Source organism: Streptomyces sp. BV286 (genome assembly GCF_019090165.1).
Classification (GTDB): Bacteria; Actinomycetota; Actinomycetes; order Streptomycetales; family Streptomycetaceae; genus Streptomyces.
On record NZ_JAHRIB010000023.1, the window covers coordinates 57672 to 113221 of the forward strand.

The 55550-nt window shown below is 71.7% G+C and carries 54 protein-coding genes, 1 pseudogene and 1 riboswitch (1 of these 56 only partly in view); of the genes and pseudogenes, 29 read left to right on the top strand and 26 right to left on the bottom strand.

Annotation, left to right across the window (positions count from 1 at the left end):
- Positions 1 to 11: 11 nt before the first annotated feature.
- Complete coding sequence (locus tag KUF83_RS02240) at positions 12 to 974, bottom strand: hypothetical protein (protein WP_217452869.1); 963 nt, start codon at positions 972 to 974, stop codon at positions 12 to 14.
- 309 nt (positions 975 to 1283) lie between these two features.
- Positions 1284 to 1370, top strand: a riboswitch (ZMP/ZTP riboswitch).
- A gap of 31 nt (positions 1371 to 1401) precedes the next feature.
- Here KUF83_RS02240 and KUF83_RS02245 point away from each other — a divergent pair.
- On the top strand, positions 1402 to 2844 hold the full coding sequence (locus KUF83_RS02245; protein WP_217452788.1) for a glycine hydroxymethyltransferase: 1443 nt from the start codon (positions 1402 to 1404) through the stop codon (positions 2842 to 2844).
- Between the two features lie 173 nt (positions 2845 to 3017).
- Here KUF83_RS02245 and KUF83_RS02250 read toward each other — a convergent pair whose 3' ends face one another.
- From KUF83_RS02250 to KUF83_RS02265, 4 genes and pseudogenes are all read right to left on the bottom strand, one after another.
- Positions 3018 to 3569: a hypothetical protein gene (locus tag KUF83_RS02250; RefSeq protein WP_308402888.1), complete on the bottom strand. Its 552-nt coding sequence runs from the start codon at positions 3567 to 3569 to the stop codon at positions 3018 to 3020.
- 247 nt (positions 3570 to 3816) lie between these two features.
- Positions 3817 to 4554: a hypothetical protein gene (locus KUF83_RS02255; RefSeq protein ID WP_254643246.1), complete on the bottom strand. Its 738-nt coding sequence runs from the start codon at positions 4552 to 4554 to the stop codon at positions 3817 to 3819.
- Positions 4555 to 4841: 287 nt separating this feature from the next.
- Entirely contained in the window at positions 4842 to 5789 is a 948-nt protein-coding gene (locus tag KUF83_RS02260; protein ID WP_254643247.1) for a hypothetical protein, read from the bottom strand.
- Between the two features lie 133 nt (positions 5790 to 5922).
- Positions 5923 to 6513: pseudogene (locus KUF83_RS02265) on the bottom strand (RNA polymerase sigma factor); the annotation flags it as partial.
- A gap of 100 nt (positions 6514 to 6613) precedes the next feature.
- On the opposite strand from KUF83_RS02265, the gene trpS reads away from it, so the two are divergent.
- Both trpS and KUF83_RS02275 read left to right on the top strand, forming a co-directional pair.
- The gene (gene trpS, locus KUF83_RS02270) at positions 6614 to 7627 is read left to right on the top strand and encodes a tryptophan--tRNA ligase (RefSeq protein WP_217452790.1); all 1014 of its coding nucleotides are present in this window, start codon (positions 6614 to 6616) and stop codon (positions 7625 to 7627) included.
- Positions 7628 to 7796: 169 nt separating this feature from the next.
- Positions 7797 to 8375, top strand: coding sequence for a 2'-5' RNA ligase family protein (locus KUF83_RS02275; RefSeq protein ID WP_217452791.1), 579 nt, complete (start codon positions 7797 to 7799; stop codon positions 8373 to 8375).
- A gap of 63 nt (positions 8376 to 8438) precedes the next feature.
- Here KUF83_RS02275 and KUF83_RS02280 read toward each other — a convergent pair whose 3' ends face one another.
- A complete protein-coding gene (locus tag KUF83_RS02280) occupies positions 8439 to 9194 on the bottom strand; it encodes a decaprenylphospho-beta-D-erythro-pentofuranosid-2-ulose 2-reductase (RefSeq protein WP_217452792.1) in 756 nt (251 codons plus the stop codon).
- Between the two features lie 54 nt (positions 9195 to 9248).
- Entirely contained in the window at positions 9249 to 10604 is a 1356-nt protein-coding gene (locus tag KUF83_RS02285; RefSeq protein WP_217452793.1) for an FAD-binding oxidoreductase, read from the bottom strand.
- A 132-nt stretch (positions 10605 to 10736) separates the two neighbouring features.
- Between KUF83_RS02285 and KUF83_RS02290 the strand changes: the two genes are divergently transcribed.
- From KUF83_RS02290 to KUF83_RS02305, 4 genes are read left to right on the top strand one after another with little or no spacing between them, the layout of a single operon-like run.
- Entirely contained in the window at positions 10737 to 11258 is a 522-nt protein-coding gene (locus KUF83_RS02290) for a phosphatase PAP2 family protein (protein ID WP_217452794.1), read from the top strand.
- Positions 11251 to 12189 carry a decaprenyl-phosphate phosphoribosyltransferase gene (locus tag KUF83_RS02295; protein WP_217452795.1) on the top strand — a complete coding sequence of 313 codons (939 nt, stop codon included), beginning with the start codon at positions 11251 to 11253 and terminating at the stop codon, positions 12187 to 12189. The genes KUF83_RS02290 and KUF83_RS02295 overlap by 8 nt, the downstream gene beginning before the upstream one ends.
- The gene (locus tag KUF83_RS02300; RefSeq protein WP_308402889.1) at positions 12186 to 12650 is read left to right on the top strand and encodes a GtrA family protein; all 465 of its coding nucleotides are present in this window, start codon (positions 12186 to 12188) and stop codon (positions 12648 to 12650) included. The genes KUF83_RS02295 and KUF83_RS02300 overlap by 4 nt, the downstream gene beginning before the upstream one ends.
- Positions 12638 to 13597, top strand: coding sequence for a YihY/virulence factor BrkB family protein (locus tag KUF83_RS02305; RefSeq protein WP_217452797.1), 960 nt, complete (start codon positions 12638 to 12640; stop codon positions 13595 to 13597). The genes KUF83_RS02300 and KUF83_RS02305 overlap by 13 nt, the downstream gene beginning before the upstream one ends.
- Here the strand turns inward: KUF83_RS02305 and KUF83_RS02310 are convergent.
- The gene (locus KUF83_RS02310; RefSeq protein WP_374105955.1) at positions 13551 to 15131 is read right to left on the bottom strand and encodes a D-alanyl-D-alanine carboxypeptidase; all 1581 of its coding nucleotides are present in this window, start codon (positions 15129 to 15131) and stop codon (positions 13551 to 13553) included. The genes KUF83_RS02305 and KUF83_RS02310 overlap by 47 nt on opposite strands.
- Between KUF83_RS02310 and KUF83_RS41750 the strand changes: the two genes are divergently transcribed.
- Both KUF83_RS41750 and KUF83_RS02315 read left to right on the top strand, forming a co-directional pair.
- Positions 15070 to 15318: an SCO4848 family membrane protein gene (locus tag KUF83_RS41750; RefSeq protein ID WP_254643274.1), complete on the top strand. Its 249-nt coding sequence runs from the start codon at positions 15070 to 15072 to the stop codon at positions 15316 to 15318. The genes KUF83_RS02310 and KUF83_RS41750 overlap by 62 nt on opposite strands.
- Positions 15319 to 15333: 15 nt before the next feature.
- Positions 15334 to 16695, top strand: coding sequence for a metallophosphoesterase (locus tag KUF83_RS02315; protein ID WP_217452799.1), 1362 nt, complete (start codon positions 15334 to 15336; stop codon positions 16693 to 16695).
- Between the two features lie 106 nt (positions 16696 to 16801).
- Here KUF83_RS02315 and KUF83_RS02320 read toward each other — a convergent pair whose 3' ends face one another.
- Both KUF83_RS02320 and KUF83_RS02325 read right to left on the bottom strand, forming a co-directional pair.
- Complete coding sequence (locus KUF83_RS02320; protein WP_217452800.1) at positions 16802 to 18247, bottom strand: HAMP domain-containing sensor histidine kinase; 1446 nt, start codon at positions 18245 to 18247, stop codon at positions 16802 to 16804.
- Positions 18244 to 18933, bottom strand: a complete 690-nt coding sequence (locus KUF83_RS02325) for a response regulator transcription factor (protein WP_217452801.1) — start codon at positions 18931 to 18933, stop codon at positions 18244 to 18246. The genes KUF83_RS02320 and KUF83_RS02325 overlap by 4 nt, the downstream gene beginning before the upstream one ends.
- Positions 18934 to 19101: 168 nt before the next feature.
- Between KUF83_RS02325 and KUF83_RS02330 the strand changes: the two genes are divergently transcribed.
- The gene (locus KUF83_RS02330) at positions 19102 to 21519 is read left to right on the top strand and encodes an MMPL family transporter (RefSeq protein ID WP_217452873.1); all 2418 of its coding nucleotides are present in this window, start codon (positions 19102 to 19104) and stop codon (positions 21517 to 21519) included.
- Positions 21520 to 21531: 12 nt separating this feature from the next.
- On the opposite strand, the gene KUF83_RS02335 is transcribed toward KUF83_RS02330, so the two are convergent.
- From KUF83_RS02335 to KUF83_RS02350, 4 genes are all read right to left on the bottom strand, one after another.
- On the bottom strand, positions 21532 to 22305 hold the full coding sequence (locus tag KUF83_RS02335) for a TetR family transcriptional regulator (protein WP_308402890.1): 774 nt from the start codon (positions 22303 to 22305) through the stop codon (positions 21532 to 21534).
- Between the two features lie 10 nt (positions 22306 to 22315).
- Entirely contained in the window at positions 22316 to 22828 is a 513-nt protein-coding gene (locus KUF83_RS02340) for a thiol-disulfide oxidoreductase DCC family protein (protein ID WP_217452874.1), read from the bottom strand.
- Positions 22829 to 22833: 5 nt separating this feature from the next.
- A complete protein-coding gene (locus tag KUF83_RS02345) occupies positions 22834 to 23241 on the bottom strand; it encodes a hypothetical protein (protein ID WP_217452802.1) in 408 nt (135 codons plus the stop codon).
- Between the two features lie 163 nt (positions 23242 to 23404).
- Complete coding sequence (locus tag KUF83_RS02350) at positions 23405 to 23815, bottom strand: VOC family protein (RefSeq protein WP_217452803.1); 411 nt, start codon at positions 23813 to 23815, stop codon at positions 23405 to 23407.
- Between the two features lie 258 nt (positions 23816 to 24073).
- Between KUF83_RS02350 and KUF83_RS02355 the strand changes: the two genes are divergently transcribed.
- Positions 24074 to 24280, top strand: a complete 207-nt coding sequence (locus KUF83_RS02355; RefSeq protein WP_254643249.1) for an ATP-binding protein — start codon at positions 24074 to 24076, stop codon at positions 24278 to 24280.
- A gap of 354 nt (positions 24281 to 24634) precedes the next feature.
- Here KUF83_RS02355 and KUF83_RS02360 read toward each other — a convergent pair whose 3' ends face one another.
- The 6 genes from KUF83_RS02360 to KUF83_RS02385 all read right to left on the bottom strand — a co-directional run bounded on the left by KUF83_RS02360 (position 24635) and on the right by KUF83_RS02385 (position 29738).
- Positions 24635 to 25243, bottom strand: a complete 609-nt coding sequence (locus KUF83_RS02360; protein WP_217452804.1) for a Uma2 family endonuclease — start codon at positions 25241 to 25243, stop codon at positions 24635 to 24637.
- A gap of 157 nt (positions 25244 to 25400) precedes the next feature.
- On the bottom strand, positions 25401 to 26180 hold the full coding sequence (locus tag KUF83_RS02365) for a succinate dehydrogenase iron-sulfur subunit (protein WP_217452805.1): 780 nt from the start codon (positions 26178 to 26180) through the stop codon (positions 25401 to 25403).
- Positions 26180 to 27934 carry a succinate dehydrogenase flavoprotein subunit gene (sdhA, locus tag KUF83_RS02370; RefSeq protein ID WP_217452806.1) on the bottom strand — a complete coding sequence of 585 codons (1755 nt, stop codon included), beginning with the start codon at positions 27932 to 27934 and terminating at the stop codon, positions 26180 to 26182. The genes KUF83_RS02365 and sdhA overlap by 1 nt, the downstream gene beginning before the upstream one ends.
- A 19-nt stretch (positions 27935 to 27953) precedes the next feature.
- Positions 27954 to 28436: a succinate dehydrogenase hydrophobic membrane anchor subunit gene (locus KUF83_RS02375; protein WP_217452807.1), complete on the bottom strand. Its 483-nt coding sequence runs from the start codon at positions 28434 to 28436 to the stop codon at positions 27954 to 27956.
- A gap of 5 nt (positions 28437 to 28441) precedes the next feature.
- On the bottom strand, positions 28442 to 28822 hold the full coding sequence (gene sdhC / locus KUF83_RS02380; protein WP_149511863.1) for a succinate dehydrogenase, cytochrome b556 subunit: 381 nt from the start codon (positions 28820 to 28822) through the stop codon (positions 28442 to 28444).
- A 250-nt stretch (positions 28823 to 29072) separates the two neighbouring features.
- The gene (locus KUF83_RS02385) at positions 29073 to 29738 is read right to left on the bottom strand and encodes a 2-oxo-4-hydroxy-4-carboxy-5-ureidoimidazoline decarboxylase (protein WP_217452808.1); all 666 of its coding nucleotides are present in this window, start codon (positions 29736 to 29738) and stop codon (positions 29073 to 29075) included.
- A gap of 210 nt (positions 29739 to 29948) precedes the next feature.
- On the opposite strand from KUF83_RS02385, the gene KUF83_RS02390 reads away from it, so the two are divergent.
- The 5 genes from KUF83_RS02390 to KUF83_RS02410 all read left to right on the top strand — a co-directional run bounded on the left by KUF83_RS02390 (position 29949) and on the right by KUF83_RS02410 (position 34480).
- Positions 29949 to 31535, top strand: a complete 1587-nt coding sequence (locus KUF83_RS02390; RefSeq protein WP_217452809.1) for a glycoside hydrolase family 20 protein — start codon at positions 29949 to 29951, stop codon at positions 31533 to 31535.
- Positions 31536 to 31945: 410 nt separating this feature from the next.
- Positions 31946 to 32617, top strand: a complete 672-nt coding sequence (locus KUF83_RS02395; RefSeq protein ID WP_254643250.1) for a DUF4328 domain-containing protein — start codon at positions 31946 to 31948, stop codon at positions 32615 to 32617.
- 89 nt (positions 32618 to 32706) lie between these two features.
- Positions 32707 to 33222, top strand: a complete 516-nt coding sequence (locus KUF83_RS02400) for a hypothetical protein (RefSeq protein WP_217452811.1) — start codon at positions 32707 to 32709, stop codon at positions 33220 to 33222.
- Positions 33223 to 33321: 99 nt separating this feature from the next.
- Positions 33322 to 33912, top strand: a complete 591-nt coding sequence (locus tag KUF83_RS02405; RefSeq protein WP_217452812.1) for a hypothetical protein — start codon at positions 33322 to 33324, stop codon at positions 33910 to 33912.
- A gap of 181 nt (positions 33913 to 34093) precedes the next feature.
- Positions 34094 to 34480: a hypothetical protein gene (locus KUF83_RS02410; protein ID WP_217452813.1), complete on the top strand. Its 387-nt coding sequence runs from the start codon at positions 34094 to 34096 to the stop codon at positions 34478 to 34480.
- 84 nt (positions 34481 to 34564) lie between these two features.
- On the opposite strand, the gene KUF83_RS02415 is transcribed toward KUF83_RS02410, so the two are convergent.
- Positions 34565 to 37273 carry an FG-GAP-like repeat-containing protein gene (locus KUF83_RS02415; protein WP_217452814.1) on the bottom strand — a complete coding sequence of 903 codons (2709 nt, stop codon included), beginning with the start codon at positions 37271 to 37273 and terminating at the stop codon, positions 34565 to 34567.
- Between the two features lie 328 nt (positions 37274 to 37601).
- Here KUF83_RS02415 and KUF83_RS02420 point away from each other — a divergent pair, with 328 nt between their 5' ends.
- The 5 genes from KUF83_RS02420 to KUF83_RS02440 all read left to right on the top strand — a co-directional run bounded on the left by KUF83_RS02420 (position 37602) and on the right by KUF83_RS02440 (position 41891).
- On the top strand, positions 37602 to 38096 hold the full coding sequence (locus KUF83_RS02420) for a hypothetical protein (protein WP_374105956.1): 495 nt from the start codon (positions 37602 to 37604) through the stop codon (positions 38094 to 38096).
- 122 nt (positions 38097 to 38218) lie between these two features.
- A complete protein-coding gene (locus KUF83_RS02425; RefSeq protein WP_217452815.1) occupies positions 38219 to 38836 on the top strand; it encodes an RNA polymerase sigma factor in 618 nt (205 codons plus the stop codon).
- A gap of 39 nt (positions 38837 to 38875) precedes the next feature.
- On the top strand, positions 38876 to 39709 hold the full coding sequence (locus KUF83_RS02430; RefSeq protein ID WP_217452816.1) for a hypothetical protein: 834 nt from the start codon (positions 38876 to 38878) through the stop codon (positions 39707 to 39709).
- Positions 39710 to 40023: 314 nt separating this feature from the next.
- Positions 40024 to 40698: an RNA polymerase sigma factor gene (locus KUF83_RS02435; RefSeq protein WP_217452817.1), complete on the top strand. Its 675-nt coding sequence runs from the start codon at positions 40024 to 40026 to the stop codon at positions 40696 to 40698.
- Positions 40698 to 41891: a hypothetical protein gene (locus KUF83_RS02440; RefSeq protein WP_217452818.1), complete on the top strand. Its 1194-nt coding sequence runs from the start codon at positions 40698 to 40700 to the stop codon at positions 41889 to 41891. Before KUF83_RS02435 ends, KUF83_RS02440 begins: the two co-directional genes overlap by 1 nt.
- 248 nt (positions 41892 to 42139) lie before the next feature.
- Here the strand turns inward: KUF83_RS02440 and KUF83_RS02445 are convergent, their stop codons facing one another.
- Complete coding sequence (locus KUF83_RS02445; protein ID WP_254643251.1) at positions 42140 to 43015, bottom strand: L,D-transpeptidase family protein; 876 nt, start codon at positions 43013 to 43015, stop codon at positions 42140 to 42142.
- A gap of 178 nt (positions 43016 to 43193) precedes the next feature.
- Between KUF83_RS02445 and leuE the strand changes: the two genes are divergently transcribed.
- Entirely contained in the window at positions 43194 to 43847 is a 654-nt protein-coding gene (gene leuE, locus KUF83_RS02450) for a leucine efflux protein LeuE (protein WP_217452819.1), read from the top strand.
- 9 nt (positions 43848 to 43856) lie between these two features.
- Here the strand turns inward: leuE and KUF83_RS02455 are convergent, their stop codons facing one another.
- Complete coding sequence (locus KUF83_RS02455; protein WP_217452820.1) at positions 43857 to 45338, bottom strand: FAD-dependent oxidoreductase; 1482 nt, start codon at positions 45336 to 45338, stop codon at positions 43857 to 43859.
- A 63-nt stretch (positions 45339 to 45401) separates the two neighbouring features.
- Between KUF83_RS02455 and KUF83_RS02460 the strand changes: the two genes are divergently transcribed.
- Entirely contained in the window at positions 45402 to 46043 is a 642-nt protein-coding gene (locus KUF83_RS02460) for a TetR/AcrR family transcriptional regulator C-terminal domain-containing protein (protein WP_217452821.1), read from the top strand.
- Positions 46030 to 46314, top strand: a complete 285-nt coding sequence (locus KUF83_RS02465) for a hypothetical protein (protein WP_217452822.1) — start codon at positions 46030 to 46032, stop codon at positions 46312 to 46314. Before KUF83_RS02460 ends, KUF83_RS02465 begins: the two co-directional genes overlap by 14 nt.
- Here KUF83_RS02465 and KUF83_RS02470 read toward each other — a convergent pair.
- The 3 genes from KUF83_RS02470 to KUF83_RS02480 are packed head-to-tail and all read right to left on the bottom strand — an operon-like array spanning position 46257 to position 49707.
- Positions 46257 to 47402, bottom strand: a complete 1146-nt coding sequence (locus tag KUF83_RS02470) for an acyltransferase (RefSeq protein ID WP_217452823.1) — start codon at positions 47400 to 47402, stop codon at positions 46257 to 46259. The two genes, KUF83_RS02465 and KUF83_RS02470, sit on opposite strands and share 58 nt — an antisense overlap.
- Positions 47399 to 48733 (bottom strand): alpha-2,8-polysialyltransferase family protein, encoded by a 1335-nt coding sequence (locus KUF83_RS02475; RefSeq protein WP_217452824.1) that lies wholly within the window; start codon positions 48731 to 48733, stop codon positions 47399 to 47401. Before KUF83_RS02475 ends, KUF83_RS02470 begins: the two co-directional genes overlap by 4 nt.
- Complete coding sequence (locus KUF83_RS02480; protein WP_217452825.1) at positions 48730 to 49707, bottom strand: glycosyltransferase family 2 protein; 978 nt, start codon at positions 49705 to 49707, stop codon at positions 48730 to 48732. Before KUF83_RS02480 ends, KUF83_RS02475 begins: the two co-directional genes overlap by 4 nt.
- A gap of 198 nt (positions 49708 to 49905) precedes the next feature.
- Here KUF83_RS02480 and KUF83_RS02485 point away from each other — a divergent pair, with 198 nt between their 5' ends.
- The 5 genes from KUF83_RS02485 to KUF83_RS02505 form a co-directional block, all read left to right on the top strand.
- Positions 49906 to 51291: a DUF6716 putative glycosyltransferase gene (locus KUF83_RS02485; RefSeq protein ID WP_217452826.1), complete on the top strand. Its 1386-nt coding sequence runs from the start codon at positions 49906 to 49908 to the stop codon at positions 51289 to 51291.
- Positions 51292 to 51424: 133 nt separating this feature from the next.
- A complete protein-coding gene (locus tag KUF83_RS02490) occupies positions 51425 to 52723 on the top strand; it encodes an N-acylneuraminate cytidylyltransferase (protein WP_217452827.1) in 1299 nt (432 codons plus the stop codon).
- A 14-nt stretch (positions 52724 to 52737) separates the two neighbouring features.
- Complete coding sequence (locus KUF83_RS02495) at positions 52738 to 53676, top strand: N-acetylneuraminate synthase family protein (protein ID WP_217452828.1); 939 nt, start codon at positions 52738 to 52740, stop codon at positions 53674 to 53676.
- A 47-nt stretch (positions 53677 to 53723) separates the two neighbouring features.
- Positions 53724 to 54956, top strand: a complete 1233-nt coding sequence (locus tag KUF83_RS02500; RefSeq protein WP_217452829.1) for a hypothetical protein — start codon at positions 53724 to 53726, stop codon at positions 54954 to 54956.
- Positions 54957 to 55325: 369 nt separating this feature from the next.
- On the top strand, positions 55326 to 55550 hold the beginning of the coding sequence (locus tag KUF83_RS02505) for an amidohydrolase (RefSeq protein WP_217452877.1). Its footprint extends 996 nt past the window's final position; 225 of the gene's 1221 nt are visible here — the first part of the coding sequence; the start codon lies at positions 55326 to 55328; its stop codon lies beyond the right edge, outside the window.

The window sequence follows — 55550 nt, forward strand, 5'->3', positions numbered from 1 at the left end:
CTGCTCCGCCACTACCGCGTGACCGGGTCCGACCCCGGAGCCGTGTCCGGGCCTGGCCCTGCCTCGGGCCCCGGCCCGGACCCGGACCCTGGCCCGGACCCGGACCCGGACCCGGACCCGGACCCTGCCTCCGCCACTGACTTCTCCGCCGGAGCCTCCCCGAAGCGTGCCAGTGCCAGCGCACCGGCCACCGCGACGGCGAAACCGAGTACGGCCAGCCACGCCAAGCCTTCGCGCGTACGGTCGCCGAGCCAGACGACGCCCACGACAGCGGGCCCGATGGTCTCGCCGATGACCAGCCCCGCCGTGGCCGTCGTCACCGAGCCGCGCTGGAGCGCCGAGGTGAGGAGGAGGAACGCGGAACCTCCGCCCAACAGGAGCGCATACGTCGCCGGGTTGGTGAGGAGCGCCGAGGGGGCGAGGTCGTCGATCAGCCGGACCGACACCTCGACCACGCCGAACCCGAACCCCGCGCCCAGCCCGAGCGCGAGCGCCCGCCCCCGCCCGGACAGCCGCCCGGCCAGCGCCCCGACGAGCAGCACGGCGAAGGCGGTGCCGAGCATCGCGTACTTGAGTGCCGACGAGCCGGTCTTCTCGCCTTCCTCACCAGAAGCGAGCCCCAGCATCGCGAGCCCCGCGCACACCACCGCGACCGCCGCCCACTCGACCCTGCTCAGCCTTACGTCGAGGAGCCACGCCGCCACCACCGCCGTCACCGCGAGACTCGCGGCGAGGGCCGCCCCCACGGTGTAGATCGGCAACGAGCGCAGGGCCGCGATCTGCAGCAGGAACCCGACCCCGTCGAGCGCGAGCCCGACGAGATACCGCCACTCGCGCACGGCCCTCAGGAACAGGGCGGCGTCCACACCGGACGGGCCGGGGGACTCCGTGACCGGCGCGGCCGCCCGCGCGGCCATTGCCTGCAACACCGTCGCCGCCCCGAAGCACACCGACGCACCGAGCGCGCACACCATTCCAAAGAGCACAAAGCGACTGTATGGGGTGGAGAGTTCAGGGCAGCCTCTCGCCCGACCGGGTCACTCGATCTTCGGGCCCGGGGGCCGGGGGCCGGGGGTCGGGAGGTCCGGCGGTCCGGCGGGCGGCGGCCAGGGGCCCGCAGGCGCAGGCCCGCAGACCCGGCGGTCCGGCGATCCGCAAGAGGTCGTCGAGGGCCCCACACGCACGCTTATCTGTCTTCTGTCTTCTGTCTTTTCGTCCTCCATCTTTCGTCGCTCGCATGATGGACGGCCAGCCCTGTCTCCTGGGTGTGCCCGGTACGCTGATCCACGGGCCGTGACTGGCGCGCTGGGATGGGACCGACCATCGGGGAGCGGCCCAGCAACTGTGTGCCGTGCGCCTGGGCCGAACCGTGAACGCCGAACGCCACGTCCGGAGGCCGTCATGCCCGAGCCCCTTTCCACCGAATCCACCGCCTTCCGCAGTGCCCTCGAAGTGATCCGCGCCGTCGAGCCCCGGGTCGCCGACGCCATCGGGCAGGAAGTCGCCGACCAGCGCGAGATGCTCAAGCTGATCGCCTCCGAGAACTACGCCTCCCCGGCCACCCTCCTGGCGATGGGCAACTGGTTCAGCGACAAGTACGCCGAAGGCACCGTCGGCCGCCGCTTCTACGCCGGCTGCCGCAACGTCGACACCGTCGAGGCCCTCGCCGCCGAGCACGCCCGCGAGCTCTTCGGCGCCGAGCACGCCTACGCCCAGCCGCACTCCGGCATCGACGCCAACCTCGTCGCCTTCTGGGCCGTACTCGCCCAGCGTGTCGAGGCTCCCGCCCTCCAGAACGCCGGCGTCCGCAACGTCAACGACCTCTCCGAGGCCGACTGGGCCGAACTGCGCCGCGCCTTCGGCAACCAGCGCATGCTCGGCATGTCCCTGGACGCCGGTGGCCACCTCACCCACGGCTTCCGCCCGAACATCTCCGGCAAGATGTTCGACCAGCGCTCCTACGGCACCGACCCCGCGACCGGCCTCATCGACTACGAGGCCCTGCGCGTCTCCGCCCGCGAGTTCAAGCCACTGATCATCGTCGCCGGCTACTCCGCCTACCCCCGTCTCGTGAACTTCCGGATCATGCGGGAGATCGCCGACGAGGTCGGCGCCACGCTCATGGTCGACATGGCCCACTTCGCCGGTCTCGTCGCCGGCAAGGTCCTCACCGGTGACTTCGACCCGGTTCCGCACGCCCAGATCGTCACCACGACCACCCACAAGTCGCTGCGTGGCCCGCGCGGCGGCATGGTCCTGTGCGACTCCTCGCTCGCCGACCAGGTCGACCGCGGCTGCCCGATGGTCCTGGGCGGCCCCCTTCCGCACGTCATGGCAGCCAAGGCCGTCGCGCTCGCCGAGGCCCGCCGCCCCGAGTTCCGCGAGTACGCCCAGGCCGTCGTCGACAACGCCCGCGCTCTCGCCGAGGGCCTGATGCGGCGCGGCGCCAAGCTGGTCACGGGCGGCACCGACAACCACCTCAACCTCATCGATGTCTCCTCCTACGGCCTCACCGGTCGTCAGGCCGAGTCCGCCCTGCTCGAGTCGGGCATCGTCACCAACCGCAACGCCATCCCCGCCGACCCCAACGGCGCCTGGTACACCTCGGGCATCCGCATCGGCACGCCCGCGCTGACCACCCGGGGCCTCGGCGCCACCGAGATGGACGAGATCGCCGGCCTGATCGACCGGGTCCTCGCCACCACGGAGGCGGGCACCACGGCGAAGGGCGCCCCCTCCAAGGCCCAGCACATCCTCGACCCGAAGATCGCGGACGAGATTTCCCACCGCGCCACCGATCTCCTGACCGGCTTCCCGCTCTACCCGGAGATCGACCTCGGCTGAGGCCACAGGCCCCGAGACCGGTACCGGCACGGGCACCGACAGCGGCACGACTCCAGCACCGGCCCGATATCGACCCCGGCCCGGGATCGGCCGGGTACCGGCACCGACCCGGGCGTCGGCCCTGGCCCGGTATCGCGGTCCTGGCCCGGCCAGGGTCGGGCCCGGGCCGGGATTCACAAGTCGATCAGCTCTCGTCGTGGCTCCCGCGGCGGCCCAGGCTCATGCCGGGCCGCCGCGCGGCGTATCAGCAGGGTGCATCCGGAGCCGAGGACGAGTCCCGCAGCGAGTCCGCTCAGCACCCACCACTCGTGATCCGCCGGATCAGTCCCACCGCCCGCCGTGCGCCCCGGGCCGAACAGATCTCCCCGCTCCAACTGGTCGTAGACCGCGCGGGATGCCCTGTGCCACCGGATGTCGTCGTCGTTCACATCGACCGCCGGGTCGCTCCTCGTCCAGGGAGTACCGTCCTCCGCGAGAAACACCTGGTCCTGGCGCCCCATGTAGACATCGCCTCCGGGCGCGCTGTCCGTGTCGGGCCAGCCGCCCACGCCGGTCGTCCCCCAGAGCACGGTGGCGACCACGGCGGGATGGCGGCCCTCGATCCAGTCCTGCGGGACCTTCTCCGTGTCCGTGGCGGACGGCCGCAACAACTGCCAGAGCCGCGCGAAGTCCAGCTCGCCGGTGCGCACACTGGTCGTCCGCCCCGTCCCACCGTCGGCCGTCACCACGGCAAGATTCGGAGTGCCGGGACTCGGTTTCGAGCCCGCTGCCGTTTCCGCCCCCGCCCTCATCCCCATCCCCAGCCCAGTTCCTGTCCCCGTCGCTTGTGACTGTGCCGCCAGTCCCTGTACCGCATGCGCCCGCGTTGTCCCCAGGCTGGCGGGAGCCACGGCGACGAGCGCGGCCAGGACGAGCGCGGCCACGACGCGCCCGACCGGCGCCGCACGACACGGCCCCCTCAGCCCGGCCCCGTCAGACATCTCTCAGCTCCTGGCGGGGCCCCGACTCCCGCTCCCTCCAGTGGCTCAGCCGCCGCACGCCCGGCCATCGCCCGACGAACGGCCGCAGCCCCAGGCCCAGCACGGCTCCCGTCACCAACCCTGGTATCGCCCACCACCAGTCGGTGTCGTCCGCCGTCGCGGCGACGGCCGTGCGGGACTGCTCCGTGGACGCGGGGGCAGGTGCCGCCGAGGCGTCCTCCGATTCCGAGGGAGCCGGAGAGGCGACCCCGGCGCCCTTCCCGGACGGTTCGCCCAGCACGCCGATCCTCTTCAACAGCGCGCGGATCGCGGCTGGTTGCTTTGCCGTGTGCCAGTAGCCGTTCATCGACTCAGGTGCGTCGGCCGCTGTGTGTATCCAGACCTTCTTGCTGCCACGCATGTCCGGATAGACGCGGTCGACCCGCCACGGCGACACGTCGTGGAGCATCCAGGTGACATTGATCTGACTGCTGCCCACGCCCAGGCCCGGCGGCTCCTCGCTGGTGCCGCTGCCCGGCTGACCGAGGAGCCGCTCCAACTCCCTGTACTCCTCACTCGTGGTGTAGAGCGCCGTGCTCAGCCCGCTCTCCGGCGAGACCACCAGCACGCTCGTCGGGCCGCCGGCCGTGGCGGTCGTGGCGCTCGACACCACCAGGCCGAACCCCAGCACCCATCCCGAGACCACCGCCCATCCCCGGCCCTCCTTCACCAGTGCTCGGACACTCCGCATCCAGCCCACCCCCAACCGGCCCCCGATGAGGCCGCCCGCACCTGCGTGTCACTTCTGGTACACCGCTCGACCCGCCGGGGTTCCCAACCGGCGCCGACGAATATTTCGGCCGTCGAAGCAGCCGGGAACCGTCGGACAGCGGTGCGGCCCCCCAAGCGGGGAAGCCGTCAACCGGCCGAAGCACGCCACGGCCCGGAGCACCGCCACCGCCCCAAGCACCCCCACCGCCCGACTGGCAGGCCCGCAGTGGATCCCGCCCCGGAGCCGGAAGGTCCGCGGCTCGTCCGTCAGGAGGCGGACCGGCCCAGTGACTTCGCGATGCCCACCGCCCGGGACTTCGAGGCCACGCCCTCCAGCCTGAGCGTCATGTCGCCGCCGTGCGTCCACAACAGGGTGGGTCCCGCTGTCCGTTCGGTGCGGGTGAACTCGCCGTCCCTGTCCACCAGCCAGAGGTGCAGGAGGTGAGGGGCGGGGAACCACAGCGCGGTCCGCTCGACGAGGTCCGCGTCGGTGCCCAGCGGCACGTACTCCGGCTGTTCCTCCACGAGCTTGGTGAAGCCGGGGCTGAGCATCGCCGGGAACTCGTCCAGCCGGACCGTCCGCCCCCGCTCGCGCCAGCACAGACTGATCAGGAAGCGTCCCTTCGGTTCGCGGGTCACCGTCACCGCCTCCGGGGTCCCCAGGCCAGGGGGTACGAGCGGCGCGAAGCCCGCCCGCCGGCCGGCCTCCTCAAGCGTGAGGGAGGGCCCGCCGCAGCCGGGTACCTCGGCGCCGTGCGACGGGGTCACCGACGGGTCGTACCGCACCTCGACCCCGCCGAAGTCGAACCAGTCGACGACCGCCGCCCGCACCGGAGGCGTGAGCAGGAGGACCGCCAGCAGGGCGCACAGGCCCGCGGTGAGTGCGCGCCCGCGCGCCCGTGCCCAGCGGCGCACCGCCCGCAGCCGCTCCGCGGGTCCGGGCGGCTCGGCCACCGGGACCGGCACCCGCTCGGCGAGTATCCGCTCCAGGACCTGCTCGACCATCGACTCGCTGCCGGCCGCCCCGGGTTTGTCCAGTGAACGCCCGAGTGCCCGCAACTCCTCGGGCAACCGCGAGCTCCGCTCACGGCCCGGTCCGTCTCCCCGCTCACGACCGGTCCGGCCGCGGTCGCCTCCGCCACCGGACAACCGCGTGCCCCGCCCCTGGTCCGGTCCGTGCGGTCCGTGCGGTCCGTGCGTGTCACTCATGCTCATCACCTCCTCTCCGTGGATCGCGGGTCCTCCGACTCCCCGGCCTTCTCAGTCCTCGCAGCTCTTTCGGGCTCCCCGAGGCTCCCGGCCCGCCCAGCGCGCCCGGCTCCTCCGCCCCTTCCGCCCCTCCCGGCCTGTCCGCGTGCTCCGCCGGCTCGGCATCCGGCAGCAGTCTGCCCAGCTTCCGCAGCGCGCGGTTGAGCCGGGACTTCACCGTCCCCCTGGGCCAGCCCAGGGCCTGGGCCGTCTCCGACTCGTCCATCTCCAGGAGATAGCGGTAGGTGACGACCAGACGGTGCTCCTCGCTCAGCCTCTCCAGGGCGGCGAGCAGGGCCGACCTGCGCTCGACCTCCAGGGCCGCGACCGCCGGGTCGGCCGATTCCGGTATCCGCGGCTCCGCCTCGACGAGCGCGGCCTCGCGGCCCGCCAGCGTCCGCTGGCGCACCGCCGTCCGCACTGTGTTCCTCGTCTCATTGGCGACGATCGAGAGCAGCCACGGCTTGAAGGCCGCGCCGTCCCGAAAGCGCCCCAAGGAGCAGTAGGCCTTGAAGAAGGCCTGCTGCACCACGTCCTCCGCGTCCGCACCCGCCCCCAGCGCCGCGGCCGCCCTGAGCGCGAGACCCGTATGGGCACGCACCAGCTCCGCATACGCCTCCGGCTCTCCGGCGCGCACGCGTGCGATCACCGCGGCCTCATCGACGATGCGGCCCCCCTCCCGCGTCCTCACAGTCTTGTTACACCGCCGGAGGCAGATCGGTTCCCACCCGTGTCACTTCTGTTTCCGACCAGTTCCGGAACGACCCCTGACACCTGAGAGAATGGTGAGCATGGCTTCAGACCGTCCCCGCGTGCTCTCTGGAATCCAGCCCACCGCGGGCTCGTTCCACCTCGGCAACTACCTCGGCGCCGTCCGCCAGTGGGTGGCCCTGCAGGAGTCCCACGACGCGTTCTACATGGTCGTCGACCTGCACGCGATCACCCTTCCGCAGGACCCCGCGGACCTGCGCGCCAACACCAGGCTCGCCGCCGCCCAGCTGCTGGCGGCCGGTCTCGACCCCGAGCGCTGCACCCTGTTCGTCCAGAGCCATGTCCCCGAGCACACCCAGCTCGCGTGGATCATGAACTGCCTCACCGGCTTCGGCGAGGCCTCCCGCATGACCCAGTTCAAGGACAAGTCCGCCAGGCAGGGCGCCGACCGCGCCTCGGTCGGACTTTTCACGTACCCGATCCTGCAGGTCGCGGACATCCTGCTGTACCAGGCCAACGAGGTCCCCGTGGGCGAGGACCAGCGTCAGCACATCGAGCTGACGCGTGACCTCGCCGAGCGTTTCAACGGCCGTTTCGGGCCGACGTTCACCGTTCCGAAGCCGTACATCCTCAAGGAGACGGCGAAGATCTTCGATCTCCAGGACCCGACGATCAAGATGAGCAAGTCGGCGTCCACGCCGAAGGGCCTCATCAACCTCCTCGACGAGCCGAAGACCACCGCGAAGAAGGTCAGGAGCGCGGTCACCGACACGGACACGGTGATCAGGTTCGACGTCGAGAACAAGCCGGGCGTCAGCAACCTGCTGGGCATCTACTCCACCCTCACCGGAACCGCCGTCGCGGAACTGGAGCAGAAGTACGTCGGCAAGGGCTACGGTGCGCTGAAGACCGACCTGGCCGAGGTCATGGTCGACTTCGTGACGCCGTTCCGGGAGCGCACCCAGCAGTACCTGGACGACCCGGAGACGCTCGACTCGATCCTGGCCAAGGGAGCGGAGAAGGCTCGCGCTGTCGCCGCCGAGACGCTCTCCCAGGCGTACGAGAACGTGGGATTCCTGCCCGCCAAGCACTGACCGGCGGGAAGGGACCCTCCGTACGGCGGCCGGACGAGACCAGGACAACACCGGCACGACATCCTGTACGGGGCCGCACCGCCGTACAGTCGATAGCCGGACCGGCGCCAGCCTCTGTGCGCCCGGGACGACAGCACGACGGAAGACCGACACAACGACAGGAGACGACGTGGGGACCGTAACGATCGGTGTGTCGATCGCGGTCCCGGAGCCACACGGCAGCCTGCTCCAGCAGCGGCGCGAGGGCTTCGGCGACCCCGCGGCTTCCGGCATTCCCACCCACGTCACGCTGCTGCCGCCGACCGAGGTCGACCGGTCGGCGCTGCCCGCGATCGAGGCGCATCTCGTCGAGGTCGCGGCCGCCGGACGCCCCTTCTCGATGCGGCTGAACGGGACGGGGACGTTCCGTCCCCTGTCACCCGTCGTGTTCGTGCAGGTGGTCGAGGGTGCCGAGGCCTGCACCTGGCTGCAGAAGCAGGTCCGGGACGCCTCCGGGCCCGTGGCGCGCGAGCTGCAGTTCCCGTACCACCCCCACGTCACGGTGGCGCACGGCATCGCCGACGAGGCGATGGACCGGGCCTTCGAGGAGCTCGCGGAGTACGAGGCCCAGTGGCCGTGCACCGGCTTCGCCCTCTACGAGCAGGGGTCCGACGGGGTGTGGCGCAGGCTGCGCGACTACGTCTTCGGGGGCGCCGTCGTACCGCCGCAGGCGTCGCACGTGGCGCGGGGCCCGCTCCCGGCCCGCTGACCGGACCGACCGCCCGCCCGCAAGGCCGAGCGGTCGCGGGGTCCCGGGGCCGCCCCCGGGCCCTCAGACGGGCAGGCGGCGGAAGACCCCCCGCGGTACGTGCCGCAGCGCCGACATGACCACCCGCAGAGCCCCCGGCACCCACACCGTCTCGGAGCGTCGGCGCAGGCCCGTCTCGATGGCCGTGGCCACCGCCTCGGGAGTCGTCGCGAGCGGGGCCTCCGCCAGCCCCTCCGTCATCTTCGAGCGGACGAACCCGGGACGCACGACCATCACGTGGACACCCGTGCCGTGCAGCGCGTCCCCCAGGCCCTGGGCGAAGGCGTCGAGGCCCGCCTTGCTGGACCCGTAGATGAAGTTGGCGCGGCGGGCCCGCTCGCCCGCCACCGACGAGAGCACCACCAGGGAGCCGTGCCCCTGCTCCTGGAGGGCCCGCGCGCACACCAGCCCCGACGACACGGCGCCCGTGTAGTTCGTCTGTGCGACCCGTACCGCGGCGCCGGGATCGTTCTCGTCGCGCGACTGGTCGCCGAGGACACCGAACGCGAGCAGGACCATGTCGATGTCGCCCTCCGCGAACACCTTGCCGAGAGCAGGTTCGTGGGCGTCGGGATCGAGCGCGTCGAAGTCGACGGTACGCACGTCCGCGCCGAGCTTGCGCAGTCCGGCGGCGGCCGCCTCCAGGCCGGGCGAGGGGCGGCCCGCGAGCCACACCGTGCGGGTACGGCGGGCGATCAGCCGGCGCGCCGTGGCGAGCGCGATCTCGGACGTGCCGCCGAGTACGAGCAGGGACTGGGGGAGGCCGAAAGCGTCCTTCATGAGGCGAACTCCTGGGGAGAGGGTGGGAGAACCGGGCCGGCGGGGCGGCTCACGTCAGAGCCCGAGGCGCCGGGACAGGTCGGAGGTGAAGACGGCACGCGGGTCCAGCTCCGCGCGCAGCGCCCGGAACGAGTCGAGCCGCGGATACATCGCCGCGAGCAGTTCCGGCCGCAGCCGGGAGTCCTTGGCGAGGTAGACACGCCCGTCCGCCGCGGCCACCTCCTCGTCCAGCTCGTCGAGGAAGCCGCCGAGCCCCGGCAGGTTCGCGGGGATGTCCAGCGCGAGGGTCCAGCCGGGCATCGGGAAGGACAACCAGCCGGGGTCGCCCGCACCGAACCGCTTCAGGACGGCGAGGAAGGAGGGGCAGCGGCGCTGCGAGATGCGGTGCACGATCCGGCGCAGGGCCTCCTCCCCGCCGTGTCCGACGACGAACTGGTACTGCACGAAACCGCCGCGCCCGTAGATCCGGTTCCAGTGCGGCACGCCGTCGAGCGGGTGGAAGAAGGTGGACATCCGCTGCAGTTCACCGGTACGCGCGCGTGGCGCCCTGCGGTACCAGAGTTCGTTGAAGAGACCGACCGTCGTCCTGCCGAGCAGGCCTTCGGGGACGAAGGAGGGGGCCGCGGGAAGGCGTCCCGGACGGAACTCCAACGGGGCTCTACGCGCGCGTGTGCCGTCGGGCAGCGCCTCCAGGGGGGCGTGGTCGCCCCGGGTCAGCACCGAGCGTCCCACGGCCGCGCCACGGGCCAGCAGATCGATCCAGGCGACCGAGTAGCGGTAGCGGTGGTCGGTGGCCGTGAGGCGGGCCATCAAGTCGTCCAGGTCCGTGGCCCGTTCCGTGTCGACGGACATCAACGACGTCTCGACCGGCTGCAGTCGGACGGTGGCCGTGAGGACGACACCGGTCAGGCCCATGCCACCGGCCGTGGCGTCGAAGAGCGGGGTACCGGGGCTCACCGTACGGATCTCGCCGTCCGCGGTCAGCAGCTCGAAGGACAGGACGTGCCGGGCGAACGAACCGGCCACGTGGTGGTTCTTGCCGTGGATGTCCGCGCCGATCGCTCCGCCGACCGTGACATAGCGGGTCCCCGGGGTCACCGGCACGAACCAGCCCAGCGGCAGCATGACTTCCATCAGGCGGTGCAGCGAGACACCGGCGTCGCACAGCACGGTCCCGCCGTCCGCGTCGATCGCGTGGACGCGGTCCAGGGCCGTCATGTCGAGCACGGCCCCGCCCGCGTTCTGTGCCGCGTCGCCGTACGCCCGTCCCAGCCCCCGGGCGATGCCCCCGCGGGTTCCGCATCCCCGCACGGCCGCCACGACCTCCTCGTACGTACGGGGGCGCACCAGGCGGGCGGCGGTGGGTGCGGTGCGGCCCCACCCCGTGACGGAAACCGTGTCGGTAGGCATGCAAGTGACCGTATCGACCGAAAGTGACTGTTAGTTCCCTAACATCACTTCTCTCCCCGAAATGGGTGATTAATGGGATGTCGCTCAATATTGCCGGAGTTCCAGCGGTGTTGACGTGAACAGTGAGTCCCCATGGATCACCACGACGAGCTCCCTGACCTGGACCACCGGATCCTCTCGGCCCTCCACGCCCGCGCCGCCGTCCCGAGCGTCGCCGCCGCCGCGCGGGTCCTGTCGCTGGCCGGCGAGCACGGTGCGCTGTGGCTCGCGGCGGGCCTCGCGGGAGCCGCCGTGGACCGGGAGCGGCGAAGCGCCTGGCTGCGCGGCACGGCCCTGACCGCCGGCGCGCACCTCGCCGGCATGGGCGTCAAACGGCTCGTACGCCGTCCGCGCCCCCACCACGTCGAGCCGCTGGTCCGCACCGCGGGCCGGCACTCCTTCCCCAGCGCGCACGCCTGCTCCGCCGCCGCGGCAGCCGTGGCCTTCGGGGCGCTCGGCGCCCGCGCGGTGCCCCCACTGGCCGCCGCGATGTGCGTGTCACGGCTCGTCGTCGGCGTCCACTACCCGTCGGACGTGGCGGCGGGCGCCGCCCTCGGCGCGGTGACGGCCCGGCTCGGCGCCCGCTGGATGACAAGGGGCCGCGACCATGGCTGAGACGGCCCTCCTGGAGAGGACACACGGGAAACAGACCACCCCGCGGAAAAGTGGCCTCCTGAAGGGGCTGATCAGGACCGCCCGGCCCAGACAGTGGGTCAAGAACGTTCTCGTGATCGCGGCCCCGGCCGCCGCGGGCGAACTCTTCTCACGGCACGCCCTCACTCAAGTCGCGCTCGTGTTCGTCCTGTTCACGGCCTGTGCGGCGAGCGTCTACCTGGTCAACGACGCGCGGGACGCCGACGCAGACCGCGCCCACCCGGTCAAGCGCCACCGGCCGGTCGCCGCCGGGCAGGTGCCCGTACCGGTCGCCTACTGCGTGGGCATCGTGCTCGCCGTCGTCGCCCCGACCGCGGCCGCCTTCCTGTGCTCGCCGATGACCTCGGCGCTGCTGACCGCCTACCTGGGCCTGCAGTTCGCGTACTGCCTCAGCCTCAAGCACGTCCTGGTCGTCGATCTCGCCGTGGTGACCACCGGATTCCTGATGCGGGCCATGATCGGAGGGGTCGCGCTCGGCATCCCGCTGTCCCGCTGGTTCCTCATCACGACCGGCTTCGGCGCCCTCTTCATGGTGTCCGCCAAGCGCTACTCGGAAGCCGTTCAGATGGCCGGCACAGCGGGCGCCACGCGCGCGTTGCTCACCGAGTACACCACCGGCTACCTGCGCTTCGTCTGGCAGCTCGCCGCCTCGGTCGCCGTCCTCGGCTACTGCCTGTGGGCCCTGGAGGAGGGCGGAGTGCCGCACACCAGCGTGCTGCCCTGGAGGCAGTTGTCGATGATCGCCTTCATCCTCGCCGTCCTGCGGTACGCGGTCTTCGCCGACCGGGGCACCGCGGGCGAACCGGAGGACGTGGTCCTGCGCGACCGCGCGCTCGCCGTCATCGGGGTGGCATGGCTCACGATGTACGGCCTGGCAGTGGCCAACTGGTGAGCCACGCCCAGCAGCTAAAGGCCCCCCGGCCACGGGCCCGGCGCCCCAGGGCCCCGGAACTGCTCGGCTTCGCCGCCGTCGGACTCCTCGCGTACGCCGCCGACCTCGCCCTCTTCCTCTGGCTGCGCGGCCCCGCGGGCCTGGACCCGCTGACCGCCAAGTCGCTGTCGTTCGTGGCGGGCTGCTCGGTCGCCTACGCGGGCAACGCGCTCGGCACCTACCGGCACGCCTCCAGGAGCCTCGCCCAGTACGGGATCTTCTTCGCCGTGAACATCGCGGGCGCCCTGGTCCAGCTGCTGTGCATCCTCGTCAGCCACTACGGCCTCGGATTCACCTCCCCGCGCGCGGACACCGTGTCGGGCGCCGGAATCGGCATGGTGCTCGCCACCGTCGTGCGTTTTTGGGGTACCCGGACATTGGTTTTCCGAGGCGAGGGCAGAGTCGGATCATGGACTGGCTGAAAAAGCTCCCCGGTGTGGGCCCGTTGGTCACACGGCTGATGGCCACGCACGCCTGGCGCTCGTACGAACGACTGGACCGGGTGAAGTGGACGCGGCTCGCCGCGGCGATGACCTTCATCAGCTTCCTCGCGCTCTTCCCGCTGATCACCGTGGCCGCCGCGATCGCCGCCGCGACCCTCGACGAGAAGGGGGTGCAGACGCTCGAGGACAAGATCGCCGAGCAGATCCCCGGCATCGCCGAACAACTCGACATCGGCGCCCTCGTCGACAACGCCGGCACGGTCGGACTGATCGCGGGCGCCCTGCTGCTGTTCACCGGCATCGGCTGGGTCGGCTCGATGCGCGAGTGCCTGCGCGCGGTCTGGGAGCTGCCGGACGAGGAGGAGAACCCGATCCTGCGCAAGCTCGTGGACGCCGGCGTACTCGTCGGCCTCGGCGGCGCCGCACTCGTCACGATCGCCGCCTCCACCCTCGCGTCGACCGCCGTGGGCTGGGCCACCCGGCAGCTCGGCATCGACGAGGGCGGCTGGGGCGGGGTGCTGCTGAGGGTGGCGGCGTTCGCCGTGGCAGTCCTCGCCGCCTTCCTGCTGCTCCTGTACCTGCTGACGCTGCTCCCCGGCGTCCAGCCGGAGCGACGACGGCTGATCGTCGCCGCGCTGATCGGCGCGGCCGGGTTCGAACTGCTGAAGCTGCTGCTCAGCGGCTATATCCAGGGAGTCGCAGCGAAGAGCATGTACGGGGCGTTCGGTGTGCCCGTCGCGCTGTTGCTGTGGATCAACTTCACGTCCAAGCTGCTGCTCTTCTGCGCCGCCTGGACCGCGACGCCGCACGAGGACACGCCCCCACCGGACGGGACGGACGCGGAGTCCGGGGCCGGCGGGGCGGACGGCGCAGCGGGGGTCAGCGGCGGCGACGCATCAACTCGGGCAGCGGCCAGCGGCGGTTGATCACGAAGACACCGGCGGCGAGGAGCACGAGGACGCCGCCGGTGATCGCCAGGGCGATGCCGACGCCACCGGAACCACTCGTCTCGGCCGAGGCCGCCACCGGCTTCGCCGAGGCCGCCCCTCCGTCGCCCGAACCCCCGGCCTCACCGGAGGCGTTCGCGCCCGGCTGGGAGCCCGTGTCCGCGCTCTTCGGCGGCACCAGCTCGCCCACCGGGTCGACCTTGCCGGACGCCTGGAAACCCCAGTCGAGGAGCTTGGCGGTCTCCTTGTAGACCTCGTCGTGCTCCTCCTTCTCCGGGTTCATCACCGTGACGAGCAGCACCTTGCCGTCGCGCTCGGCGACCCCCGTGAAGGTCGCACCCGCGTTCGTCGTGTTGCCGTTCTTCACACCCGCGATGCCCTTGTAGGCGTCGAGACCGTAGTCGCCGGTCATCAGCCGGTTGGTGTTCTGGATCTCGAAGGACCCGCGGGTGGTCTTGCCCTTCTTGTTCTTCTTGGTCTCGCCGGGGAACTTCGCGCGGACCGTCGAGCAGTACTCCCGGAAGTCCTTCTTCTGCAGGCCGGAGCGGGCGAACAGGGTCAGGTCGTACGCCGACGACACCTGGCGCTTCTCGTCGTAGCCGTCCGGGCTCACCACGTTCGTGTCGAGCGCCTGGAGCTCCTCGGCGTGCGCGTTCATGTCCTTGACGGTCTGGTCGACGCCCTTGTTCATGGCGGACAGCACGTGGACGGCGTCGTTGCCGGAGCGAAGGAAGACGCCGAGCCACAGGTCGTGGACCGAGTACGTCTCGTCCTCCTTGATGCCCACCATGCTGGAGCCCGCGCCGATGCCTGCCAGGTCGGACGAGGCGACCTTGTGCTTCTGCTTCTTGGGGAACTTGGGCAGCAGCGTGTCGGCGAACAGCATCTTCAGCGTGCTCGCCGGGGGCAGCCGCCAGTGCGCGTTGTGCGAGGCGAGCACCGCGCCGGACTCGGCGTCCGCGACGATCCAGGAGCGGGCGCTCAGGCCCTTCGGGAGGACCGGCGCGCCGGCGCCGAGGTTCGCCTGGGTCCCGGGTCGGCCGAGCTGGGCGCCGCCCACGGTCGACATGTTCGCCGGCGGTGTCGCCGAAGGACTGGTCGACGCGTCGCCCGACGCGCTGCCCGACGGCGATGCCGAGCCCGAAGGAGTCGTCGAAGGAGTCGCCGACGGGGTCGGAGTCGGCTTGTCGTCCGCTGCGGCGGGGCCGGTGGCGGTCACCGTGAGCGCGAGCGAGAACGACAACAGCGTGGCGGAGGTGACCAGCAAGGACGACTTGGCGGTCTTTTTCATGGCGGGCACGATCGAGAACGTACATGGCGTCAGGCGTGAAGTCGCGCGGCCCTCCTCACCATGGCTCTTTCCGCCACGTTCTTTTCCGCCACGGCTCCGCGCGCCGTCGTCCTCCCCACCCCGGGCGCCGGTTCCGTTCGACGGCGGCGATACTGAACCCATGAAGCTCAGCCGTCCCGTTTCCTGGTTCCTGCTCGCCTTCGGAGTGTGGAGCTGGGTCATCTGGATCACTTTCGTCAAGAACCTGTGGAAGGACGGCAGCGGGCTCGCTTTCGACGACGCGGGCGATCCGACCGGGTACTTCTGGGTGCACCTGACGCTCGCCGTTGTCTCCTTTGTCTTGGGGACGGTTGTCGGGGGCATCGGGTTGCGCGGTGTCCGGGCCCTGCGTCACACGTCATCGTCATAACGGGGGAGTCACCGCGTGGTCATCGTGTTCCTGGTCCTGGTTCTGGCGGTGTTCGCAGGGCTGCACTGGTACTTCTGGCGCCGGATGGTGCGCGACACGACGGCACGGCCGGGTACCGCCAGACGGGTGGGCACGGCCGTCCTCGTGGCCGGGCCCGTACTCATGTTCGCGGGGTTCGCCTCCGAGCGGACCGGTGCGCCGTTCTGGCTGCAGCAGGTGCTGACCTGGCCCGGATTCCTGTGGATGGCGCTGTCGATCTACCTCCTGCTGGCGTTGCTGGTCGGCGAGGTCGTCCGCCCGCTGCTGCGGAGGGCTCTGGACCGGCGTCCGGCTCCCGCGGCGGACCCGGTGGACGTACGCGAGGCCGCGCCCGTGCCCGCCGGAGCGCCCGCCCGGGAGACCGGGCACCGGTCCGCCGACGAGTCGGCCGGCCCTGCCCTCACCTCCACCCCGTCCGGGACGCCCGCCGGAGCCGGGCCGGCGTCCCCGGCCGCGTCGCCGTCCGACGGCGCGCCCGGGCGCACCGACGCGCCGGTGCCCGCGACCACGGGTCCCTCGCGCCGGCTGTTCGTGTCGCGTGTGGTGGGCGGGGCCGCGGCGGCCGCCGCCGTGGGCACCGTGGGGTACGGGACGTACGGCGTCCTGCGCGGGCCCCGGGTGAAGCGGGTCACCGTGCCCCTGGCCAAGCTGCCGAGGTCCGCTCACGGCTACCGGATCGCCGTCGTCAGCGACGTGCACCTCGGGCCGGTGCTGGGGCGCGGATTCGCCCAGAAGGTCGTCGACACGATCAACTCCACCCAGCCCGACCTGATCGCGGTCGTGGGCGACCTCGTCGACGGCAGCGTGAAGGACCTCGGGCCCGCCGCGGCGCCGCTCGCGCAGTTGCGGGCGCGGCACGGGACGTTCTTCGTCACCGGGAACCACGAGTACTTCTCCGGAGCCGAGGAGTGGGTCGCGCACGTGCGTGACCTGGGGATGCGCCCGCTGGAGAACGCCCGCACCGAGCTGGCCGACTTCGACCTGGCCGGCGTCAACGACGTGGCCGGGGAGGACGAGGGCGAGGGCCCCGACTTCGCGAAGGCCCTCGGCGACCGGGACCGTGGCCGGGCGTGCGTGCTGCTCGCCCACCAGCCGGTGCAGATCCACGACGCCGTGGACCACGGGGTCGACCTCCAGCTCTCCGGGCACACCCACGGCGGGCAGCTGTGGCCCGGCAACTTCATCGCGGACCTCGCCAACCCGACCCTCGCGGGACTGGAGCGCTACGGGGACACGCAGTTGTACGTGTCGCGGGGAGCGGGTGCCTGGGGGCCGCCCACGCGGGTGGGGGCGCCGTCCGACATCACCGTCGTGGAACTGGCCTCCAGGAAGGCCTGAGGCCGCCGGACCCGGGGGCACGAGCAAGCCCGCGGGCACGAACAAGCCCGCGGGCACCAACGGGACCGCGGGCCGGCAGCCCCCGCCGCGCGGTTTCCCGCGTCGCTCAGGGAGCGCAGGCCCGCGCCGGCAGCGTCACCGTGACCGTCAGGCCCTCGCCCGGCGCCGTCCGCACCGTCACGTCCCCGCCGTGGGCCGTGGTCACGCCCTGGACGATGGCCATCCCCAGACCACTGCCCGCGCCGCCGCCCGCCCGGAAGAAGCGGTCGAAGATGCGCACCGCGTCCTCCTCCGCCAGCCCCGGGCCCTCGTCGGCGATCCGAAGCCGTACGACTCCGTCGGCCCTCTCCAGATCCAGGGCGACCGGGGTGCAGGCGGGGGTGTGCGTGCGGACGTTCGTCACGAGGTTGCCCAGGATCTGCCGCAGGCCCGACTCGTCCCCGCGGACGAGGAGGGCCCCCTCGGCGCTCACCGTCACCGGACGGCCGGGCTGCTGGGCCCGCAGATCCTCGGCCGCATCGCGCACCAGGCGGCTCAGGTCGACGTTCCTGAACCGCAGTTCGGGCCGCTGGTCCAGGCGGGCCAGGGTGAGCAGCTCGTCGACCAGACGGCCCATGCGGTCCGCCTCCCCGGTCATCCGGTCCCAGGCGCGCTTGCGTTCGCCGGGCTCGGACAGCATGCCCTTGTCGTACAGCTGGAGGTAGCCGCGGATCGCCGCCAGCGGCGTACGCAGCTCGTGCGAGGCGTCCGCGACGAAGCGGCGCAGCTGGGCGGTGCTCCGCTCGCGGGTGCGGTACGCCGACTCGACCTGGTGGAGCATCGAGTTGAGGGCGAGCCGCAGCTGTTCGACCTCCTGGGTGGGGTGATGGCTGGAGGGCACCCGGCGGGCCAGGTCTCCCTCGGCGATCGCCGACGAGGTCTCCACCATGTCCTCCAGGGGCCGCAGCCGCCGGCTCACACTGAGCATCGTCAGCACGGCGAGCAGCCCCAACAGCAGCAGACCGAAGGTGAGATCGAGCTTGAGGGCCTTGGCCATGCCCTTGTGCAGCGCGTCGGTGGAGCTGGCGAGGAGGACGACGGCACCGTCCGGGAGGGGGACGGCGGTGACGCGGTACGGCACGTCGTCCACCCGCACGTCGTGGGGCTCGGGGGCGGCGGCGAGGGCCTGGGGCCTGCCCACCGCCTCGGCCAGCTTGCGCTGGTTGTCGGTGGGTCGGAAGTTCGCGATCGTGATGGGCCGGCCCTTCTCGTCGACCACCGCGAACAGGGAGTCCGATTCCGGCGGGCCCTCGGCCTCGGGCACCTGCCCTTCGCGGAAGAAGGCCAGCGCGCTCAGCGAGTCGATCTGCCGCGCGGTCACCTTCGTGCTCCCCAGCGAGTCCCGGGTCTTGAGGAGCTGCGTGTCGATCTGGTCGAGGAGGTAGTACCGCATGCCCATCAGGCTCACCGCCGTCGCCATGATGATGCCCAGCGCCAGCAGGGCGACGTTGGCCAGCGTCAGCTTGCCGCGCAGCGAGTGGATGCCATGGCCGGGGCGGTGCCGGAAGATCATGCGAGGCCGTATCCGACGCCTCGCCGGGTCGTGATCACCGGGGCGCCGAGGGCGTCGAGCTTGCGCCGCAGATAGCTGATGTAGGTCTCCACGACGGTCGACTCCGCCGGGTGCTCGTACTGCCAGACATGCCGCAGGAGCTGCTCCTTGGACACGATCCGCCCGCCGTTGCGCACGAGGAAACGCAGCAGGGCGTACTCGGTGGGAGTCAGCTCGACCGAGCGGCCGGCGCGGTGCACCGAGTACGTCGTCTCGTCCAGCTCCAGGTCGCCGTACCGCAGCGGCGGGCGCTGCGGCAGGACGTCGGCCGGGCGGGTGCGGCGCAGCACGGCGGTGATCCGGGCGGTCACCTCGTCGATGTTGAACGGCTTGGTGATGTAGTCGTCGCCGAAGGCGAGGGCGCCGACGATCTCCGCGGGCGCGTCCCGCGCGGTCAGGAACACCACGGCCAGGTCGGGCTGGAGCGAACGCAGTTCGCGGCCCAGCGCCCGGCCGTCGCCGTCGGGGAGCATCACGTCGAGGAGCGCGGCGTCCGGGCGCGTGCGCTCGGCCAGCGTCAGCGCCTGACGGACGGTCCCCGCCGTCATCACCTCGAAGCGGTGGTAGCGCAGGGCGATGGTCAGAACGTCGGCGATGCTCGGCTCGTCCTCGACGACCAGGACGGTCGCCCCCTCGTGAGCGGTCATGCCCCCAGTATCGGCGCGCGCACCGGCAACGGGGCCGGGTCGCGCCTTGGAGTTCCTTGTGAGTCATGGCCGGGTCATGTGCACGCACCCGCGGCGCACCCGATGCTGAGCCGCAGGACCTGGGGGACCAACCGACCGCGAACTAAGGAGCGTTGAGGCGTGACGACATTGGCACGGTGGTGCTATCGGCACCGGCTGGTGGTCCTGTTGCTGTGGGTGGGGGCATTTCTGGGGCTCGGCTTCGCGGGTTCCGCCGCGGGTACGAACTACGCGGACACCTTCTCCCTTCCGAACACGGACTCCACGCGCGCGTACGACCTGATGGCCAAGGCCTTCCCGGAGCGGTCGGGCGACACCGACACGGTGGTGTGGAAGGTCGACGAGGGAACGGCCCGCGACGCGTCCGTACGCTCCCGGATCGAGCCCGCCCTCGAGAAGATCGGGCGGATGGAGGGCGTCGGCGAGGTCAGCAGCCCGTACACAGCCCAGGGCGCAGCGCAGTTCAGCGGGAACGGGCGGATCGCCTACGCCCAGATCACCTTCACCGAGCAGGCCAACGGCGTGCCGAAGGCGCTCGTGGAGGACGTCGTCGAGACGGCTCAGGACGCCGGACGCGACGGGCTCCAGGTCGAACTGGGCGGTCAGGCGATCACCCGGACCCAGGAACCACCCACCGGCATCGCGGAGATGGTCGGCATCGTGGCCGCGGCGGTCGTCCTCTTCCTCGCCTTCGGCTCGCTGTTCGCGATGCTGCTGCCGCTCGTCGTCGCGATCGCGGCCCTCGGCACCGGCCTGATGGCGACCTCCCTGCTCAGCCATGTCACCGACGTACCCGAAGTGGCGCCGCTGCTCGGCTCGTTGATCGGCCTCGGCGTCGGTATCGACTACGCCCTGTTCATCGTGACGCGGCACCGCCGGGGCATCCTGCGCGGCATGAAGCCCGAGGAGGCGGCGATCACGGCCCTCAACACCTCGGGCCGGGCCGTGCTGTTCGCCGGTGGCACCGTGTGCATCGCGCTCGCCGGGATGCTGGTGATGAACATGCGCTTCCTGGACGGCGTCGTCGTCGCGACCTCGCTGACGGTCGTGCTGAGCGTGCTCGCCGCGGTCACCCTGCTGCCCGCGCTCCTCGGGCTGCTCGGCATGCGCGTGCTCAGCCGCAGGCAGCGCCACCGGCTGGCCGCCGCGGGTCCGGAGTCGCAGGAGGCGAGCGGACTCGCCGCGCGCTGGTCCATGTACGTGCAGCGGCGACCGCGGTCCATCGCCGCCGGGGCGCTGGTCGTGATGCTGATCCTGGCGCTGCCCGTCCTGTCGATCCGGCTCGGTGCCACCGACCAGGGCAACCACCAGGACTCCACGACCACACGGCAGGCGTACGACCTGCTGGCCGAGGGCTTCGGGCCGGGCTTCAACGGCCCGCTCCAGGTCGTCGTGGACGGCGGGGACACGGACGGGCTCGTCGCGGCCATCCGCGGGACCGAGGGCGTCGCCCAGGTGGCCGCCGCGCCGCCCGCCGAGGGCATCACGGTGATCCAGGTCGTGCCCACCACGTCACCGCAGTCGCAGAAGACGGACCAGCTGATCGACCGGCTCCGCGACGACGTGATCCCGGCCTCCGGGACCGAGGCCCACGTGGGCGGGGTGACCGCCGTCTTCAAGGACTTCGCGGCCGTCACGGGGGACCGGCTGCCGTACTTCGTCGCGGCGATCATCTCGCTCGGCTTCCTGCTGCTGATGGTGGCCTTCCGCTCGCTGGTGGTGCCCCTGACGGCGGCCCTGATGAACCTGATCGCGGCCGCCGCGTCCTTCGGGGTGCTCGTCGCGATCTTCCAGTGGGGCTGGGGCACGGAACTCCTCGGCATCGGCAAGGAGGGGCCGATCACGGCGTTCCTGCCGGTCATCATGCTCTCGCTCCTCTTCGGCCTCTCGATGGACTACCAGGTGTTCCTGGTGAGCCGGATGCACGAGGAGTGGGTGCACACGAAGGACAACGCGCGAGCGGTCCGCGTCGGCCTCGCGGAGACCAGCAGGGTCATCAACTGCGCGGCCCTGATCATGATCTGCGTGTTCTCCGCGTTCGTGCTCAGCGGTGACATGGAGGGCGCGATGGCGGGCATCGGGCTCGCCGCGGCGGTGGCGCTGGACGCGTTCATCCTGCGTACGGCCCTGGTGCCGGCCGCGATGCACCTCCTGGGCAACTCCAACTGGTGGCTCCCGGCCGGCCTGGAGAAGCGCCTGCCGCATCTGGCGGTGGAGCCCCGGGAGGAGGAGGTCTCCGAGGTCCACGCGCGCGTGCCCGACGCCGACAGCGGTTCCACCGTGATCCACGGCTTCGTCCGCACCCCGGACGGCGCGCCCGTGGAAGGCGCCGCGCTGACCCTGCTCTCCAAGGGCGGCCGGCAGCTCGACCGGGTGACGTCGCTGGCCGACGGCTCGTACATCGTCTCGGTGCCGTCCGCGGGCTCGTACCTGCTGGCCGTGACGGCCGCCGAACACCCCTCCCGGGCCCGCCACGTGATGGTCGGCGCGGAACCGCTGGTGTACGACGTGGAGCTGGCGGAGGACGAGCTGGACGCGGTGAACTGACCGCGCGAGGCGCTACTTCGCGGATTTCCTGCCGGGGTCGGGCAGTGCGTTCGTCATCCCCGGCAGGAAGTCCGTGAACAGTTCGTGCACCTCGCGGACCAGGGGCCGCAGGACTCGGAAGCGGGCCAGGGTCACACCGAGCGAGGTGAGGCGGGCCCCGCGCTCGGCGAGGCGGTAGCTGCGCTCGCGGCCCTCCGTGCGGTCGAAGATCCAGTACAGGACCAGACCCATCTGGGAGAGCCACAGCAACTCGGGGAGGACCTCACGCAGTTCCTCAGGCACCTTCGCCTTCGAACCGCTGAGCACCTCGCGGCAGACCCCGATGGCCTCCTCGCGCGCGTGCTCCGACTCGGCCGAGAACGGGCTGAGCGGGCTGTCCGGATCGGCGGCGTTCTTGAAGAACTGCACCGCGAACTCGTGGTACGGCTTCGCCACGTCCAGCCATGTCTTCAGGACCCCGGCGATCCGCGCCTCCAGGTCCTTCTCCTGCTCCAGGACCTCACGGACCGCGATCCGGTGCTCGGCCGCGAGCCGGTCGTAGAAGCCCTGGATCAGGTGTTCCTTGCCGGCGAAGTAGTAGTACGCGTTGCCGACGGAGACCCCGGCCTCCTTGGCGATGGCCCGCATCGTCGTCTTCTCGTAACCCCGCTCCTGGAACAGGCGCATCGCCGTCTCCAGGATCAGGGCCCGGGTCTGCTCGCTCTTGGCGGGCGTCCGCGCGGGGCCGGGGCCCTCGGGCTCCGCGGGACCGTCCGGGCCGGGGGCGCTGTCATTCGTTGCTGGCACGGGACAGAGCCTAACGAGGCGGGCAGGTGCCGCTGTCGCAGGCGGGCGGATCGTAGGTCCAGCCCACGGCCTGGTCGTACGTCCACCCGTCGGCCCCGGTGTACGTACGGCCGCCCCACTCGCCCTCCCTGCGGGCCCGTTGCCCCTCGCGCCACTTGGCGGCGGCGAGCACCGCGCCCCGCGCCAGCCGGGCTCCGGCCGGGGTGCTGAGCCGGTAGGACAGCGGGCGGTGGTCGGCGAGCGCCCACAGGGTGACGACCCAGGCGGCGCTGCCCCGGTAGACCTGGCCCGAATCCCCGACCACGGTGATCTCGTCGAGGGTCGCGGCGTGGTCGAGCCCGGGGAAGCGGCGTTTCGCCTCCGTCGAGCCGGCGGCCACCAGCTCCAGGCGCACCAGCTGCCGCTGCCAGACGAGCCAGTCGCGCAGGAAGGAGCAGAGGGAGCACTGCGCGTCGTACAGGACGGTGAGCCCGCGGACCGGGACGCGCGTGGCGTCCCGGTCCGGGCCGGCGGCGGTGGCCATCGGGGTCACGCCCCGGCCGTCGGGGCGACCCAGCCCTGCGGCGGCACGGGCGGCAGCTGCTCGCGCTCCATGATGCCCCGGCGGCGGATCTTGTTGAGCACGTACACGTTCCCCAGGTGCATGGCGCCCAGTACGAGGAGCACCACGCCGAGCTTCGTCGACAGGGCCTCGAACACCCCGCGGGCGTCGGCGATCTCGTCGTCCTGGTTCAGGTAGAGCGCCACGAAGCCGAGGTTCACCAGGTAGAAGCCCACCACCAGAAGGTGGTTGACGGCGTCCGCGAGCTTCTCGTTCCCGTGCAGTACGTCCGACAGGAAGATCCGCCCGTTGTGGCTGAGCGTCCGTGCCACCCAGACCGTCAGCGCCACGCTGACCAGCAGATAGATGACGTAAGCGACGACCGTGAGGTCCATGTCCCCACCCCTTCCCAACTTCTTGAACGCGTTCAAAACGCGCTGTCGAGGAAGAATGTAGACCTGTTTTTGAACACGTTCAAGTCGGAGCCCGCATGCTCTCGTGTGACGTGCGGCTCAGGGGGATGGGGGTGGGGGACGGCGAGGTCGACCGGCGGACGGTTCAGCCGACGCGGGCCAGCTCCGGCCGCTTGCTGTAGTCCGTGAGGCCGATGACGTTCCCCCAGGGATCGGCGAACTCGACGGTCCAGCCGGTGGACACGGACAGGGGTGCGTCGAGGGGCTGGACGTCCGCGGCCGTGAGGGCGTCGGCCGTGCTCCTGGCGTCCCGGACCTCCAGCCACACCCGGGGCGACCCCCATGGCGGCGGCCGGTGCCCGAGCCCTTCCTCTAGGCGCAGCAGCACCCCGGGCGTCTCCTTGCCGACCTTCAGGATGGCGATCCCGGCCTCGTCGAGCCGGAACCCGAGAGCGAAACCGGCCCGCTGGTAGAAGTCCACGGCCTCGTCGAGGTCGCCCACCGGAAAGAGGACGTTGTCGAAGCCGAGCAGTTCGTACGACTCTTTGTCTGACATGTCGTCAGATTAGGTCGCGGGGAGGGGGCACCGGGGGAGGCGGCGGGGCAGTCACCCGGGTGGCCGTTCGCACCCCGGCCACTCGCTCGCCTGACCCTCTTCCCGTGCCTGTGGGCACGGCTGATTCCACGGGCGGGACTCCGTCCCGTGACTCCATGCACCACTGAAGCGGCGGGCTTCTTGTGCCGGACCGGCCGCCGTCCGTCAGCCACAGCCGCCCACCCGTCGCGAACTCGGCGCGATGTCGTCGAGCTCAGCGTGTGGGACAGCAGTCCGTATCCTCCGCAACCGCGATGCCCCGGGCCGGAGAAGGGGGCCGGACTGGGACTCGACGCGGAGAGCGGGCGCGGGCTCTGGCTGCTGCGGGCCTGCGCCGACGAGTGGGGCCACTACCTCCTCGTCAACGGACGCCGTAACGGCGGCGGCAAGGAGGTCTGGGCGGAGTGGCGCGCCCCGGGCGCATAGGCTCCACGCCCAGGCCGTACAAGGCGGTACAAGGCCGGTTCCCCTACGCGGCGAAGCGTGCCGTGGCCGACCGGCGGCGCCGCCAGGCCGCGGCGCTCAGGGGCCGGAGTCGGATTCCGCAGCCTCCCTCCACCGCGTGCTCAACGCGATGTCGTCCACCGCATTGCGTATGCCGGGGAAGCCGGGTCGGCCTGGTAGAACTGCCAGCCCAGCCCAGCCCAGCCCAGCCCAGCCCAGCTTGAGCCTGTTGAGGAGGGGTGACGAAGTCCTCCGCCGTGCCGCCGAGCTGCTTGGTGGACACGATCACGTCGGACCGCTCGACGCCGTCCAGGCAGGACGGCATGTCTCGACCACTCAATCCCGTTTGGTCTGCCCGGCCTTGAGGATCTCCGCCACGTCGAGCGTGACCTTGGCGCCGATCGAGTCGGGGAGCGTGACGAGTTCGCCGGGGGCGTGGATGCGGTGGGTGGTGTACTTGTCCGGCGTCGGGTCTGTGAGGACGTGGAGGCGCTGGTGCTTGCGGTCGACGATCACGTAGACCGGGATCTTGGCCTGGGCGTATGCGGTGACCTTGGTGCGGAGATCGGCCTGCCAATTGCTTGAGGTGACCTCCAGGACGAGACGGAAGACCACGGGGTCGTAGCTGTTGTTCTCGACCAGGTGCTCGTCGATGTCGGCTTCGACGATGCAGAGATCGGGGATCGCATAGTCCTCGGGGCCGTCCGGTAGCCAGACGCCGATGGCTTGGTGGATCTCGGTCTCGTCCTCATCGAGACCAGCGGCCTCGAAAGGACGAGCCGCCTTCTTCAGCGCCCTCGAGTGAGCGACGTCAGGAGATGGCGTCACGAGGATCTGGCCTCCGATGATCTCGACGCGGCGGCCCGGGAGGCGATCCATGATGCGATTCGCCTCCGCGATCAGAGACCGGTCGCCGTGCGGCTGCTCGACGGGTGCTGCGGACATCACGTGCCTCCCGTGGGCTGTTGTCGAGAGCATCATCGTAGGCCGGACAGTCCTCGCGAGTTCTGAACAGTCCGCTTCACCCGATCGTGGCCCAGCACGCGCGAGAGCCCCGTTCCCAGAAGGAAACGGGGCCCACGCCGACGTACAGGCAAAGACGTCAGAAGCGGCGCGTGATCAGCGCCCGCTTCACCTCCTGGATCGCCTTCGTGACCTCGATACCGCGAGGGCAGGCGTCCGTGCAGTTGAACGTCGTGCGGCAGCGCCACACGCCGTCCTTGTCGTTGAGGATCTCCAGGCGCTGCTCCCCGGCCTCGTCACGCGAGTCGAAGATGAAGCGGTGGGCGTTCACGATGGCGGCCGGACCGAAGTACTGGCCGTCGTTCCAGAACACCGGGCACGAGGAGGTGCAGGCGGCGCAGAGGATGCACTTCGTCGTGTCGTCGAAGCGCTCACGGTCCTCGGCGGTCTGCAGACGCTCGCGCGTCGGCTCGTTCGTCTCCTTCGTGATCAGGAACGGCATCACGTCGCGGTACGCCTGGAAGAACGGCTCCATGTCCACGACGAGGTCCTTCAGGACCGTCAGGCCCTTGATGGGCTCGACCGTGATGGGCTTCTCGGGGCTCAGGTCCTTGATCAGCGTCTTGCAGGCGAGCCGGTTCTTGCCGTTGATCCGCATGGCGTCCGAGCCGCAGATGCCGTGCGCGCAGGACCGGCGGAACGTCAGCGTGCCGTCCTGATCCCACTTGATCTTGTGCAGGGCGTCGAGGACCCGCTCCTTGGGATCGATCTCCAGCTGGAAATCCTCCCACGTCGCCTCGCCCGAGACCTCCGAGTTGAAGCGGCGGATGCGGAACGTGGCCGTGATGTACGGCGAGTCGGCGAAGCCGGCCTCCGGCTTGCTGGCGCCGTCCGTCTTGTCCAGGGTGGGGGTAGCCATCAGTACTTACGCTCCATCGGCTGGTAGCGGGTCTGGACGACCGGCTTGTAGTCGAGGCGGATCGACTCGGTGCCGTCGTCGCCGACCTCGCGGTACGCCATGGTGTGGCGCATGAAGTTGACGTCGTCGCGGTTCGGGTAGTCCTCGCGGTAGTGACCGCCGCGCGACTCCTTGCGGGCCAGCGCGGAGACGGCCATGACCTCGGCCAGGTCGAGCAGGTTGCCCAGTTCGACGGCCTCCAGGAGGTCCGTGTTGAACCGCTTGCCCTTGTCCTGGACGGACACGTTCCGGTAGCGCTCGCGCAGCTCGGCGATCTTCTCGACGGCCGTCTTGATCGTCTGCTCGGTGCGGAACACCATGACGTTGGCGTCCATGGTCTCCTGGAGCTCGCGGCGGATGTCCGCCACGCGCTCGTTGCCCGTGGACGTCCGCAGCCGCTCGATCTGGCCGACGACCAGCGAGGCCGGGTCCTCGGGCAGCTCGACGTGCGAGGTCGTGGCGGAGTACTCCGCGGCCGCGATGCCCGCGCGCTTCCCGAACACGTTGATGTCGAGCAGCGAGTTCGTGCCCAGCCGGTTCGCGCCGTGGACGGAGACGCACGCGACCTCACCGGCCGCGTACAGGCCCGGCACGACCGTCGTGTTGTCGGACAGCACCTCACCCTCGACGTTCGTCGGGATGCCGCCCATCGCGTAGTGCGCGGTGGGCTGGATCGGGATCGGGTCCGTGTAGGGCTCGATGCCGAGGTAGGTGCGGGCGAACTCCGTGATGTCGGGCAGCTTGGCGTCCAGCTGCTCCGGCGGGAGGTGCGTGAGGTCGAGGTAGACGTGGTCGCCCTCGGGACCGCAGCCGCGGCCCTCACGGATCTCCGTGTAGATGGAGCGCGAGACGACGTCACGGGACGCGAGGTCCTTCATGACCGGCGCGTACTTCTCCATGAAGCGCTCGCCGTCCTTGTTGCGGAGGATGCCGCCCTCACCGCGGGCGCCCTCCGTCAGCAGGATGCCCATGCGCCAGATGCCGGTCGGGTGGAACTGGAAGAACTCCATGTCCTCCAGCGGCAGCCCGCGACGGTAGACGGCCGCCTGGCCGTCACCGGTCAGCGTGTGTGCGTTGGACGTCACCTTGAAGAACTTGCCGGTGCCGCCGGACGCGTAGATCACGGCCTTCGCCTGGAAGATGTGGATCTCGCCGGTCGCCAGCTCGTACGCGACGACACCGGCGGACTTCCTGACGCCGTCGACCTCGGTGATCAGCTGGTCGAGGACGTAGAACTCGTTGTAGAACTCCACACCCTCCTTGACGCAGTTCTGGTACAGCGTCTGGAGGATCATGTGGCCGGTGCGGTCCGCGGCGTAGCAGGACCGGCGGACCGGTGCCTCGCCGTGGTTGCGGGAGTGGCCGCCGAAGCGGCGCTGGTCGATGGTGCCGTTCGGGGTCCGGTTGAACGGCAGGCCCATCTTCTCCAGGTCGAGGACCGCGTCGATGGCCTCCTTCGCCAGGATCTCGGCGGCGTCCTGGTCGACCAGGTAGTCACCGCCCTTGACCGTGTCGAAGGTGTGCCACTCCCAGTTGTCCTCCTCCACGTTGGCGAGCGCGGCGGCCATGCCGCCCTGCGCCGCGCCAGTGTGGGAGCGGGTGGGGTAGAGCTTCGTCAGCACGGCGGTACGGCTGCGCTTCGTCGCCTCGATGGCGGCACGCATGCCGGCGCCGCCGGCGCCGACGATGACGGTGTCGTACTTGTGGATCTTCATGATTCTCGCAGCCCCGTGCCTAGCGGATGTTCGGGTCGAAGGTGAAGATCACCAGCGTGCCCAGCAGGATGGTGAACACCGTGGCGGTGTAGAGCAGGCCCTTGAGCCACAGGCGCGTGTTCGGGCGCTCCGCGTAGTCGTTGATGACCGTGCGCAGGCCGTTGGCGCCGTGCAGCATCGCCAGCCACAGCATCAGCAGGTCCCAGGTCTGCCAGAACGGCGAGGCCCAGCGGCCCGCCACGAAGGCGAAGCCGATCTTGGAGACGCCGCCGTCGAGAACCAGCTGGATCAGCAGGTGCCCGATGACGAGGACGACGAGGACGACACCGGACAGACGCATGAAGAGCCACGCGGCCATCTCGAAGTTGCCGCGGGTGGACTTCGGGGTCTTCTTCGTCCGCTTGCGCGGGGCCTCGATCAGGGGCGCCGGGTTGTCGACGCTGTAGAGGGACTCACCCTCGACAGGGCCGATGCCGGCAGCGGTCTTCTCAGTGGTGGACATTCGCGTCAGCTCCCGAAGACTTCACGAGCGGCGTGGCCGAGTACGGGGTAGAGGGCCCCGATCATCAGCACGACCCAGATGCCGACCACGGTCCAGAGCATCTGCTTCTGGTAGCGGGGGCCCTTCGACCAGAAGTCGACGGCGATCACCCGCAGGCCGTTGAGCGCGTGGAAGAGGATGGCGGCGACGAGGCCGTACTCCAGCAGCGCGACGATCGGGGTCTTGTAGGTGGCTACGACCTTGTCGTAGTCCTCGGGGGAGACACGGACAAGAGCGGTGTCCAGCACGTGTACGAACAGGAAGAAGAAGATGAGGACGCCGGTGACTCGATGAGCCACCCAGGACCACATTCCTTCCCGGCCGCGGTACAGCGTTCCAGCCGGCACGGAAGAACCCTCCGGGAGCGGGGATTGGGGCCTGCCGGCTTCGATGTCGGTCGGGCCCGGCCGGGTACGGTCCACCGGCCCTGGCCATCGTAGCGACGTGTTGTCGGAACGTTTACGGCGGGCCTACCGATGTGATCGAACTGGCAGGCAAACAGGCTCGTACGGGCTATTACGGGCGGGCCGCGGAGGGCGGGAGCGCCGCTCGGGTGCCCGACCCGCGGTCGCTGGGGCCGGTCGCGGCCCCGCGCCCCTAAGAGATCGCGCAGTCGCTGCCGGCGGGGCTGAAGGACCGGGTGAGGCGGCCCCTTGCCAGGCGGCGCAGTTCCTCCGCCGTCAGGATCCGCTCCTCGTCGGGATCGTTCGCCCATCGTGATCGGATACCGGCCAGGACCTGGTCGAGGGCCTCGTCCGGGGCCGTGTCGTCCAGGCAGATCACGAAGACGTGGCCGAAGCGGCTCTCGTACGCCGCGTGGGCCGCGCTCAGGGCGGTGTGCGCCGCGGAGTACGCGCCGTCCGGGAGGAGGGTGAGGGACTCGCAGGCCAGGGCCTCGGCGACGTCACCGGGCGTCAGGTCGTACGCCGCCTCGTCGGCCGCGGCCAGCAGGGAGCCCAGGTCGGGGTAGGGGCGGTGCGCGGCGACCCGCCGGGCCCAGTGGTGGCTGCCGCAGCAGGCGAGGAGGGCGCGCTCGGCCTCGTCGGCGGGCAGGGCGTTGAACCGCTCCAGGCCGGTGGGACCCGGTGCCGGGCGGGTCTGCTCCGGCAGTCCCGGCGGTTCGGACGATTCCGGTGTGCCGACGGCCTGGCCGGGGAGGCGGGAAGGACGGTGCGCGGGCAGCGTGGGTTCCTCGGCGGTTCGGCGGCGCCCGTCCGGGCGCCGCGCGTGGTTCGGCTGGGGGTCAAGTGAGAGATGTTTCATCACGCTATCGGGGCTTGACCGGAGCTGTCCGACAGATGCCCGATCTTCACTCGCAAGAGAGAGTTTCAGAACGGGACGTGGACGGAGGCACCGGATGACGGGGCTTAGGTTCGCAACGGAACCACAGCGTACGAGGGCGGTCCGGAGGGTGAGTGGTCGGTGGTGAACGGGAGCAGGCACAGGGGGCCGCTGTCGGTCGGCAGGAGGCCTTTGCTGGTCGGCGTGGGTGTGGCGGTCGTGGCGGGTACCGCGCTGACCGTCGGGCTCTGGCCGAGCGGCGACTCGGGCGAGCCCTCGACGCGGTGGCCCTCCGGCGGGCGAAGCGCCCTGGCACCGGAGCCGTCCCAGACCCCCACTCCGTCACCCGATCGGACGTATCCGCTGTCGAAGGCTCCCCGCACGATCCCGGCCGTACGGGAACACGTACCGGCCCGCGGGCCCGGCTGGCGGCCCGGGAAGGGCGGGCGGGTCGTCGTACGTGACGGGGCCCTCGCGGACGAGGGGCGGCTGCTCGCCGGGGAACTGGGGCTGACCTACGCGGGCTCCGGCGGGGCGCGGGCCGGGGACGTGGAACTCGGCCTCACCGACGAGGACGCGAACGCCGAGTCGTACACGCTGACCGTCGGGGACGGGCGGGTGCGGATCACCGGTGCGGCCGAGGCGGGCGTCTTCTACGGCACCCGCACGCTCAAGCAGGAGGTCCGCGGGAACGCCACGGCGCCCGAGGGGGTCGTCCGCGACTCGCCGGCGAAGCCGCAGCGGGGGTTCATGCTGGACATCGCGCGCAAGCACTTCACCGCCGGGTGGATCGAGGACCGGATCCGTGAGCTGGGCGACCTGAAGTACAACCAGTTCGGGCTGCACTTCTCCGACGACCAGGGCTTCCGGATCGCCTCCGACTCGCATCCCGAGATCGTGTCGAAGGAGCACCTGACGAAGGCCGAGGTGCGCCGCATCCTCGCGCTCGCGAAGAGCCGGCACATCACCGTCGTGCCCGAGATCGACTCGCCCGGCCACCTGGGCGCGGTGCTCGACGCGCATCCGGATCTCCAGCTGCGCAACGCCCGGGGTGTCGTCTCGCGGGGCGCGATCGACATCTCCAAGCCGGCGTCCGCGAAGATCGTGGACGACCTGCTGAACGAGTACGCGGGCCTGTTCCCCGGGCGGTACTGGCACCTCGGTGCCGACGAGTACCGGGCGCTGATGGTGTCGGACCCGGCGGCCTCCTACCCGCAACTGGCCGCCGCCGCGAAGGCCAAGTACGGGCCGGGCGCCGGGGTCGCCGACCTGACGACGGGCTGGCTCAACGACCGGGCGGACACGATGCGCGGGCACGACCGGACGCTGCGGGCGTGGAACGACGGGTTCTTCTCCGGGGGCACCGTCCCGGCCGCCGACGACATCCACGTCGCGTACTGGACGGGCAAGGAGATCGGCGCACGCCCGCCGGCCGAGTACCTGCGGGCCGGGCGCGAGGTGATCAACTACAACGACGAGTACCTCTACTACGTGCTCGGGCAGCCCAACGCCTTCGTCTATCCGACCGGACAGCGCATCTACGAGCAGTGGACCCCCCTCGTCCTGCGCGGGACGACGCCGGTGCCCCGGGAGTACGGCGACCAGATCCTCGGCGCGTCCTTCGCCGTCTGGTGCGACCTCTCGGGCTCCCAGACCCAGGACCAGGTGGCGGCGGGCGTCCGGATGCCGCTGCGGGCGCTGACACAGAAACTGTGGGACCCGCGGAAGCCGGCGCTGTCGTGGACGGACTTCAAGGGGCTGGCCGGGAAGCTGGGCTGAGGGCCGCCGCCCCCGACGGCCGCCGCCCCCGAAAGCCGCCACCTCGGCGGCGGCCGTCCGGGGGCCGGGGGCCGATTCCGAGTGGACGGGCGGGGCGCGTGAAACGTATGTTCCCCAGGCCGTGCGCGACTCCTGGGGAGGGGGCCGCCGGGCTTCTCCTTCCCGGCGCCCTGCCGGGCCTTGGCCACGCACATCCGGGGGACCGCTCACCCATGCTCTGCACGAACTGCCGTCAGCTCGCCGCGACGCCGGGCGGCACACTCTGCCCCCACTGCGCCGGTGCCATGACACAAGCGGCCCCACCGGGTCCCGCGCCCACGGGCCCGCCGTTCGCGGCCACGCCCCCGCTTCCGGCGTACGGCGCCGCTCCCGGGCCCGCTCCCGCGCCGGGGGCGTACGGCGGGGCGCCCATGCACCAGCCGCACGGACCCGCCTGGCTGCGGTCACCCGTCGGGCTCGGGAAGGCGGCCGCCGCGGCACTCGGGGTGGTCGTCGCCACCGACCTCTTCGCGCTCTGGGCCGACCTGAGGACGTACGACGTCGCGGACCGGCTGGCGAACGAGGGGTACAGCGCGGTGCTCCAGGCCGACGCCGACCGCGCGGACTCGGTCTACGCCGTGGCCGGGATCGTCCAGACGTCCGCGCTCGTCGCGGCCGTCGTCCTCTTCCTGGTCTGGTTCCAGCGGGCGCGGGTCAACGCCGAGGTGTTCAACCCCTTCGGGCACCGGATGAAGCGCGGCTGGACCTGCTGGAGCTGGTTCGTGCCCGTCGTCAACCTCTGGTTCCCGCGCCGGATCATGGTGGACGTGTGGGACGCGAGCAGCCCGGGCGGCCGGGCCGGGCACGGCCTGGTCAACGTCTGGTGGACGTTCTGGATCGTCTCGCTGATCGCCGGCCGGGCGGGCTTCAAGGCGTACCGCGACGCCGAGACGCCAGGAGAGCTCCGGGACGCCGTGGCCCAGGTGATGTTCGCGGACGCCGCCGACCTCGTCGCCGCCGTCCTGGCGGTCGTCGTGGTGCTCCGGCTCACCCGTATGCAGGACGACAAAGCACGTCACGGGCCCCTGGCCGCCGTGGCGTAGTTGCGGCGGCTTGCCCGTATCGGTGGCGAACTACCGTACGTTTGTGGTGTATTCGGCGCTGGCCGAACCGATACGGCGGGGGGAGCGGCATGGGCTACTGGGGGTATTTCGTCGTCGGCAGGAGCGAGCGGCCGCTCGCGGAGCTCGGCGCGCTGTCGGGGGCGTCGGGCATGACGCTGCATCAGACGGCGGACGACGGCTGGCAGGTGTGGGAGTACCCGAACACTCCCGACGGCACCGCCGGTGACGTCGGGAACATGAACGACCTGGCGGGGGAGACGGGCGCGCCCGCGCTCTTCGGGTACGTCATGGACAGCGACTGCGTGGTCGTCGAGGCGGCCGCGCCGGGCAGCGGAGCCTGGACGACGTGCCTGGACCGGGAGGCGATGGCCGGGTACCTGGGCGGGAACAAGGACGGGCTGACCGTCGACGACTTCTTCCTGGAACCGCACGACGCCCTCGCACGGGCCGTCGCCTGGGCCGCGGAGTCGGGCCGGGACGTCTCCGAGGAACCGGTCCTCGACGTGCTCACCTCCGACGCGGATCCCTCGGCCGAGATGCTTTTCTTCCGGTTCCTGGACCGGCTCGGAGTCATCCCCATGTAGATTTCGGCCATCTCGCAGTGTGACGATCCGGCCACTGTGCACGCAGTAAGGGGAAGTGCGGGCTCCGCAACCAGCGGCGGCCCCACCGAGGGAGGCGTGATGAGCCTGGTGGAACTGATCGCTCAGGCCGACGAACGAGGCCTGGCGGCCAGCGGTCTGGCGTGCCTGGACAGGTGCGTGCCCCTGTTGGGCGGCGACGACGAGATCCTGCGGCCCCTGTGGGCGAGCCTCGCCGAGCCCGGACCCGAGCCCGGGCAGGAGGACCATGACTGGGGCGAGTGCGTCGAACAGGCGCGCGCCAAACTCGACGTGTCCCCGGTCCCCGAGAGCGACCTGTCCGCCGAGGGCCGGGCCACCGTGCTGGCGCACCGCATGCTCGACGCCGCCCCCGTCGAGCGGACCGGCGCGAACCTCCGCGTGTGGGCCGACGCCTGCTCGGTGGCCGCACTGCAGATCCACCGCCTGCTCGACGCCGCCTCCGACGGCCCGTCCTCGGTGGCGGCCCGGCGCGAGGGCCTCACACAGGACATGTCACCCCTCGTCGCCGCCGAACTGCGCCGCCAGATCACCATCCTCGAACTGCTGTCGGCCCACGGCGTGGCCGGTCTGCGCCAGGCGCTCGGCCTCTCCACGGAGGGCCGGCGCGTGCTGCGTGCCGTCGTCTCCCGCCGGGCCCGCGGACGGGTCTAGCCCCGAAGTCCCCGCCGGGCGCGGCGAACCGCTTCCTGTGTGACCGTCCCGTGGGTGTCGCGCGAGCGGGCTGCGAGGGCTCTGCGCCCGTCCTGCGGCACTCCGGCGTACCGCCACGAGTCGGCGTGACGAATCCCGTCCGGGGCACGCTCTCGCAGGTGTGGACACCCCGTGGACAGTCATGAGAACCACGCCGGCCCTGCCGACCAGGCCCGCGGCCGCGACGAAGCCCCTCCGGTGGGCGGCGGACGCGGTCGCGGCGATGCGGGAAGGCGCCAGGCTCCGCCTCGACCACTCCACACAGAGCCTGTGGAGAGTCGACCGGACGATCGAGGAGATACGCCGGGACGGGGCGCCGTACGCCGCCGTCGAGCCCGCGCTGCGCGGCTTCGGCGCGTACGCGGGTGAGGTGATCGCCCGTCACACGGGCGCCGAGTGGCTGGACTCGGGCCGGGGCCCCCTGCTCCGTACCCCCGACGGGCGGATCTGGGACCCGGTGACCGAGGCGCGGCGCTGCTTCGAGGGGGACGGGTCCCTGCGCCTGCTGTGCCGGGACGCGGGCGGCTGAGGAGCACGCGGACACGCGGAAGGCCGGGGCCCTGTTCCGTACAGGGCCCCGGCCTTCGTTCGTCGCTGTTCGTCCGCCGGGCGGCTACGGGGCCAGGACCTGGCCCAGCCGCGCGCCCGCCGCCGTGCCCAGCTGGGTCACGCCGTAGTACGCCGACTTGGCGACGGAGACGCCCGAGGCCGTGCTCGGCAGGAAGAGCAGGGTGCCGTTGCCCGCGTCCTCGCCCTCGGTGCCGATGAGCAGGTGGGCGCGGCCGTGGCCGGAGAAGTCCGTCAGCGAGACGGACGAACCCAGCATGTCGTCCTTCTCCGTGGACCCGGCGATACCCGCCGTGTCCTGGGAGAACGAGAGCGATCCGGTGCCGGTGAGACCGGACGAGGTGCCCTTGAGGAGCCAGATCGCGCCCGCGTTGGACCGGTTGCTCGTACGGGTGATGTCCTCGTTCGGGGCGCCGGTGAGGACGTCCGCGAAGCCGTCGGCGTCCACGTCGCCCACGGAGACGGACCAGCCCATGGCGTCGCCCGACTCGGCGGCGCCCTCCACCCCGGCGGTGCCCTGGTGGATCGTCGTCATCCCGGTGGTGGTGAAACCGGTGGACGTGCCCGGGACCATCGTGACCTGGCCGCCGGCCTTGGCGCCGGACTCGGCGGTGTACGGCTGGCCGATGACGATGTCGTCGTAGCCGTTGCCGTTGACGTCGCCCGCGGCGATGGAGCGGCCGCCCTTGACGCTCAGCGTGGACACCTTCACCAGGCCCAGCGACCTGGAGCCCTTGAACCAGGTGATCTTGCCGGCGCCGGACGCGTCGCGGTAGTTGAGCGCCACGTCCGCGTAGCCGTCCCGGTTGAAGTCGCCGGACGCGGCGTCCGCGTACGCGAGGGCGCCGTCGGCGGTGGTGAGGTCACCGGCGACCTCGTGGCCGTCGTTGAAGCGGGCCGCCCAGTTGCCGCCCGTCCCGGTGGCCGCCGTGAAGACGTCCGCCTTGCCGTCGGCGTTGAAGTCGCCGACCGCCACCGTCGAGCCGAACCTCGCGGCGGCCGGCTCGTAGTCGTCGCCCAGCGCCATGGTGTCGGCGCCGGTGTCGAACTTCGGGCCGTACAGGATCGTCACCGCGCCGCGGTCCGCGTGGCCGGTCGTGTCGTCCTCGCCGGGGGCGCCGATCGCGACGTCCGCGAAGCCGTCGGCGTTGATGTCGCCCCAGGCCGTGGCCGCGCCCCACTGGTCGCCCGACTCGGCGGCGCCCGGGACCTCGGCGCTGCCCTGGTTGAGCTTCACCTTGGCGGCGGAGACGGGACCGTCCAGGCCGCCGGGCACGAGTGTGAGCCAGCCGCTGCCCTGCTTGGGCGTGGCGGCGATGACATCACCGATGCCGTCACCGTTGAAGTCGGCCGTCGGGACCGCGGCGTTCCTGCCGGGGCCGGACGCGTACCGGCGGACCTCGCCCAGCTTGGCGTACAGGTTCTTGCCGGGGCACAGGGTGGCGAAGCCGTCGCGGTGGCCGGAGACGGTGCTCAGCGTGGCCTGTTCGCCCGCCTTCCACACGCCCGTGTCGGCCGCGGCGGTCAGGGTGACCTGGCCGCTCGGGTTGCCTCCGTACTGGCCGAGCTTCCACGCGGCGACGCGCGCCACGGACTCCAGGGCCGCACGGGACGGCTTGCCCGCGGGCTTCGCCGGGGTGGTCGCGGTCGCGGCGGCACCCTCGAAGTCACCGAGGACGGCGATGCCCGCCGAGTCGCCGTTGAAGCCGTACGTGTGGGCGCCGCGCACCGGCAGGTCGCTGCCGCCCGCGCGGCCCTCGAAGACCCGGCCGCACTTGTCGACCAGGAAGTTGTAGCCGAGGTCGTTCCACTTCTCGGCCTCCACGTGGAAGGCCATGATGCCGCGGACCAGCGCCGGGGACTCGGCGCAGCTGTAGTCGTTCGTACCGACGGTGTGGTGGACGAAGACCGCGCTGACCTTCTCGATGTACTCCACCGGGTCCTTGACCGTCGACTCGTCGGCACCCCACTGGGCGCGCGGGACGATCAACGGCTGCGTCACGGTGGACGGCGGCGGGGACGGGACCGGGTCGGGGGCCGGGGCATCCTCCGAGGTGCTCTCGGTGGGCGCCGCCCGGGTACCGCCCGTGGGCTCCGTGCTGGACGACTTCGTCGACTCCGTCGGCGACGGGGAGCCGGAGGCCGGATCCGTCGCGGCCGGGGAACCGGTCGGGGAGCCGGTCGGGTCCCCGGCGACGAAGGCGGCGTTGTCCAGGGAGGTGCCCGAGGACGTGCCCAGTGCCTTGTTCCTCGCCTCGGCGGCGGTCACGCCCGGGTCCACGAGATTGACCTCGAGTCCCTTGGGCAGACCGGAACTCGCCGACCCGTCGGCGGCCACGACACGCGCCTCGACGCCGTCGCTGGGGCCGACCCAGAGCGGATCGGACGCGCCACGCGCGTCCTTGGCGCCCGGCTCCGCCTTGTCGACGGGGTGCAGCTCCAGATCCAGGTTCTGCCAGCCGGTCCAGTCGCCCGTGTCGAGGCTGCGGGTCCGTACCTGGGCGGTGCCGTCGAGCTCGGTCCTCGCCCCGGTCCAGGAGATGCCGAGCAGCGAGAACTGCTCGGTGCTCGTCCGCTCCACCTCGCGCCGGTCCGCGCCGTCGCTCCGCATCGCGAGCTCGTGCACCTTCACGGGCCGCTTGCTGCGCGCGGCGTCCACCGACGGGTCGGCGCTCGGGTTCGCGACGGCGTACGTCACGGCACCCGCCCCGCCCAGCACCACGGCCCCAATCGTCAGCCACGCTCTCCGCTTCATACTCAGCGGCTTGTACGCATGGGTCGTCCGGCGACTCAAATACCCCACCCCTAGAAAAGCCTCACAAAAAACCCACCCGTCACAGGGGTGGCTGCTTAATTCAGCGCTAATTCCTGACTAAACATCACCCAACAGTGGTGTGGGGTACGTCACTTAAGGATGCACAAGACATCTGAAGGGAGGAGATGGTTGTACGGGTTCCGGTGATTTGCCGTGTGACCCTTGTCACTTCGGTGACGTGTGACGTTCGGGGTGCCCGCCCCGCTTGGTCTTGCGGACCGGCCGTGGCTCTCGCGGCCCGGACGTGACCGAACAGGGGGCGCAAGCGGTGGAGAGGACGAGCGCGGAGCCGGAAGAGCGCACACGCGCGGGCCGGAGACTGCCGGCCGACCTGAGGATGCGGCGGCACGCGGCACAGTTCGTACGGGACGTCACGGCGCACAACCGGCTGCCGTTGGACTACTCCGTCGCGAGCCTGCGGGTGGTCGACTTCGTCATCGACGGACTGCGCAAGAGCGGCCGGGACCAGGCGGCCGTGGCCCATGTGCTGTTCGGGCTCGGGGTGTACGCCGGGGAGGTGCTGGTGCGGCGGGCCGGCGCCGAGTGGGTCGAGTTCGACCAGGGGCAGCGGGAGTTGTTCGGCCGGCCGGTGGGCGTACGGATGCCGGACGGGCGGGTGTGGAATCCGCTGGGCAAGGTCGTGAAGCGGTTCGAGCTGGGGGAGCGGGAGTCCCTGCGCACGTTCTATCTGCAGTTGCACGGGCGGGCGCGGGCGCAGGTCCCGGGGTCCGTGGGGGCGGACGGCGCGTCTGACGGGCTGTGACATTTCTGTGCCGCCCGGCGCAGATGGCCTTGAAGGTGGAGATGGCCTTGAGGGTGCAGAGCACGGCGAGCCGTGACGCGTGGCGCGGATTCGGTACGAACTCGGTGCGAACGAGGACAGTGTTGGGCCAGGGAGGGGAATCCCGCCGCGGGCGGCCGTCCGACGGGGAACTGGGCGCGGCCGTCGCGCGGGCCCAGGAGGGCGACGAAGCCGCCTTCGCGGTCGCGTACCGGATCGTGCAGCCCGGACTGCTCGGGTATCTGCGGGGGCTGGTCGGGGACGACGCGGAGGACGTGGCGTCCGACGCGTGGCTGGAGATCGCCCGGGACCTCGGGCGGTTCCGCGGGGACGGGGCGGGGTTCCGCGGCTGGACCGCGACCATCGCCCGGCACCGGGCGCTCGATCACCTGCGGCGGCTGAAGGTGCGGCCGCGGGCGTCCGCGCTCGAACAGGACCTGCACGACCTGCCCGGCCCCCACAGCACGTACGACCAGGCCCTGGAGTCCCTCGGCACGCAGCACGCCCTCGACCTGGTCGCGCGACTGCCGCGCGACCAGGCCGAGGCCGTGCTGCTGCGGGTGGTCGTCGGCCTCGACGGACCCACGGCCGCCCGTGTCCTCGGCAAGCGTCCCGGCGCGGTGCGCACCGCCGCGCACCGGGGGCTGAAGCGGCTTGCCCGTCGGCTCGGCGCCGAGGGTGTGACGGATGACGGCCCCCGGACGCTGGGGGAGTCGGGATGATCGGTAGGCGGCTTCTGGGCGGCGAGGGTGGATCGGGACATGGGTGAACGAAAGGGCGACGACGCCCGCCCGGACCGCCGCGCCCCGCACGTGGGGCGGGCCGTCCCGGCCGGGGGCCCCGGAGCGGCCGCCGGGCCGGTCGCGGGCGGTGGATCCGAACAGCCGTGGGGCCAGGGTGTGTTTCCCGTCACCGCCGGGAGCGGTGCGGCGGACCCTGCCGAGGAGCGTGCCCTCGCCGCGTTCCGGGCGGCGCGCGACGCGGGGGCGCACGGAGCGGCACGCACCCGGCGCCGGGACGACTGGCGTCCCGGCGCCGAGCGGCGGCACGGGTGGTCGGTGCGGACGACGCTGGTGGCGCTGGCGGCGAGCGTCACGCTCGGCGGGGTGGCGGTCGCGGCCATCGGCTCGGGCGGAGCGTCGCGTGACGCGGGCGAGGAGCGGGGCGGGCCCGTACCGGTGAGCAGCACTCCCGCCGACGCCGGTACGAGTGCGGGCCCCGGCGGGGCCTCGCCCGGTCCGTCCGGATCCGCGCGGGCCGACGGCTCCGGGCGTTCGGACGACGCGTCCGGCCGTCCCTCCGCCGCCGGGGACACCGAGGCGCACTGCCGCGCGTACGACTCCGTCAAGAAGAGGGGAAAGGCCCTCGACTCGACCGCCTGGCAGCGTCTGGTCGAGGCCGCGGGCGGTGAGGAGAACGTCGGGGCGTACTGCGCGGGCCGACAGGACCGCGCGAAAGGTGAGAAGGGCGCCGACAAGGCAAAGTCGGGCAAGTCTGCCGCAACGGAAAAAAGCCCTGGCAAGGGTGCCAGCAAGAGCGCGAAAGCCGTGAAGAGCGCGAAGCCGACGAAGACCCCGAAGAGCAAGAAAGGCTGAGGAGTCGGGAGCGCCGATCATGCCGATGGCAACGACCGGGGCCGCCACCCCCCACAGGAGAGGCCCCGGCCGTCGCGCGGCACGGGCCGCGCGGCGGCCCGTACTTTCCTCAGCGTCGGCGGTGCGTTTTGTGTCACACCCCTGGCCGGGACGAGGTGGTTGCATGTTGTACGGACATGGACGCGCCCCGGTTTCAAGCCGTAACGTGCATTTCGCGCCGGATGCGGGGCAGGACCGCAACCATCAACGAGAAACCACGACAGCGAGAAACCGGTCCGCGAGAGCGGCACCGGCCGGGCACAAAAAGGGGCGCGGTGCTGGGGGACGACGCGGAGCTGACCGCCGCGGTGCTTGCCGCACAGTACGGGGACGAGACCGCGTTCCGGACTGTGTACCGAGCCGTGCACCCACGGCTCCTGGGATACGTACGGACGCTGGTCGGTGAGCCGGACGCCGAGGACGTGACGTCCGAGGCCTGGCTGCAGATAGCCCGGGACCTCGAACGGTTCAGCGGGGACGCCGACCGCTTCCGCGGCTGGGCGGCCCGGATAGCCCGCAACCGCGCCCTCGACCACATACGCATGCGCGGGCGCCGCCCCGCGTCGGGCGGCGACGAGACCGAGCTCACGGGCAGGGCCGCCGAGTCCGACACCGCCGGTGAGGCCATCGAGGCCCTCGCCACGGACAGCACCCTCTCCCTCATCGCCCAGCTCCCGCAGGACCAGGCGGAGGCCGTCGTGCTGCGTGTCGTCGTCGGCCTCGACGCGAAGACCGCCGCGGACACCCTCGGCAAACGGCCGGGCGCCGTCCGCACGGCGGCGCACCGCGGTCTGAAACGGCTCGCGGAGCTGATCGGCACGGATCCGGAATCCGTCGGCTCCCTGAGCTCGGTACCTCCGCAGAGACCCCCGCACACGGAACCGCGTACCCGCGCGGTGACGTCCGCCGGTGTGACGCATACGCGTATCCGGACGCAGAAGGACATGTGATGTCCGACGAGCGCTGCGTCTTCCCGGGGGACGACACCCGGCCCCCCGGCCGGTGGCTGGACCGCGACGCGGCGGAGCGGCTGCTGCGGGGAGAGCCCGTCGAAGCCGCCGACGCCGCCACCCGCGCCCAGGCCGACCGCCTCGCGCAGGCCCTCGGCTCGCTGGGCGCGATGCCCGCCGTGACCGCGCCGACCAGCACCGAACTGCCGGGCGAGGCCGCCGCGTTGGCCGCCTTCCGGAAGGCCCGAAACGGAATGAACGGTGAGCAGGCGAGCCTCGGGCCCGCCGCCCGTACGCGCTCCTCGGCACCCTTCCCGTCCCCGGGCGCCTCCTCGGACGCGGGCCTCATCCACCTCGGCCGCCCCGCGCCGGACCGCCGCGCCCCCTCTTTCTGGGGCCGCCCGGTGCGCTACGGCCTCGCCGCCGCGCTGGCCGCCGGGATGATCGGCGGAGTCGCGATGGCCGCCACCGCCGGTGTGCTGGCCTTCGGCGGCGGTGAACCGGAACCCGGAGCGTCCCCGACGGTTTCCGTCACCCCGGAGCGCCCGCTCCCGTCGCCGCCCCCCGACAGACCCCGGGACGTCCCACGGCCCGAAGGCAGCGCCGGCGCCCCGGCCGACGGGAACACCACCCCGCGTGGCGACTCCCGCGGGGACAAGGGCACGGGCGCGGAGCCCGGCTCCGGCGACGGCCGGCGCGAGAACCGCCGGGCTCAGCACTGGGCCGCGATCGTGTCGGCCTGCCGGGACGACCGCGACGGCAAGAACCTCGAAGCGGAGCGCAGACGCAGCCTGGAGGACGCGGCGCACGGCGCCGAGCAGGTGAAGAAGTACTGCAAGAACCTCCTGCAGAACTGGAGTCGCCGCCACTCCGGCGACTGGGGCGACCCCCGGTCCGGGCACGGCGATCCGGGCAGGGACCACAGCGGCAGGGGCGACGGGCACGGCGATGACGGCGGCGGAGGCCGCGGAGACGATGACGGCGGCGGAGGCCGTGGTGACGGCGGCGGAGGCCGTGGAGACGATGACGGCCGCGACCGCGGTCACAGCGGCTCGCGCACGCTCCGGGGCGACGGGGCCAGGACCCACCGCGACGACGCGGCCGCCGGGCCCACGGGCTCCGTCTCCGCCCTGCCCTCGGTGCCGCAGGCCCCCGTACGCACCCCGGAACCGCACGTCAGCGCCCTGTCGTAACCTCCGGACCGGCCCGCCTCCAGGCCCTCGTCGCGTGCCTGAACTGCGGATTCGCCCCGGAGTCCGGCCCCGGCCTCCCGGGTGTGACGTTTTCAGCCGCCCCGGCGCAGTAGTAAGCGAGCCGACTGGTCATCGGCTGTCGCACGAGCCGGGAGTTCCCCCCGTACTCACGGCTCTGTGCACAAGGCGCGGGCGGGACACGTTCCCCCGGTCCCGCCCGCGCCCGCATCTTTCCGGCCACCGGGCGGTCACCAGGAGACGACGACCCTGTCGCCGTTCCTCACCTGCGCGAACAGCGAAGCGATCTTCCCCTCGTCCCGTACGTTCACGCAGCCGTGCGAGGCCCCGTAGTAGCCCGTCGCCGCGAAGTCCGAGGAGTAGTGGACCGCCTGGCCGCCGCTGAAGAACAGCGCGTACGGCATGGGCGAGTCGTAGAGCGTCGACACATGGTGCCGCGACTTGAAGTAGACGTTGAAGACACCCTCGCGGGTGGGTGTGGACTGCGAACCGAACCGCACGTCCATCGTCGAGACGGTACGGCCGTCGATCATCCAGCGCAGGGTGCGGCTGGTCTTGCTGACGCACAGCACCCGGCCGGTCATGCAGCGCGGATCGGGTTTCGCGGCCGGCTGGCCGCCGGACGCGTAGAGCTCCCACCTGCCCGGCTCGCGGGTCATCCGCAGCAGCCGCTGCCAGGTCACCGAGTCCGTCCTCCCGGTCCTCGGCAGGCCCCGCTTTCCCTGGAAGCCCTTCACCGCGGTGACCGTCGAGGAGTCGTACGTCCCCGTCGGCCCCTCGAACAGCCACTGGACCTGACGCAGCCGGGCCTGCAACTCCCGCACGTCCCTGCTCCGGTCGCCCCGCGACCACAGGACCTTCGGCTCGGGCCGCTCAGCGGGTTTCTTCCGCGCGGGACTCCTCTCGGCCGGCTTCTTCTCCGGCTTCTCCCCGGCGGGCTCCGGGGGTTTCGCGTCGGCGGGGGAGCGGCCGGCCGGCGACGACGCGCCACCCGGTGACCCGCTCGCCGACGGCTCGACGCTCTGGATGGTGCATCCGCTCACCGCGGCCAGCGCCGCCAATGCCGTCGCCGCCGCGACTGTTCTCCACATGCCTGGTGTACGCATCCGAACCCCCCGCTGCTCACCGAACCGGTTCTTCGGTGGGCCGTCGACGACGCCGGCGATGTGCCGTGGTGCCGTCTGAGATGGTTCCCGCGCGCGCCTGGTTGCGAACTACGCGGCGTTGTCGTGCGCGAGACCCGCCCAGGCTGCGAGGAAGTTCCCCCGTGCGAGACTTCACCCCATGCTGGGCATAACCGACCTCCCCACCTATCTCGTGGGGCTCGTGCTGATCGTGCTGCTGCCGGGGCCGAACTCGCTGTACGTGCTGTCCGTCGCCGCGCGGCGCGGCATCCGGACCGGATACCGGGCCTCCGCGGGGGTCTGGTGCGGTGACGCCGTGCTGATGACGCTGTCGGCGGCCGGTGTCGCGTCGCTGCTGCAGGCCAACGCCCTGCTGTTCGGGATCGTGAAGTACGCGGGAGCCGGTTATCTGGCCTGGCTGGCCTTCGGGATGCTGCGGACCGCCCGGGACATGTGGCGCAGCCGTCGGGAACCGGGCGGCACGGAGGAGGCCCCCTCGCCGGCCGCCGAGGAGCGGCCCTTCCGGCGGGCGCTCGTCATCAGCCTGTTCAACCCGAAGGCGATCCTGTTCTTCGTCGCCTTCTTCGTGCAGTTCGTGGATCCCGGATACGCGTATCCGGCCCTGTCCTTCGTCGTGCTCGGTGTCTTCGCCCAGCTGGCGAGCTTCCTCTACCTCAGCGCGCTGATCTTCGGCGGGACCAGACTGGCGGCGGCCTTCCGGCGGCGCAGGCGGCTCTCCGCGGGCGCCACCTCCGCCGCCGGCGCCCTCTTCCTGGGTTTCGCCGTGAAGCTCTCGGTCTCCAGCTCCGCCTAGGCCCTGCCGTCACCTTCCCGTCTGCCGGGCGGGGCCGCCGAGTCCCACGAGTGCCGCGTACTCCGCCAGCCCGTGTGCCGTCCGGCCCGCCCAGCCCACGTGGGCGTCGGGGCGGACGAGGAACACCCCGGAGCCGTACGCCTCGTACGCGGGGATACGGACCGTGCGGGCGCCGGGGAGATCCGGCACACCCGTGTCCGTGCCGACGGTGAGCAGCGTCCAGTGCGGGCCCCGGAAGGCGTCGAAGAGGCGTACTCCGGCGCGGATGCCGTCCGGTGCCCGGTCGCCCGCCCGGAGGGTGCCCTCGGGCAGGTCCGTGCGGGTCTCCACCGCGAGCGCGGTGCCCCGGTAGCCGAGGCCGAGCTGCTGGGTGGCCGCGCCGCGCCGGACCTCGCCGCGGTGGACGCCGGTGGAGAGGCCGAGCATCCGCGCGGCCACGGGCAGCCGCTCCTCCTCGTACGAGTCGAGGAGGGCGGCCGGGGCACCTTCCCGCAGTACGGCCGCGAGCTTCCAGCCCAGGTTGTAGGCGTCCTGGACACTGGTGTTGAGGCCCTGGCCGCCCGCGGGCGAGTGGACGTGGGCCGCGTCGCCCGCCAGGAAGACCCGGCCCTCCCGGAAGCGGTCCGCCATCGCCGCACGCGGCCGGAAGTCGGACGCCCAGCGGACCTCGGTCACGTCGTCCGGGGCGAGATGCGTCCGCGTGGCGACCAGCTTGCGGATGCCGTCGAGGGACAGGTCCGGCTGGGTGGCCGGATCCGTGAAGTTGCCCATCAGCTGGAAGTCCTGCGTGTGCGGCAGCGGGCAGATCGCCAGGAAGCCCTCGCCTCCGGCGGGCGGGAAGACGTGCCAGTTGTCGCGGTCGAGCCCGGTCACCCGGATGTCCGCGACCAGGGTCGGAGCCGGGTCCACGGTCTCACCGGTCATCGTGATGCCCAGGGCCCGCCGCACGGCCGAGCGGCCGCCGTCCGCGGCGACGGCCCAGCGGGCGCGCACCGGGGCGCCGGAGCCGAAGCGGGCCGTCACACCGTCGGTGTCCTGTTCGACGCCGACCAGCTCCCGGCCGAAGGCGACGCTCCCGCCCAGCTCCGCCAGGCGCGCGGCCAGGATCGACTGCGTCCGCCACTGCGGCACCATCCACGGGCCGCCCGCGTACGGTTCGGCCTCCGTCGCCTCCGTCTCGTCGAACATGCGGTGCTCGCCCTGGCGCCGCCCGTCCTGCCAGACCATTCCGACGGGGTACACGCCGCCCGCCGCCCGGATCGCGTCCAGTACGCCGAGGTCGTCGAAGACCTCCATCGTGCGGGGCTGGATCCCCTTGCCCCGCGAGCCGGGGAAGAGCGCGGCGGACCGCTCGACGACGAGTGCGCGCACCCCGCGCCGGGCGAGGTCGAGGGCGAGCGTGAGTCCGGTGGGCCCCGCGCCCACGATCAGGACGTCGGTCGTCGTGGCGTCCGGAACGCCGTCCATTTCCTTAACGCTGTTAAGTTTCATACGCCGAGGATCCCCTTAACGTTGTTAAGCTGTCAAGGGGGAACCGCCGGATAGGGTGCGACCGTGGCTGTGGGAAAGATCGACCGAGCGCTGGTGGCCGACACGGCGCTGCGTCTGCTGAACGAGACCGGCCTCGACGGCCTCAGCCTGCGTGCCATCGCCAAGGAGCTGGACGTCAAGGCTCCCGCCCTCTACTGGCACTTCAAGGACAAACAGGCGCTGCTGGACGAGATGGCGACGGAGATGTACCGCAGGATGGTCGCCGCTGCCCCGGTCGCCCCGGACACCCCGTGGCGCGAGCGGCTCCTGACGGCCAACCGCGGTCTGCGCACGGCACTCCTGAGCTACCGCGACGGCGCCAGGGTCTTCAGTGGCTCCCGCTTCACCGGCACCGAGCACGCCGTCGAGATGGAGGAGAACCTGCGCGCCTTCCTGGCCGCCGGGTTCACCCTCCGGCAGGCGGTGCGCGCCACCACCACCGCGTATCTGTTCACGCTCGGCTTCGTCACCGAGGAGCAGGGCGTGCATCCCCTGCCGGGGGAGCGCCGAGAGGGGTACGACCTGTCCGAGCGTGCCGAACTGCTCGCCGGGTTCCCCCTGTCGGCGGCCGCGGGCGCGGAGATCTTCGAGGGCTACGACGAGCGGTTCGAGGAAGGGCTCATGCTGCTGCTCACCGGAATCGAGGCACGCTGTGGAATCGCCTGAGACGCCGCCGCCGGCGGCCGGGGAACCGGCGGGGCGGGAACCGTCCGGCGAGGCGCCCGCCGGACGGAGCGAGGCGCCCGCCGGGGGGAGCGAGCCGCTCGCCGACTTCGTGCCCGACCCGGCCGCCCGCGCGGAACTCGCCCGCCGGATGTCCGAGCTCGCCGACCTCATCGACGAGGCCGGCGACGCGCTCGGCGAGATCCTGGAGGACGTTCAGCGCGGTTTCGACAGCGCCGAGCGCAGCCGCGGGGTGAAGCGGTCCTCGACATAGCGGTTCAGCAGCCGGGCCAGGACCAGCATCGTCAGGACCGTCAGCGGCATCGTCACGTACGAGGGGATGCCCAGACCCTGGTGGTAGGCCCTGATGGCGACCCAGCCCAGATGCTCGTGGACCAGGTAGAACGGGTACGTCAGCGCGCCGGCCACCGTCAGCCACCGCCAGTTCACGCGGTTCAGCCATCCCAGCGCGACCGCGGCGACCGCCACGAAGCCGAGGGTGACGACGAGGATGATGCCGGCCGAGCTCCGGTTCGAGAAGAACTGCGGGTCGGGCGGGTGCCACAGCTGCGCCACCGCGTAGTGCTGCCCGATCAGCCAGCCGACGCCCACGATGCCCCACGCGTACGCGTCCCGCCGGTCGCGGTGGACCAGGTAGAGACCGATGCCGCCGATGAAGAACGGCGCGTACTCGGGCATCAGGACCAGGTCGAGCAGCGGCTCCCGCGCCTCCTGGGCGATCACCGCGGCGAGCGTCCAGCCCGCGCAGAACAGGATCACGCGCTGCCGCGTCGCGCCCGGCAGGACCACACAGAGCGCGAACAGCGCGTAGAAGCGGACCTCCGCCCACAGCGTCCAGCAGACCCCCAGCACCCGGTCGGCGCCCAGCGGTTGCTGCATGAGCGTCAGGTTCACCAGCGCGTCACTGGGCGACACGGCCTCGTACACGACCACGGGCAGCGCGAAGACGGCCGTGACGAGGACGACCGCCGCCCAGTACGACGGCAGCAGCCGCGAGGCCCGCGAGGCGAAGAACGAACGCAGGCTCCGCCCCCAGCCGCTCATGCAGATCACGAAGCCGCTGATCACGAAGAAGATCTGCACGCCCAGACAGCCGTACGCGAACCACGTGTGCAGCGTGGGGAACTGGATCTGCGGCGAGGAGCCCCAGGCCCGGCTCACCTCGCCGTCCCGGCCGCCGTAGTGGTACGCGGCGACCATCAGCGCGGCGATCAGCCGCAGCCCGTCGAGCGCGCGCAGCCGCGGCGCGCGCTTCTGGGGAAGTATCCGAGGGGGGACGGGGGGCAGGGTGCCCGCCTCGGCGGTGGACGCCGGAGCGGGCGCCGATTCGACGAAACTCATCCCAGCGTGGCCCTCTTCAGGGAACGGGCGCGTCTGGCCACACGCCGTACGGTCGCGTTGCGCGGGATGAACGCCAGCTGGGCCGGCACCGCCCCGGGCAGCCCCAGCGAGGTGAGCCGCCGTCGCTTGAAGTAGCGCCAGGTGTGCGTGTCCAGACGCCGCGTCAGATAGAGCTCGGCGTCCGGCCGCGCGTCCGGGTAGATCTTGGACTGCATGGCGTAGCCCACGGCCCGTACCAGCTCGGACAGTTCGTCCGGGCCCATGCTCCGGCGCTGCTCGGTGACCGCCGCGCGGTCCGTCAGCTCCGGCAGCAGGGCGTCCACGATCGTGACCGGGACGCGGTTGCTGTTCTCGTACGGCGTGAGGCGTTCCAGGAGCGGCCCGGTGCCGATGCGGGCGACGGGCAGACCGTACAGCGCGGAGGCGGTGAGCAGCGCGGTCGAGAAGCAGCCGACGACCAGCGCGGGACGCATCCGCTGGTAGAGCACCTCGGCGAGGACGGGGGTGTCGAGCACCGTGAGATCGGCGCCGATCCGCTCGGCCTCCTTCTCCAGGGCGCGCGACCAGCGGGCGGGCGCGCTGGGGTGCGGCTTGAACACCACCCGGTCGTGCCCGAGTTCGACGGCGCCCCTGAGCATCCGTACGTGGAGGTCCTCCTCCTCCTCGGCGGTGAGGATGCCGAGGGCGGAGAGGTACTGGCCGAGCAGCAGGGCCGGTTCGTCGATCGCGGGCAACGCGTCACCGGTGTCGACGAGTTCGGTGAGCACCTTCGAGAAGGCGTCCGTCGGTACGAGTTCCGGCGGCACCCCGAACTCGGTGAGCAGCAGCGGTGTCAGCCCCGGCACCAGGTCGAGATGGAGGAGACGGTCGATACGTGTGCCGACCAGCGGGTCGATCTTGCTGCGGGTGGGGCCGTAGCTCATCAGGCCGTCCGCGTAGACGGTGACGGGCGCGCCCGTGAAGATCTGTGCGACGCCGAGCGCCGGATTGACCTGGATCGACTCGACGACCAGCTCGACGTCGTCGTCGCCGAGACCCCAGGCGAGGCGCAGATGCCGCTCCCACAGCGGCACGTCGTCGGGCCGCGGGGCCCAACCGCCCGGGTGGAAGGGGGAGATGGTCTCGTTCCACGAGATCACGTCGTCGAACCGGCCGCGCAGCTGCTCGAACCCGGGCATCTCGTCGACCCCGGGTGTCGTCTCGGGCGTCGCCGAGTTGTTGGACACGAGCAGCACGCGCCGGTCCGCGGGGCGGAAGCAGTCGGCGTCGACGGCCGCGGCGAGCGTCGCCGTGCCGTACAGCGTCGACGCCATGAAGATCCGGGTGGTCACGCGGTCACCCCCGCGGCCGCCGGACGGCGGCGCAGCCGGCGCAGCCGCGTCGCGCGCTGTATGTCCATGGAGTCGAGGGCGTCGTCGAGGACATCCTGCGGCATACGCCGCAATGCGACGGCACTCATCGATTTCAGTTTCCGTGCCACTGGTGGCTCGAACCTTTCGATGGATCCCAGATGATGGGAAATAATCGCACAGTAGGTCCGGACGGCTTTCGGCAGGAGTTTATCCGCGTCCCGGTCCTGCGCCGTTTCGCTTACCACCTGGTCGAACGCGCGAATGAAATCCAGCTGCCGTACGTCACCGATCTGCGTCAGTGAGGAGGCGACGCCGCGCCGGTAGAACACACCGAGCAGTCCCACCGCGGCGAACGATTCCGCCTCCCGGTGCAGCCGCCAGATCCACGGCCGGTCCTCGGCCGTGCGCAGCCCGTCGGTGAAGTGCAGCAGGCCCCGGTCGGCCAGCCGGCGGTGGTAGATGCCCGCCCACGCGTACGCGTAGTCGACGGACGTGGAGCGGTCGGCGGGCAGGATCGCCTCGCGCGGATCCAGTACGACGCCGCGCCTGCCGTGCGGGACACGGTGGACGGTGCGGGCCCTCGCGGTGCACTGGACATGGTCCGTGCGGACGAAGTCGCACCCCAGGCCCTCGATGGCGGCGAGGAGTTGCCCGTAGTACCCGGGGGCGAGCCAGTCGTCCCCGTCGAGGAACGTGAGGTACTCGCCACGCGCCGCGTCGATGCCCGTGTTGCGCGCGGTGGCCAGCCCTCCGTTCTTCTCGTGTCTGACATGCACCGCACCCGGGAGCTCGCGCTCCGCGCGCGCGAGGATGTCCGGTGTCTCGTCGCGGGAGCAGTCGTCGACGAGAATGAATTCGAAGTCGTCGCGTGCGTTCGCACGCAGACTCCTCAGGGTGTCGGGCGCATATTGCTGCACGTTGTAGAACGGCACGATGACGGAGAGCTTGACCACCCACGTGACGTTAGGCGGCGGCCCGGCATTCGTCTTGACCCCCGGTGAGATGCCAGGTGAACGACGCGTGGCGGAATGGTGAACCAGGCTTTTTGGCAAGCCGATCCGGGGCCGATTCGCCATTCGGCGACGTGCTGTTAACCCTTTGTTGCTTTCAGGTTGGGCCGGGGATCGAAATGGCTTCCTAGCGTCTTGGGTGTGCCAGCAAGTACCAAGAAGTCCCTGCGAGTGGCCGTCCTCGCCGATTCCGACACCCGGTGGAAATGGGGCGCGCTCACCGCGAACCGTATCGCACCGGCCGATTCGGACATCAGGCTCGACGGCTACCTCCTGCGGGGCCGTGCGACCCCCACCGCCCGCCAGCTCGAAGAGGTCGGCGTCCGCGCGGACACCCTGCGGGAGGTCACCGCCGGGGAGTTCCTGCGGGAGATGTCCGGCGCGCGGTCCGCGTACGACGTCGTCGTGCTCTCCCTCGTCGGAGGCGGCGTCCAGGCGATGCTGCACGGGCTCTCCCACCAGTGGCGGGAGCGGTCCGCGACGGGCGGCGCGAAGCGGCCCGTGGTCGTCACCGGCTATGTCGGCGTCGTCTACGAGAAGCTCGCCGACGGGCTGCTGCTGCGGCACGGCGCGGATCTCGTCCTCGCCAACTCCCGCCAGGACGCGGACCGTTTCACCGCCGTGTACGAGGGAGTGGGCGCCGACGCCTCCTCGGTGACCGAGGTCGCGCTGCCGTTCCTCGGCGGCGACCCGTACGAGAAGCGCGACCCGTCCGCGAAGCAAGGGCGCGGGCCCTACACGGTCGTCTTCGCCGCGCAGCCCTCCGTGCCGGAGAGCCGCAAGGACCGTACGTACCTGCTGAACCGGCTCGTGCAGCACGCCAGGCTGCACCCGGACCGCGAGGTCCTGCTGAAGCTGCGCTCCAAGCCGGGCGAGCACACCACGCACATCGAGGAGCAGCCCTACCAGCGCCTCGCGGAGCGGATCCCGGGCGGCCCGCCCGCCAACTTCCGCCTCGTGTACGGGCACATGGGCGAGGTCCTCGACCGCACCGACCTGCTCGTCACCATCAGCTCCACGGCGGCGCTCGAATCCCTGCACCGCCGGATCCCCACCGTCGTCCTCACCGACCTCGGTGTGCGCGAGTCGCTCGGCAACCACCACTTCGTGGGCTCGGGCTGCCTCGCCTCCTGGGACCAGCTCGACGCCGGGCACGGGCCGTCGCCCGACGAGGAATGGGTGGCGCGGCAGGGCGTCGCCGCCGGGGGCACCTCCCGGACGGAGTCCGGGCAGGGCTCCTACGAGACGGCCTTCGACGCGGCGCGCGAGCGCATCGCCGGCCTCCTCGGCCGGGACGAACTCCCCGGCCTCGCCCCCTACTACACGCCCGCCACCGCGCCCGGCTATCTGCCCGGCATCCTCGCCCGCCACCACCTCGCCCCGGACGGCAGCCCGCTGCCGGGCGCGCCCGACGCCGACCGGGAGCCGGGGGCCGTGCGGCAGATCGTGCGGCGCGCCGCGCGGGGTGCCTACCGGCACGGGGTGCAGCGGGTGGCTCCGGTCATCCGGCGGATGGGGGAGCTGTGACGTTCCGCTCCGCGGCGGGGGCTGCTGTGAACCCGCGGGTTCGTCGTGGCTGGGCACGCAGTTCCCCGCGCCCCTTCGGGGGCGCCGTACGGCGGGCCCCCTACACGCGACTGCCAACCAAGGAGTACAGCGAATGACCAACTCGGAAGCGGGACGGCTCAAGGCAGTGCCCCGTGTGCTCGCGGTGATTCCCGCGCGGGGCGGGTCCAAGGGCGTGCCCGCCAAGAACCTGCTCCCCGTCGGCGGCGTACCGCTGGTCGCCCGCGCGGTGCGCGAGTGCCGTGCGGCCCGGCTCGTCACGGACGTCGTGGTCTCCACCGACGACCAGGCCATCGCCGCCGCCGCCCGCGAGGCCGGCGCCGAGGTCGTGCTGCGGCCCGCCGCCATCGCCGGCGACACCGCGACCTCCGAGGCGGCCGTCCTGCACGCCATGGAGGTCCACGAGGCACGGCACGGCTCCACCGTCGACGCCGTACTCCTCGTGCAGTGCACCAGCCCCTTCATCGTCCGCGAGGACATCGACTCGGTGGCGGGCGCGGTCGTGGAGAACGGCGCGGACACCGCGCTGACCGTGGCGCCCTTCCACGGCTTCATCTGGCGGGACGCGGACGACGCCCCGGCCGCGGTCGACACCGGGCGCACCCGGTCCGTCGGCGGGTCCGTGGCCGTCGCCGACGCCCCCGCCACGGACGGCGGACACGGGGTCAACCACGACAAGTCCTTCCGCCCCCGCCGCCAGGACCGGCCCCAGGACCTCCTGGAGACCGGCGCCGCCTACGCCATGGACGCGGCCGGCCTGCGCGAGCACAAGCACCGCTTCTTCGGCCGGACCGAACTCGTCCGCACCGACCCCGCGCGGGTCCTGGAGATCGACGACCCGCACGACCTCGCCCGCGCCCGGGCCCTCGCGCCGCTCTTCGACGCGAACCGGCCCGGCGCCCTCCCGACCGCCGAAGACATCGACGCGGTCGTCCTCGACTTCGACGGCACCCAGACCGACGACAGGGTGCTGATCGACTCCGACGGAAAGGAGTTCGTCTCCGTGCACCGCGGGGACGGACTCGGCATCGCGGCCCTCCGCAGGAGCGGCCTGTCGATGCTGATCCTCTCCACGGAGCAGAACCCGGTCGTCGCCGCCCGCGCACGCAAGCTCAAGATCCCCGTGCTGCACGGCATCGACCGGAAAGACCTCGCGCTGAAGCAGTGGTGCGAGGAACAGGGCATCGCGCCCGAGCGCGTGCTCTACGTCGGCAACGACGTCAACGACCTCCCGTGCTTCGCCCTCGCCGGCTGGCCCGTGGCGGTCGCGAGCGCCCACGACGTCGTACGCGGCGCCGCACGCGCGGTCACCACCGTCCCCGGTGGCGACGGCGCGATCCGAGAGATCGCCAGCTGGATCCTCGGCCCCTCTCTCGACTCCCTCGACAAGTAAGGAACTTCCTCACCATGAGCACCAACTCCCGTCTGCGCACGTTCGGTTCGAAGACCGCCGGCCCGGGTCACCCCGTCTACGTCGTCGGTGAGATCGGCATCAACCACAACGGCGACCTCGAGAACGCGTTCAAGCTGATCGACGCGGCCGCCGAGGCCGGCTGCGACGCCGTGAAGTTCCAGAAGCGCACCCCGGAGATCTGCACCCCGCGCGACCAGTGGGACATCGAGCGCGACACCCCCTGGGGCCGCATGACCTACATCGACTACCGCCACCGCGTGGAGTTCGGCGAGGACGAGTACCGCCAGATCGACGAGTACTCCAAGTCGAAGAACATCGCCTGGTTCGCCTCCCCGTGGGACACCGAGGCCGTCGCCTTCCTGGAGAAGTTCGACGTCCCGGCCCACAAGGTCGCCTCCGCGTCCCTCACCGACGACGAGCTGCTGCGTGCCCTGCGCGACACCGGCCGTACGGTCATCCTCTCCACCGGCATGTCGACCCCGAAGCAGATCCGCCACGCGGTCGAGGTCCTCGGCAGCGACAACATCCTGATGTGCCACGCCACGTCGACCTACCCGGCGCAGGCCGAGGAGCTCAACCTGCGCGTCATCAACACCCTCCAGGCCGAGTTCCCGAACGTCCCGATCGGCTACTCCGGCCACGAGACGGGCCTGCAGACCACGCTCGCCGCGGTCGCCCTCGGCGCCACGTTCGTCGAGCGCCACATCACCCTCGACCGCGCCATGTGGGGCTCCGACCAGGCCGCCTCGGTCGAGCCGCAGGGCCTGACCCGCCTCGTCCGCGACATCCGCACCATCGAGGCCTCCCTCGGCGACGGCGTCAAGAAGGTCTACGAGTCCGAGCTCGGCCCGATGAAGAAGCTGCGCCGCGTCTCGGGCGTCGTCGCCGAGGCCGAGATCGCGGCGGCCGCAGGCGAGCCGGTCGCGGTCTGAGCCAGTCCCATCCCTTCCGAATCCAGGGAAGCGACGGTCGTACGTCGATGAGTCCCCGCGCCGGGTCCACCGGCCCCCAGTCACCCGCCACCCTGGCTTTCGTCGAGAGCCCGGTGCAGCTCCTGAACGTCCTGGAGTGGGCGCACGCGCACGCCCTGAGGGCGGCCGCCCTCAGGATCACGGGCGAGACGCCCGGCCCCCCGGGCCCGGAACTGGGGGCCGGCAGGCCCGGCCCAACCGGCAGGTTCGGCCGGTCCGGAAAGCCGGGCGGGGCGGGCAGGTCCGGCAGGTCCGGCGGGGCCAGGCCCGACGAGGCCGGGGCCGGACTCACCCTCGTCGTCCTGTCGCCCACCGACCCGATGACCCGCGGGCAGCTCCGGCGCATGGCCGAGCTGGCCCGCGACGAGGGCTACGCGGTGCGGTGGGAGGAGGCGCGGGGCGGTGCGACCGCGCCCTTCCACACGGTCGGCGGGCTCGCACCCCTGCTGCGGCGCGCGCGGCGCATCGTCATGGGCGACCCGTTCTCGCGGTACGTGCAGCTGCTGCTGAACATCACCGGCGCCCGCGATCTCGTGGTCGTGGACGACGGGACCGCGACCATGGAGTTCGTCGCCCAGCTCGCCCGAGGTGAACGGCTGGTGCGGTGGCACCGGCGCGGCGGGCGCCCCGGGGCCCGGGACCTGGTCTTCGCGCCGGTCTCGGCCCGGGCCCGTCGCCGGCTCACCCCCGGCACCGGACGGCGGGTGGAGGTCTTCTCCTCCATGCCGATCACCGAGACGCCCGAGGGCGTCACCATCACGGCCAACGACTTCGCGTGGACCCGGGCCCGGTTCGGCCCTCCCCGCATCACGAAGGGCGCCGACCTGGTCGGGACGTCCCTGGTGGAGACAGGGGTGGTGGACCCCGACCGGTATCTGGAAGCGGTGCGGGGGCTGGCCGCCACGCACGGCGCCACCCGGTACTTCGCCCACCGCAGGGAGAGCCCGGAGAAACTGCACCGGCTGGCCGTCGAGACCGGCCTGGAGATCGTCCGGCCGGACCTCCCCCTCGAACTGATCGCCAGGCGTGGCCCCATCGGCCGTACGATCCTGAGCTTCCCGTCGACGGTCGTGCACACGCTGCCGCTCGCGCTGGCCGGTACCGAGGTCAAGGTCGCCGTCTGCGACATCGACCCGGCCTGGCTCACCGAGAGCGCCTCACCGCGCGCCCAGGGTTTCCTGTCGGGCGTCACGGGCTCGGCGCGCGACGTCCACCGCCTGTCGGCGGTCACGGCCACCTGAGGCCCGCCCCGCGGACGGCCGCCGGTCTCTCTCCGTAGCGGCCCGCACCCGTTTCCGTGCGGGCCCTGTCCGGCAGATGAACAGAACCGGTGCGGGGTCCGTATGCGTGGTATGCGTAGAGAGCCTGTTCCCGGGAAGCCGGGAATGGGCGTCGTCATTCGGAGGTTTTCCCGGACGTGACGCCGGATCCCGGTCCCGCCGGGCCCGGTTCAAGATCCAATAGCCCGGAAAGCCGGGCGAGTTTACCCATCCCAGTCAATATCTATGCGCCACGCGGCCAGGTTTTCTTCCCCAATCGGGTTGAAGTTTTGTTGATCGTGGGTCAGTTGGCCGTCGCGTCGCCCTACCCTTCAGAGGGTGAACCAACTGATGTCCCGAGAGTCCGAGGCCGATTCGCCCGGGGAAGCCGAGCTCCCCGGCACGCTGCCCGAGGCGCTGCGCGCCGAACTGGTCGCGTTCCGGCGTGACTTGCACATGCACCCGGAGCTGGGCAACCAGGAGTTCCGTACCACCGCCGCGATCAAGGCGCGCCTGGAGCGGGCCGGCCTGCGGCCCCGCGTGCTGGACACGGGGACCGGGCTCATCTGTGACGTC

Excerpts from the sequence above, each read along its gene's own strand:
- KUF83_RS02415 (WP_217452814.1), bottom strand. The coding sequence starts at position 37,273 with ATGAAGCGGAGAGCGTGGCTGACGATTGGGGCCGTGGTGCTGGGCGGG.
- KUF83_RS02340 (WP_217452874.1), bottom strand. The coding sequence starts at position 22,828 with ATGGCCACCGCCGCCGGCCCGGACCGGGACGCCACGCGCGTCCCGGTC.
- KUF83_RS02375 (WP_217452807.1), bottom strand. The coding sequence starts at position 28,436 with ATGTCCACCACTGAGAAGACCGCTGCCGGCATCGGCCCTGTCGAGGGT.
- KUF83_RS02360 (WP_217452804.1), bottom strand. The coding sequence starts at position 25,243 with ATGTCCGCAGCACCCGTCGAGCAGCCGCACGGCGACCGGTCTCTGATC.
- KUF83_RS02240 (WP_217452869.1), bottom strand. The coding sequence starts at position 974 with ATGGTGTGCGCGCTCGGTGCGTCGGTGTGCTTCGGGGCGGCGACGGTG.
- KUF83_RS02440 (WP_217452818.1), top strand. The coding sequence starts at position 40,698 with ATGTCCGACGAGCGCTGCGTCTTCCCGGGGGACGACACCCGGCCCCCC.
- KUF83_RS02455 (WP_217452820.1), bottom strand. The coding sequence starts at position 45,338 with ATGAAACTTAACAGCGTTAAGGAAATGGACGGCGTTCCGGACGCCACG.
- KUF83_RS02445 (WP_254643251.1), bottom strand. The coding sequence starts at position 43,015 with ATGCGTACACCAGGCATGTGGAGAACAGTCGCGGCGGCGACGGCATTG.
- KUF83_RS02320 (WP_217452800.1), bottom strand. The coding sequence starts at position 18,247 with ATGATCTTCCGGCACCGCCCCGGCCATGGCATCCACTCGCTGCGCGGC.
- KUF83_RS02495 (WP_217452828.1), top strand. The coding sequence starts at position 52,738 with ATGAGCACCAACTCCCGTCTGCGCACGTTCGGTTCGAAGACCGCCGGC.
- KUF83_RS02290 (WP_217452794.1), top strand. The coding sequence starts at position 10,737 with ATGGATCACCACGACGAGCTCCCTGACCTGGACCACCGGATCCTCTCG.
- KUF83_RS02500 (WP_217452829.1), top strand. The coding sequence starts at position 53,724 with ATGAGTCCCCGCGCCGGGTCCACCGGCCCCCAGTCACCCGCCACCCTG.
- leuE (WP_217452819.1), top strand. The coding sequence starts at position 43,194 with ATGCTGGGCATAACCGACCTCCCCACCTATCTCGTGGGGCTCGTGCTG.
- KUF83_RS02245 (WP_217452788.1), top strand. The coding sequence starts at position 1,402 with ATGCCCGAGCCCCTTTCCACCGAATCCACCGCCTTCCGCAGTGCCCTC.
- KUF83_RS02395 (WP_254643250.1), top strand. The coding sequence starts at position 31,946 with ATGCACCAGCCGCACGGACCCGCCTGGCTGCGGTCACCCGTCGGGCTC.
- KUF83_RS02385 (WP_217452808.1), bottom strand. The coding sequence starts at position 29,738 with ATGAAACATCTCTCACTTGACCCCCAGCCGAACCACGCGCGGCGCCCG.
- KUF83_RS02280 (WP_217452792.1), bottom strand. The coding sequence starts at position 9,194 with ATGAAGGACGCTTTCGGCCTCCCCCAGTCCCTGCTCGTACTCGGCGGC.
- KUF83_RS02470 (WP_217452823.1), bottom strand. The coding sequence starts at position 47,402 with ATGAGTTTCGTCGAATCGGCGCCCGCTCCGGCGTCCACCGCCGAGGCG.
- KUF83_RS02490 (WP_217452827.1), top strand. The coding sequence starts at position 51,425 with ATGACCAACTCGGAAGCGGGACGGCTCAAGGCAGTGCCCCGTGTGCTC.
- KUF83_RS02410 (WP_217452813.1), top strand. The coding sequence starts at position 34,094 with ATGAGAACCACGCCGGCCCTGCCGACCAGGCCCGCGGCCGCGACGAAG.
- KUF83_RS02365 (WP_217452805.1), bottom strand. The coding sequence starts at position 26,180 with ATGGCTACCCCCACCCTGGACAAGACGGACGGCGCCAGCAAGCCGGAG.
- KUF83_RS02305 (WP_217452797.1), top strand. The coding sequence starts at position 12,638 with ATGGACTGGCTGAAAAAGCTCCCCGGTGTGGGCCCGTTGGTCACACGG.
- KUF83_RS02260 (WP_254643247.1), bottom strand. The coding sequence starts at position 5,789 with ATGAGCATGAGTGACACGCACGGACCGCACGGACCGCACGGACCGGAC.
- sdhA (WP_217452806.1), bottom strand. The coding sequence starts at position 27,934 with ATGAAGATCCACAAGTACGACACCGTCATCGTCGGCGCCGGCGGCGCC.
- trpS (WP_217452790.1), top strand. The coding sequence starts at position 6,614 with ATGGCTTCAGACCGTCCCCGCGTGCTCTCTGGAATCCAGCCCACCGCG.
- KUF83_RS02285 (WP_217452793.1), bottom strand. The coding sequence starts at position 10,604 with ATGCCTACCGACACGGTTTCCGTCACGGGGTGGGGCCGCACCGCACCC.
- KUF83_RS02430 (WP_217452816.1), top strand. The coding sequence starts at position 38,876 with ATGGGTGAACGAAAGGGCGACGACGCCCGCCCGGACCGCCGCGCCCCG.
- KUF83_RS02400 (WP_217452811.1), top strand. The coding sequence starts at position 32,707 with ATGGGCTACTGGGGGTATTTCGTCGTCGGCAGGAGCGAGCGGCCGCTC.
- KUF83_RS02255 (WP_254643246.1), bottom strand. The coding sequence starts at position 4,554 with ATGCGGAGTGTCCGAGCACTGGTGAAGGAGGGCCGGGGATGGGCGGTG.
- KUF83_RS02345 (WP_217452802.1), bottom strand. The coding sequence starts at position 23,241 with ATGGACCTCACGGTCGTCGCTTACGTCATCTATCTGCTGGTCAGCGTG.
- KUF83_RS02310 (WP_374105955.1), bottom strand. The coding sequence starts at position 15,131 with ATGACCCAGCTCCACACTCCGAAGGCGAGCAGGAACCAGGAAACGGGA.
- KUF83_RS41750 (WP_254643274.1), top strand. The coding sequence starts at position 15,070 with ATGAAGCTCAGCCGTCCCGTTTCCTGGTTCCTGCTCGCCTTCGGAGTG.
- KUF83_RS02350 (WP_217452803.1), bottom strand. The coding sequence starts at position 23,815 with ATGTCAGACAAAGAGTCGTACGAACTGCTCGGCTTCGACAACGTCCTC.
- KUF83_RS02325 (WP_217452801.1), bottom strand. The coding sequence starts at position 18,933 with ATGACCGCTCACGAGGGGGCGACCGTCCTGGTCGTCGAGGACGAGCCG.
- KUF83_RS02295 (WP_217452795.1), top strand. The coding sequence starts at position 11,251 with ATGGCTGAGACGGCCCTCCTGGAGAGGACACACGGGAAACAGACCACC.
- KUF83_RS02405 (WP_217452812.1), top strand. The coding sequence starts at position 33,322 with ATGAGCCTGGTGGAACTGATCGCTCAGGCCGACGAACGAGGCCTGGCG.